Below are 57,671 nucleotides of genomic sequence, written 5' to 3'. Positions count from 1 at the left end.
AATATATCTCCTTTAAACAAGTATAAGGAAAACAAGTTGAAAACAATTATTCTACACGTTTATAATATTCATAAACTAATCCGCTAACAGCACTTGTTCTTCCATCTTTAGTTTCTTTTCCAGACATATAAATTTGTAAAAAATTATGAGACGTGTCAGTTTTTAAACTCCATAATGATTTATCTGTGAAAACAATATTTGTTAAATCAGAAAAAGGAGCTAACTGATTGGTAAATATCATTTTTTCGGCTCTAACTCTTCTTTTTTTAGCTATTCGGTTAGTAAAAAAATAAATGGAATCTTCCTCTATTTTGATATATTTCACTTCTTCCTCTCTTCCTTTTCCTTTTATTGGCACACAACAAGAACATTTAGCCTCAATAAATTTCCATGTTCCTATTATTTTTGTTTTTAATCTTGATCTATCTATAACTTTTAACGAATCAATAATCTTTTTAGAATTTTCATCTTTAAAAGCAGTATAGTTTAATAATGCATTCGACATTAAAACAGGATCTATGGAGTTTCTTTCAAAATTAACATCCTTAATATGTTGTGAAGACACAATGATTACTTTCATAACCAAAAGAAGAGCTAGTATTTTTTTCTTTTTCATCTCTTATAAATATAGTATATACTAAATAGCGACATAAAAGTAATCAGATTTTTTAAAACTTGTATTTTTATTCTACAAAACGTTAAAAAACTCACAAAGTCAATTAGTTAGTTACAAAAACTACTATATTAGTACCAGCTATAAAAGAAATTGTTTGTTAAGAAAAATTGCTGCATCTTACTTTTCTACCACGCATCATACAATTTAATAATTACCATAGCTATAGTGTTGCTATTTTTTTATGACTTAGCAACTAAGAAAAAGGAACTAATTTTAATTATTAATATCATGAAATACTATTTAGTAGACAACAAATTGACTGAAGAAGACAATTATTCAGCTCGTGTATTAACTGAGCGTACCGTGAACCAAGAAGCATTGATTGAAAAAATGCTAAGCAAACGTAACTTAGTGAGTAAAACCGATATTGTAGCGGTATTAAACTCCTACTACGAAGAAATTATACAATGTATTCAAGAAGGAGACAGTCTTAATTTACCTTTGGTTAATATTGGCTATTCTATTTCCGGAGTATTTGACACTGAAGATGATAATTTTAATCCGGACAAACACAAGCTTCATGTAAACCTTAATGGTGGTAAACTTGTAAATGAGATAAAATATCAAATTCCGCTTAAAAAAGTAATAGCACCATCAGTAGGTACGACCATCAATACTTTTAAAGATATTACTTCTCAAACCATTAATACCACTATAACAGCCAGTGGTATATTTGAGTTAAACGGATTTCGTTTACGAATAGCCGGAGACCAACCCGAAGTAGGCCTATACCTTGTAGCTGAAAATGGTACCGAAACACAGATTAATTACATAGCCCAAAATAGTCACAGAAAAATTATAGGACAACTTCCTGCTTTGGCTTCAGGTGTATATCGAATTCGTATTAAAACACAGGCCACTTCTAATCCGGATCGTTTTCTAAATAATGTTGTTATTACTGATTCCGGCTTTACGCTTACTGCATCTTAACCATACAACAGCAACAAACCTTTATACACTGGTATGGAGTGTCTTTATACATAGGTGTATGATGCCTTTATACACCTATGTATAAAGGTTAATACAAAATGTATGTTAATATTGAAACAAGTGTTGGAGCATTTAAATATCACTTTGTGTGTAAAAGTACGAGCTTAAAGCTCGTACTTTTTTATGCTTTAACCTCCCATAACATAGCTTTGTGAAGTGATATAATTTGTTTTTGACCAATTAAGCCTCAAAACATCATGTAACTTATAGGGTATTTTAGTTACCCAGCTGTAATAAGTTGTTCTAAATACACATAAGCCTCGTTAGGGCCAGATGGAGTTATTCGTGCGCACAACAAATTCGGAATCCAAGCCAATCCTGTATCCCAAGGTACAGCTTGATTTGCATATGTCCAAGATATAGCACTTGAATTAGGATTACTTGGCCATTCATTTTGATATACTTCAATTTTGTCTTTTGAATTATTAAAAGGTGCATTGGTACTCCATTCAAGCCATAAATTCCCGTTTTTTTTAAACGCCTTTAGTTTCCATTCAAATCTTGCCGTAACACTTTGTTTTACCGTTTCTAAGGTACTTTCGTTATTTTCCATAAAAATAGTTTGGTTAGTTAATACCTACTCTATTATAAGGTTTTCGGTTTTCCCTTTTTACTTTTTTATTTATATAATGATTGATTAACAATAGCCTTATTACATACAAATTACCAACATAATAAGCTACGGTAGGCAAAAACTACTTTAAAACACTGAATTTCAGATTTAAAAGTATGCTTTTGGAGTACAAATGGTAAAAGTTATTCTTTTACTGTTATATCCCATAGGAAAATAGTACTTTTAAAGATGGAACAACTAAAAATACTTTATAAGCCAAAAAACAAATTATTTTTAACTGAAATACAGTTTAGTATTATTTTACTATTGGTTTCTGGAAATTCAGTAAAAGAAGTAAGTATTTTATTAAACAAACCTCATGCTACTGTTAAAGCTCATATAGAAAAAATAAAGAAGAAACATCAATTAAAAAGGTTAATTGATTTAGTTAGAGATTTTGTTTTAGTGTATGGAAATCCTAAAAAATATTTCTTAAAAAACTAATAGTTATCCTCTCAAAATTCTTGAAAGTGTTTCCGGTGTCATTCGTAAATACGAGGCTATGTATTTTTGTGGTATTTCTTGAAACACTTGCGGACTTCTTTGTAGTAAGCGTTCAAAGCGTTTTTGCGGAGTATAAGTAAGCAAATCTATTTCTCTTTCTATTTGTTGATACACAAACCCTTCTAACATTTGATTCCATACATTTCTATGTGCTTCTGTTGACTGCATAAGTTCATAAAATGTAGCTTTTGATATTACTTTTAGTGTACTTTTTTTGATTGCTTGAATGTAAAAAGAGGTAGCTTCTCCGGTTAAAAAGCTATCCAAAGCGGTAATAACGGAATTTTTATACCCAAAGCGTATCGTGTGTTCTTCTTGGTTGTCTTCTATATATACTCGTAAACTTCCGCTTTCTACATAATACAATTGAGTAGCTACTTCGTGCTTTCTAATAAGGTATTCATTTCTATGCACAACCATTTCTTTTTCCCATTTTCCGTCTAATAAGTTCAGTAGTTGGTTAAATACACTCATTTTTTATTGTTTAGAATACAAAAATAGGCAGTAAACTTACAATTTACTGCCTACTTTATCAACCCAATGGTATAGGTTATTTAGAAATCACCATTTTATCGGTTATTACTTGAGTACCTATATAAATCTTATAGATATAAATACCATTTCTTAAATCAGAAACATCTTTTTGAATACTGTTAGTTCCTTTAAAGTTTTCTTCACTAAAAATTGTTTTTACTAATTGACCTGATACATTATAAAGTTCTGCCTTTACAGGTACTTTTTGTTCAGATTGCACTTCAAAAGTTACTGTTTCTTTTACTAAGGTAGGATACTTAATTCCTTTCACAGAAGCTTCTGCTCTACTCTGTGTACAGTCTGAGTCAAATTCCCACTCATTAGACACTCCCGGTTCATTGTTTTGAGTCCACCATTTAGCTCTGTATATTTTTTGGTTGTAATATACTTTCTCTCCGGTATTATATACTTTACTTGATAACCACTCTAAAGCTCCGCAATATGTTACCTCTCCGTTACACGATTGTACGTATTCCCACACATCACTGCTACCCGGTGTTTCTGTACTTGAAGCATACCACTTGTTTCTGTACACAGCCCCGTTGTAAGACACCTCTGTACCTGCTTGTGCATATATTTTAGCTTCCCATGCCGGTGTTGAATCACAACCGCCGCCAGTTGTTTTTTCTTTAACGGTGAAAGATGTTGTACTGGTAGTGGTAACTCCTACATTATCGGTAGCCACTATTTTTAAGCTATAATTACCAAAAGCCGTAGGCATCCAATTAACCGCATACACATTAGCACTATTAGAATTTACCGGGGTTACAGCAACATTGTTAACCATAAAATCAACCGAAGTTACTGAGGTATCATCCGTAACGGTAGCTTTTAACTCAATCCCAGTTAATACATCTTGTTCTATTACACTTGCATCTGACGGAGAAACCATTGAAATAACCGGAGGCATATTAGCGGTAGATTTCATCTTTACTGTAAAAGTAACATCACTTACCAAGGTAGCCCCTTTATCATCTGTAGCAATGGCTGAAATTGTGTGCTCTCCAAAATTGCCAGGCGTAAATCCTGCTGTGTACTCATTACCGGTTTGTACTGCATTGATAACTGTAGCACCTTGTTTAAAAGTAAACGTTTGTACCGTTCCGTCTGAATCAACAGCCGTCGCTTTTAGTGTAATTTCTTCTAATGTTTCTACTTCAAACACTTGGTTTTGTAACGGGTTACTCCAATTTACCACCGGTGATTGATTGATAGGCGTGTTGTTTCCTGCTGCTTCGTTTATTGCTTTTAAAATACTTGACGAAGAATTATAATCTACATCCTGAGTCAGCTCCCAAATAATAACACCTTGGTGACCAAAATTCTTTGTGTATTTAATTTTTTCTCCCGCTCTTTTAGGTGTTTCATAATAGATATTCTTTCCGTTTAACCCAATATGTCCGTTTAATTGATTCGGATCTTTTGCATCATAACTCGTTGCGGCGTTTGGAAATTCCGCAATAATATCTTTATAAGGTGTAAACTTTACACCATTACCTCCGTTAGGCTTTTTCTCTGAAAAATCATACCCATACATAGGTACCCCTATCACCAGTTTTGCTTTTTTAATACCAAATCCTCCAGAATGATTCCATGTAGGCTCTGCAATTCCTAACCAATATTCTAAAGCATCTTGAGCTGCATATATCGGATTATCGGCAGATTGACCTGTGTACGTATTTAATGGCACTTTATATAGTGAAGAGTGCGGGCCTACCGGAGATTTATCCCAAGACCCTGTAAAATCATAAGTCATTAACCCTACCCAATCCATATAATCTGCCATCTTAGCATCATAATTATTACCATACCATGATGTACCAAATACCGCTGCACTTATTAACTTATTAGGCATTTTTTCTCTTAGCTTTTTACTAAGATTAGTCAATCCAATAGCTGCCGGGTGTGGTCCTTGGTCGCTATCTCCCCACTTACTGCCTCTAACTCTTCCTCCTTGATCAGAAGTTCCGGCAATAGCAGGATCTGCCCACCAACACTCTAAATCTAAATCAATTCCATCTAACTGACGAGAAGTTATAAACGTTACTAATAAATTAGCTATTTCATCTAACTTCTGATCGTTATTATGGTATTTATTCATCAACCATAAAAAAGCAAAATCGGTAGCACCTCCTAAGGCAACAGATACTTTTACGTTTTTAGCTTTTGCTTTTGACAATACGTTACAATCTGTTAATACAGAATCTACTTTTCGTAACTGAAACTCATCAAAGGCAATAGACCCAAAATCTGCACTATTATAATCGTTATTATTCTGCTTAAACATTAAAAACGATATATTAATATTGGTTACCACTTCCGGGTTAAAATTGTTTTTAATATCATAATCCGGAATCCATGTTGGTAAGTATCCTATAATACGTTGGCTGCCTGAATAACCAGGCCCCAATCCACCATCACCACAAGCACCTTCACTTTGCCAGGAAGCATCTCCCGGAGGAGCATTTGTATACCATTTTGCGGTATAATTAATTCCGTTTAAGGATACTTTTTCTCCTTGTGTATAATGATCTTTTGCAGCATCCCATTCCGGATAACACGCAGGAAATTGATATTGAGCATACAAAAATGTGCTCAGCAATAAAAAGGTTACTAAGGTTATTGTTTTTTTCATAATATAAAAGTTTATATACGTAGTAACCTGCTACAACAGGTTACTACGCTTAGGTTAGTTTTTAATTATTTTTTTAGTTTGCACCGATCCGTTTGTATGTATTTTATAGAAATACAGCCCGCTTTTTAGCTTTACTAATTTTTTAGCAAATACTTCTGTGCCTTTATCAACATTCGTATTTATAATAGTTTGTATCAGTTTACCCGACGCGTCAAACAATTCAATTTTTACGTGTGAATTGGCCGTTGAGTTAATGGTAACATACACGTCATCTGCAACTACCGTTGGATACACTTTAGCCGTAACAGTTTGTGTGGTATTTACACATTCAGAAACATACTCCCACTCATTGGTTTCGCCGGGTAGGTTATTTTGAGTCCACCATTTAGCTCTGTATATATTTTGATGGTAATATACCGTATCACCTGTATTGTATACTTTACTTGACAACCATTCCGGCGATCCGCAAAAATCGGTACTGCCTCCGCCATTACATGATTGTACATAATCCCATACATCACTGCTTCCCGGTATTTCTGTGCTTGAGGCATACCATTTATTTTTATAAATAGTACCGTTATAACTTACCTCAGCTCCTGCTTGTGCATATACCTTGGCTTCCCAAGCAGGTACACTACCACAATTACCGCCTGATGTTTTTTCTTGAATAGTAAATGATGTGGTACTTACTGTAGTGGCTCCTTCATTATCTGTTGCTGAAATTTTTAAGGTATAGGTTCCGAAAGTACCGGGAGTCCACATAGTTGTATATTCGCTATTGGTAGTACTAATACCTTGTACGGTGTTTGAATTTACCATAAACTCCACATTTTGCACAGAGGTATCGTCTGTAATTACGGCTTTTAATTCAATAGCGGTTAAAGAGGTTTGTTCTATGCTTGTATTATTACCAGGTGTAACTTGTGAAATTACAGGCGGAGCATTCTGTCCGGTTTCTTTAACCGTAAATGTTATTTCTTTACGGGTGGATTGATTTTCATTATCCATTGCTATAGCTATCACAGTAACTTGCCCAAAAGACGCAGGAGTAAATGTTGCTGTATATTCATTTCCTGATGATGAAGCTGCTATGGTTGTATTGTTGTAGTTGAATGAAAACGACTGTACTGTACCATCATTATCTGTAGCCGTAGCTTTTAATACTATTGGTGATAAACTTGCTTGTTCTATGACTTGCCCTTGAGAAGGACTTTGCCATTGTATTACCGGAGCATTACCACTTGTTACTCCACAATCTTTAATCTTTTCCCAAACATCATCAACCCCGGGAGTTGTTCCTATACCTGCATACCATTTATTTCTGTAAATAGTAGCACTGTAGTTTACATAGTTATTGGGTTTGTCATAAATTTTAGTCGATCGCCACTCGGGAATATCTGTACAATCTAACGTAACTCCATCCCATATAATTACTTTAATAGTGGCCGTTGCTGTTAACCCGTTTTCAAAAACAGCATTGGCTACTAAATGCTGAGTTCCGTAGGCATTAGGTGTCCACGTAAAAGAGGTTCCTGAAAAAGTCTGATTTCCTATGGTTGTGGTAACTGAACTTACCACCGAGTTTTTCTGGTCTATGGCTAAGTTTACCGTAATTGCTGAAAACGATTCTTGTTTAATCACTTCACTTTCAATAGGACTTACAAAAGTAATTGCCGGCTTTTGCGCACAAGGTTCTGCTGTTAAATCTGCAGCATCTCCCCCGTATTTACTCATATCTTTACAACCACAATCTGATAAATCATGAACTCCGTCCATATCAGTACCTATACCATAAACAGCAGCGTAACGTTCATAATACCCTATTCTGTCTACAACTTGCGGTTTTTCAGTTCCCTGACCGCATTCTACCCCACCGTTAATAATGTTTACGGTCATTCCTAATCCCGGAACTCTGTTTTTGGTAACATCTAAATCGTTAGGCACCCATTTATTGGTCATTACATTATGTGCTGACGGTTTTGGGTATTGCGGTGTCATCCAAAACCAAATAGCTGTTTGAAAAGCCAATGCAGCATCTTGTATTACTCTTTCAGGATTGTCTAGCAAAACTTGTTTATCTCCAAAAATAAACTCACTTGCAGGCCCGTAATTATAATTATACGATAATTGAATGGGACCTCTTCCTTTATAAGATTTTCCTGGTGTAGGTGGATAATTGGTATCCGGATACGCATAAGAAGCATCTGTAGGTTCTTCTCTAAAGTGTAACCCCCATGAAAACCTTCCACCGGGAGCAGTAGCCCATCCTCCGGTAGTTTCATGAGATATGTTAGCAAAAAAGGCGATTAACTCTCTTTTTCGTGTTTCTAAATCTCCTTCTTCCAAAAAAGAAGCATAATCTACCTCTTCTGTTATAATTTCTTTATCAGCATTTCTGGGAGCTTCAAAATCAGCGTCCGTTCTTATAACTTTTGAAACTCCGGTTTCTTTTTCTATCCGCGTAACCTTATAAGCATTGGTTCCGCACCTTCTTTCAAAAATTACTTTGATTTTTCCCATTCTGTTAATGGCTTCTATAAAAGAAGCATAGGTATAAAAATCATCTTTAGGGTCTAACACCCAAACACCTCCTCCGGTGTCTTTAGCTCCAAACCTGTACGGAAACAACGTATTCCATAATTCTTCAGTAACTAATGGATGGGCAATGATGTCATCTTCAATAGGGAGGTTTTTCTCTTTCCGCTCTTTGTTTACACCGGTTTTAAAATACGTGCCGGAAGTTGCGTTAAGTGTATTCATACACAAAAAGAGCAATAGCAAAAATTGCACTTTAATGATTTGTTTCATTTTTTAGATTTTAAAGGATTCATTGTATTTTATGAAGCTGCACGCTTAATAAAAAAGCATTATAACACTTAAAAACAAAGTATTACAACTCATAATAATGCTTAAATAAGTGCCTCTATTTGGTTTTTCAAAAAATTTTAGATGAAAAACAGAAATAAACCTCTAAAATGCAGAAATGTAGTTTTTATAAAACTATCACACTCATAATCAACGGTTTCAAAACAGTTTCATTTGATTATTTTGATGTTTATCGAATTTTGAGAAATCAAGAGGTGGATTGTCTTTATTTTTTAGATACAATTTTTTAGCCAATGCAAATTGTTGTTCAACTTGTTCGGCTATTTTTCCTTTTCCTGCCATTCTAACTCCGTATCGAGATTCGTTAAGAGTTCCTTCGTGACATTCTTTTATTTGATTTAAGATTTTTTCGACTCTGTTCGGATAGGTTTTACGTACCCACTCTGTGAAAATTTCGCCTATAGCTCCGTTTAGCCTTACTATGGTATAACCTACCGATTTGGCTCCTAACTCACTTACTTTTTTTACTAAAGGTAGTATTTCATGATTATTGATAGATGGTATAATTGGCGCCATCATCACATTAACAGGAATTCCGTTTTCTGAAAGTATTTGAACCGTTTCTAATCGCTTCTTTATGGTTGCAGTTCTGGGCTCTACTACTTTTCTGGTTTCTTCAGACAGCGAAGTAATAGATATACTAACTCTTACCAAGTTCATGAAAGCCATTTCTTTTAAGATATCTAAATCTCTTAAAATTAATGAATTTTTTGTAATGATGCTCACCGGATGTTTAAGCTTTAATAATACCTCTAACATTTTTCTGGTGATTTTTAATTTCTTTTCAATAGGCTGGTAGCAATCCGTATTACCTGAAAACATAATGTTTTGAGGTTCCCAATTTCTGCTTCGTAACTTTTGCTCTAACAATTCCGGGGCATTGGTTTTGTATAAAATTTTACGTTCAAAATCTAATCCTGCCGAATACCCCCAATATTCATGACTATTGCGAGCATAACAATAAATACATCCATGCTCGCATCCTTGATACGGATTCATAGAATAGGTAAATCCTATATCTGGGCTTGTTACTTTATTGACAATGGTTTTAGGGTATATTTCTAAATAGGTAGTTTTATTGGTATCGGCAGCCTCATTTTCTGCTTCGCAATAATTCAAAAAATCATCTAATACCTCTTGTTGATGTTGTAAAAATCTATTGTGTGTATTGTGCTGTGCTCCACGACCTTTTATGTAGTTCATAACCATCTCTTAATAAAACATTAGTAAAATTGTCTTTTTAGAATGATTTTATCGAGAACACGTTACTCACTAAGTGAGATTTAAAGACTTCAATATTGGTATTGAAGTTTATTAAATAGTTTCTTGTAACCAGCTCGTGAGCTTAGCTCAGAGTAGTTAACTTAACCTCTCAATACAATTTCGGCAGAAAACCGAAATCACCCGAAGTGACTTTGTAAAGTTACCGGAAAAAAGTATGTAAAAATGTTAATGTTGATAAGTTTTTCAACCTATTCTTAAGGCTTTACCAAAATCTTTTTCACTGCTATTTGGCGTCCGTCTTTTAATAAACGAACAAATAATAAGCCTGTTTTAAAGCTAGGTATAAGAATTGTTTGCTTGATTTTTTGTAACTGATTGGTATAAATTATTCTCCCGGTTATATCTACTATTTGTATGTCTAAATTATTTCCTCTGGAATACACAAACATACCTTCTGAAGCTATTACAGGATTTGGATAAATAGTTAATGTATTATCAAAAGGGAATTCTATGGTAATGGCATCGGTATAAATTTCTGTTCCATCATTTAAAACAATTCGAGCCCTGTATTCATTTCCCCCCCCGGAAATACCAGTGTCTTCAGTTAAAAGTTCTTTTATAGTAGGTGCCGTAAATGTTTGAATGATTTGAGTTTTTCCTTCAAGTACTTTTTCAAAAACGACCGATTGCACATTGGTTAACGTGCTTAAGTTTACTCGTAAATCTACCGTATTTTCATTTTTTAAAAAGGCTAAAAAGTTCTTATAATAACAATTAACCCCCTGTAAATCATAGTTTATCGTTTGCCCTTTTACCCCTTTTTCTCCATTAAAAACAGGTGTTACAGCTATATACGGAGTTTTTAATGTGTTTTTAGGTAACTCAATACTTGTAGCATTTAACGTGGTATGCGTGTACATATACATATCCTCTAGCAATTCCACATTATAAGCGGTTGCATCTGCAACAGGCTCCCAACTGAATTGAATTTTTTCATCACAGTTAAAATCTACTACCGGGGTAATAATATCTGACACCACAAATTGTTCCGAGGTATAATATACCCCGTTTACCAAAGCTCTTAACTGTACGACTCCGTTAGTTCCCGGGGTACTCCATGATAAAAATGAGGTTGTTGTATTGCTAGAATTCGCCACTTCTGTCCATGCTCCATTATTGATGGCATACTCAACAGTACTCACCGGAACCCCAAAATTATTCGTCCATCTTATATAGGTATCTGTCTTCGTTGGTAATTGGTTATGTGCTCTCGGGTAATTCCAGTTAAATGTATCTTTAGGTTGAAAAAAGTAAGCTATTGAAAAGGATTGTGACGAAGTTGCTAACGAATTGGCTTGTATTTTTAATTGATAGTTTCCTGATACCGGGTTCTCAACGGTAATTAATTCCACATTATTAATATGATCTTTCCCTTGCACCGCTTCTTTTTCTAAGGAATTTAATGAAGGCGACGTATCTAAAACCCATGGCAACCACGTAGTAGCATCTTTACTTAATTCTAAATCAAGATCATTTACCAAAGCTTTACTGTCGTTAACATTCGCAGGAACATCATTCCATACCAAGGCTATTCTCATGTTTTTTGTTGCAGCCGGAATAGAGATTGTATAATTTTTCGTCTCATTAGTTGAAATGACATCATTGATATACCCGACTTTTTCAATAATACTAATACTTTGTGAGGCATTAACATTACCGTAACCGCTTTTAAAATCAATTCCTTTAGCGCCTACATCGTCAGCTCCGGCAATTAATACCGATTTTAATAATGTAGAAGGTGGTAATACATGGGTATTCTCTTTATATTTTTGTTGTAACAATGCGGTAATCCCCGAAACGATGGCTGCGGCATCCGAAGTTCCTTCCGGTCCGTGTGCCACTAATTCGGGTTTGAGTCTTCCATCATAAGCAGGTCCTTTAGAACTTCTTGAGTTAACTTCCAATTCCTGATTAACTCCACCTACAACCAATACATTTTTAGCCATTTTAAAATTTCCTGTCATATTTGCATATCCGGCTATTCCTTTATAATTTCCTTCTTGTGAAGTAGCTTCTCCTATATTTCCCGAAGAAAATACATGAAGCAGCTCAGGAATATCAATACTACTTTGGTCATATGCATTGGCTTCTGCTCCGTAATAATTTTCTATTTCTGTTCCGTACGAATGGTTTTGAATAAAAATACTATTGTTTGTATAATAAGTATCTTCATCCGGTAGTAGGGTACTGAAATCAGAAGAAGATAAAAAACTATGGTCTGCCACACCTTTAGCATTGTACGTGCTATTCCCTGCTCCGCCTATGGTGGTAGCCATTAGCGTTGCATGACCGGAAACATCTGCCGCTTCTTTACCCTGCAACTTAATTCTGTTTCTTAAATCTATATCTTCTACATCAAACAATAATTCATTAACCGATACTGTAATATTTTCTCCGTTAATAGCCGGATACTCTTTATGAATTGTATGTATCGTATTTACACCTAAATCAATCTTTTCTATCGGAATACTTTCAGGCTTTGGAGTTACTTGTGTATCAATATACACACTCTGATATAACGAAGCTATTTTAGGGATTTCTTCTGATAAAACTTCTAAGGTTAAAAAGTTCTTATAGTCACGTAGTAACCTAAATGTTAAACTTTTACTAGTTAAGTCTTTTAGAAATTGTGAGGCATTTAGTGTTTTAACAACAACTCGTACTTTCTTTTTTTTCTTCTTAGACAACGTAATACTTCTGGAAGATAATTTCCAGTTATCATTTACAGTAAACAATTCTCCTTTAAAAATTGGTTGGTCGATAGTTTCTTTTGCCGTTATTATACAAAAGTTATCATCTAACTTTCTTACTACTTTTACCAACTCTCCATTTAGCAATGCATCTTGCTTATATGTTAAATAATATCTTTTTTCTACTATTTTTTGGGCTGATTTTTTAGGATTACTTTTTTGTATATAGGAAGGAAAATTATCTTGTGAATACAGGCTTAACACCATAAAAAAGCCACAAAAAAACAGGGAAAAGAGTTTCATAGGTATAAAATTATCTTCACAAATTAAACATTTTTTTTGCATATTTAATTATAAAAATATACATTTACTCGCATTTTTTTAATTTAAAACCCTTCAAAATGAAAAAACTAAAATTGTCGCTGCTACTAAGTATCGTAGCATTCGCAGCTATCTTTGTTGCATGTAATTCAGAAGACACTGTTGCTCCAAGCAACGAAACTAATGCAATTACTCCAGAAATCGCATCAAAACTTCAAGCTGCTTATTTTGAAACTTCTTCTGCTAAAGTAACTACTTTTATGGGAGAAAAAGGTGTGGCCGTAGAAGATATGTTCTTCACCTTTGATCAAATTGATGAACTAGGAAAAGGTTCTCAAATTCCTAACACTGAGCATTACAGAACTACCAATTTAGTAACTGGTTTACCTAGAGTTATTAAGGTAAGTGTATCTCCGGATTTAGGAAGTTTAGGTTCTAATGCTTTAGATAAAACTATTGTTATGCTTAATAACTTAGGAGCTCAACTAACTTTCCAAAGAGTAGCTTTTGGAGGTAGAGGAAGCAAAAAAGCTGATATCGAAGTTACTGAGTTTTATGAGTTAGAAAGTGGTGGTTTCATTACTTTAGGTAGAGCTGCCGGTTTCCCTACAAGAAGAGGAAATCCTGCAAAAGGTTTTGGTATCAACAGCAGATGGTTTGAGTTATCAATTGCTCCTACTTCTAGTGAACTTGCTGGTACTATGGCTCACGAAATAGGACACTGTATCGGTTTCCGTCATACAGACTACAAAACTCGTGAAAGCTGTGGACAAAATGTAAACGAAGGTAGTGCAGGAGTTGGAGCTATCCATATTGCGGGTACACCAACAGGTTCTGATGCTACTTCTATCATGCAGTCTTGTGGACCAGCTATTACTTTTAACAACAATGATAAAAATGCAATGTTAACTCTTTACTAAGGGTTGCCGCTTGTTAAAAATAGAAAAAACCGGATACAAATTGTATCCGGGTTTTTTATATATCAAACTTTTGCTTCTTATTTTATTATTAGCTTCTTCTGGTTTTATTTAACAACCAAAAATCAGCTAAAACCAAGGCTGTTAAAGCTTCTACAATAGGTACCGCTCTTGGAACTACACAAGGGTCATGACGCCCTTTACCTTGAATTTCTGTAACTTCTCCTTCTGCATTAATCGTAGCTTGGTTTTGCATAATTGTTGCTACCGGTTTAAATGCTACTCTGAAATAAATATCCATTCCGTTAGAAATTCCCCCTTGTATTCCTCCTGATAAATTGGTTATTGTAGTACCATCTGCATTAAAAAGATCATTATGCTCAGATCCTTTCATTTTAGCTCCGCAAAATCCGCTTCCAAATTCAAACCCTTTTACGGCATTAATAGATAGCATTGCTCTCCCTAACTCAGCATGAAGTTTATTAAAAATAGGCTCTCCTAATCCAACCGGTACATTTTTTACCACACAAGTTACCGTACCTCCAATAGTATCGCCCTCTTTTCTTATTTCTTTAATCTTTGCAATCATTTCTTCAGCTACCGCTTCATCCGGGCATCTTACTATATTACTTTCTATTTTAGAAAAGTCTAAATCCTGATAAGGTTTTACTGTAAAAATATTTCCTACAGATGACGTAAATGCGTTGATTTGAATATGAGCTATTAATTGTTTAGCTAGGGCTCCTGCCACCACCCAATTAGCTGTTTCTCTTGCTGAAGTTCTTCCTCCTCCTCTATGATCTCTAACCCCATATTTCTTATCATAGGTAAAATCTGCATGAGAAGGTCGGTAAACATTAGTATTATGATTATAATCTTTACTTTTTTGATTGGTGTTTCTAATAATAAATCCAATAGAAGCTCCGGTAGTAAAACCTTCAAAGATTCCCGACAAAAATTCAACCTCATCCGGTTCTTTACGTTGTGTAACTATAGCAGATTGCCCAGGTTTCCGTCTGTCCAATTCACGTTGAATAGCTTCAAAATCTACTTTCATGCCTGCCGGAAAACCATCGATAACTCCTCCGATAGCTGTACCATGTGATTCACCAAAAGTGGTTAATTTTAGAATATTTCCGAATGAATTAAACATATTATAATAATTTACAGGCGAAAGTAGAATTATTTATTATAAAAACACAATTAAATACTAAGTTTTATAGATTAATTTCTAACTATTTTCTCCTCTACTTCTCTCTTATTTCTATTTAAAATTACCGTTAATTTTAAGTCATAATTCTTTTTCAAAAGACTTTTTATAATGAATACTCTTTAAAATTGAAAAAAAAACAAACTCAAACTCTCTGATAGTAAAAACATTAAACAGGAAGGTTTAATTTATCATGAAAAAAGTTCTAAAAAACTTTTTTAGAATTAAAAAAAGGTTCTATATTTGCATCCGCAATCAGGGAATAGCTGATTAGACAAAGGAGAAATGGCAGAGTGGTCGAATGCGGCGGTCTTGAAAACCGTTGACTGTAACAGGTCCGGGGGTTCGAATCCCTCTTTCTCCGCAAGTCCGAAGCGAAAGCTTCGGATTTTTTTTAGGGGATTAAAGAAAAAAAAGCTTGTTGTTTTCACAATAAGCTTTTTTGTTTTTACTACCGTGAGTAATATAACTACTTACCTCTTTTTACTTTCATCTTACATTTTTTTATTTTTCTGGGTAATAAAAAACACTTCCTTCTACTTATCCTTAAAGAACGTTATTAATTATGCGCAAATAATAACTTGAGGGAGCTGAAAATCATACAGAGTAAGCAATAACTAACAAATTTAATGTATAATGAAAAAATCATTCTTTTTATCTAAAGGGCTAAATAAGTTCTCTGATTTACAAATTAGCAACATGAAAGACATCAAAGGAGGAATAGCTACTATTCCTGGCGATGTAATATACTATCCAACCGGAGGTGGTGGTAAACGTTGCCCTGAAGGACAAGTATGGTCTGATAAATTAGGGAAATGTGTATATGCTATTGCTGTTGAAGTTGATGAAAAAGAAAGTACAATTTCTTTACCTTAACCTTTAACCTCAGAGAAATTATTCTTTATCACCTAGAGAATAATTCCTCTATTCTAACTCTTAAAAGAAAACATGAATTTTGATGCTCTAATCATAAAGGTTGCCAGCAGATGTAACCTCAACTGTTCTTATTGTTTTATGTACAACTTAGGCGATACTACTTATAAAAATCAGCCTAAATTTATGAGTTCAGATACCGTTGATGCTATTCTTCAAAAAACTAAAATATATATTCAACAATTTCAGAAAAAACAGTTTTCTTTTATTTTTCATGGTGGTGAACCTTTATTAACCACAAAAGAGTTTTATAAATCATTTATTAGTAAGGCTAATCAATTAGTAAAAGAACTTAACGACGTTACTTTTTTTTATGACATACAAACCAACGGGGTTCTAATTGATAAGGAATGGCTCAACTTATTTAAACACTTAAACATTCACCCTAGTATTAGCATTGACGGCACTGAAAAAGCACACGATATGTTTAGGGTAGATCATCAAGGTAACGGAAGTTACCATAAAGTATTACAAAACACACAACTTATAAAAAAACATAGCAATGCACTAGACATCGCATGTGTTATTAATGTAAATGAAAAGCCTTTAGATGTGTATGAAAGTTTTAAAAAAATGAAAGCGGATACGGTTAATTTTCTGATTCCAGATTACACTCATGATAATTTTCCTTTTAACAAGCAAGAAACTCGCATGGCAGATTGGCTTATTGAATTGTTCGATATTTGGGTTAATGATGCTAACCGATACAGAATTCCGATGTTTATAGGTTTTATGAATCGGTTTATGAGAGTACATGAATCTGAAAGAAACGAATCTACCGTACTTGTCATAGAAACTAACGGGGAAATTGAAGCTGTTGATTCGTTAAAAGCTTGCGGTAACGGATTCACTAAAACCGGGCTAACTATTAAGCATCATAATTTTAACGACATTAAAACGTCTCCTCTAGGGAATCTTTATTTTGGCAATTACACTACAAAGCTTTGTTATCAGTGCAGCGAATGTCCTTTACAGGAAATATGTACCGGAGGTCGTTTAGTACATCGATACAGTAAAAAGAACGGTTTTAACAATCCTTCAGTTTATTGTAACGACTTAATTTCTTTTATTGCTCATATGCAGCATTATTTTATTGAGTGTTATCCTGAGCTTCATGCTTCTGAAAATATTGAAGCCATTGTTCCTAAAGAGATACAAGCATATCTTTCTAGTTTACACTCAACTTCACATACACTACCAATCCATCAAGAATTAGAGACCTTTTCGTCTTAATCTAACTACTATTCTACAAAAAAGAGGGCTAGTAAGCCCTCTTTCTTCTGTTTTTATCTTATTAATTTTTTATATTTTATTCTCTTTGGCATTACATCTCCGCCTAAACGCTTCTTCTTGTTTTCTTCGTATTCAGAAAAAGAGCCTTCAAAGAAATACACCTGGCTGTCTCCTTCAAAAGCTAAGATGTGAGTACATATTCTATCTAAAAACCATCTATCGTGTGAAATAACTACTGCACATCCTGCAAAGTTTTCTAAACCTTCTTCTAGCGCTCTTAAGGTATTTACATCTAAATCGTTAGTTGGCTCATCTAATAGCAATACGTTTCCTTCTTCTTTCAAGGTCATTGCTAAATGTAAGCGGTTACGTTCTCCTCCTGAAAGTGTAGCTACTTTTTTGTTTTGCTCATTTCCGGAGAAATTAAATCTACTTAAATATGCTCTTGAGTTTACTTGTTTTCCCCCCATTAGTACTAAATCTTGTCCATCAGAAAAGTTCTCCCAAATTGTTTTATCCGGGTCTATATTTGAATGACTTTGATCTACATAAGCAATCTTGGCTGTTTCTCCCACCGTAAAAGTACCGGAATCCGGAGTTTCTTCTCCCATAATCATTCTGAAAATGGTTGTTTTACCAGCTCCGTTTGGTCCAATAATACCTACAATTCCTGCTTGCGGTAAATTAAACCCTAAATTTTCATATAATAACTTATCTCCAAAAGCTTTAGAAACTCCTTCAGCATCTATTACATTAGTTCCTAAACGTGGACCGTTAGGAATAAATATTTCCAGCTTTTCTTCTACTTGTTTTTGATCTTGATTTAAAAGTTTGTCGTAGTTTTTAAGACGGGCTTTTGATTTTGCCTGACGTCCTTTAGCTCCTTGACGCACCCATTCAAGTTCTCTTTCTAACGTTTTTTGACGTTTAGATTCTGTTTTACTTTCTTGAGCTAATCTTTTTGATTTTTGATCTAGCCAAGAAGAATAGTTTCCTTTCCACGGAATTCCTTCTCCTCTATCTAATTCTAGAATCCAACCGGCAACATTATCTAAGAAATAACGGTCGTGAGTCACCGCTATAACTGTTCCTTTATATTGAGCTAAATGATGTTCTAACCAATGAACTGACTCCGCATCTAAGTGGTTCGTAGGCTCATCTAAAAGTAATACATCCGGCTCTTGTAATAATAAACGACAAAGGGCTACTCTACGACGCTCTCCTCCTGATAATACTCCTATTTTTTGATCAGGATCCGGAGTACGTAACGCATCCATAGCTATTTCTAATTTAGTATCTAACTCCCAAGCATTTGATGCATCAATTTGATCTTGCAACTCAGCCTGGCGAGCCATTAACTTATCCATTTTATCCGGATTAGAATATACTTCTTCTAATCCAAACATATCGTTTATTTTATTGTATTCATCTAATACAGCAACTACATCAGCTACACCTTCTTTTACAACATCTAATACGGTTTTATCTTCATCTAATTGAGGTTCTTGCTCTAAATAACCTACTTTATATCCCGGAGAAAACACTACATCTCCTTGGTAATTTTTCTCTACTCCGGCTATAATTTTTAATAAAGTTGATTTTCCTGAACCGTTTAAACCAAGAATACCTATTTTGGCTCCATAAAAAAAGCTTAAATAGATATCTTTTAAAACTTGCTTTCCGGTACTTTGATAGGTTTTAGAAACCTTATTCATGGAAAAAATAATCTTCTTATCGTCGCTCATTATATTATACTCTTTTTATACGTTAGTTAATTCAGCGTTTATTTATACTCTACCTTTAAGGGCATTAAACACCCATGCATTTGCAAAAAAACCAAGACCTACAGCACCAAATCCATAACCTGCTATTTCATCATATTTAAATACTGCCAAAGCTATAAGTAAAATTCCCATTAAAACCATTACCAATGTAGCCCATCCAAGAACTGTGTTTTTATTCATTGCCATAATTATAAAATGTTTTTAAAGGTAAAGAGGGTAGTTTTTACATTCTCTTTACACAAAGTAAAGGGCAAATATCGGAATTATTTATTCAAGAAAACAGAAAAGAAAGGGATAAGTTTTTTGTTTAGAGTGTTTAATTATACTGCTCAACCTCTTACAAAGACTAACTTTCTTTTAATAATTCACTAGGGCTTACACCAAATCTTTGTTTAAATTTTACCGAGAAATAAGATGCACTTTTAATACCTACAGAATATCGTATGTTATTAACATCTGCTTCTTCTTTATTTTTTATTTTTTTGTAGGCTTCTTGCAATCGAATTTCTAAAATAAATTTAACCGGAGTTAAGCCTGTGAGTTTTTTAATGATTCTTTCTAACTGTCTTTGACTAAAGTTCACTTCTTCTGCTAAACTCACTACGTTAAAATCTTCTTTATCTAAATTCTTTAAAACTATTTTATATAGTTTCTTTAGTTTTTTTTCATCAAAGCTTTCTACTTCTTTTTCATCTTCATTTTGTATCCACGCCTCTCTTTTTTCTTTATTTTTTAATAAACAATTAATTCTGGCTATTAATTCATCTTTGCTAAAGGGCTTTACAATGTAATCACTAACTCCAATATTAAAAGCTTCTATTTTGTTTTCTTCATTTCCTAAGGCCGTTACCATTACAAATGGAATATTTTTAGTTTCGGAATTTTTTTCTATTTCTTTTTTAAATTCAATACCATTCATTTTAGGCATCATAACATCCGAAATAATAAGGTCTATTTTTTTATTTTTTAATACATTAATTCCTTCTTCTCCGTTAAAGGCAAAAGTGCAGTTATAAAAAGGTGATACTATTTTCTGATAATACTCAACCATATAAGGATTATCTTCTACAATAAGTACCTCATATTTTTGCTTAGAAAAGTTAATAACTGTTTTATCTACACTTATTTCTCCTTTTATTTTTTTAGTAATTGTTTCCGGGCTTTCAATTGATGCTTCAGTAGAAACAGGAAATAGCACTTTAAACGTTGCTCCTTTTTCAGGAGTGCTTACAACACTTATTTCACCTTTTAATTTATCTACAATATCTTTAACTATAGCCAAACCAATTCCAAAGCCTTCAGATTTTCCTTTTTTATCTTCCTGATAAAACTTATCAAATATATTTTTTTGGCTTTCAGGACAAATTCCACTTCCTTGATCTATAATATGTATATGCATAAAATAATCTTGTAAAAAGACTTTGAAAGTTACAGTAGCTTTTTGAGGGGAGAATTTTATGGCATTACCTACCAAATTATTGATTAAACTTTCCAATTTATTGGTATTGGTTTGTATTGCGTAATTAATAGGCAATGCTGCTTCATAGTTTAATTCAATACTTTTAATTTTAGCAATACTTTCAAAAGAAAAGAAGAGTTGTTGTAAAAATGGTTCTATAATTACATGTTCCATTATAATTTCTTCTTGTTTCTTTTCTTCTTTCAATAATGAAATAATATCAGATATATTGTTGACAACTTTAGCACTCTTATTTCTGATTTCTTTTAAGTATTTTTTTAATTCTTTATTATTTATACTTTTTTCTGAAGATAAATCCAAGTATCCTAATATTAAAGAAATTGGAGTTCTTATTTCATGAGCTATATTCATAAATAACTCTGCTCTAAACTTATTAAAGTCGTGCTCTTTTTCTAGTTCTAAGCTAATTTTTTCCTTTTCGTATTTCAGCTTTAAAAAGTATCTTTCAAAGATAATTGCCAACAACAGAAGAGCTCCTATAGCACTTAAAATTATCAGTTTGGTTTTATTGGATTCTTTAACAACTAATACTTCTTTTTCTGCTTCGGCTAAACTTAGTTTTGCTTCAGATATTTTTTTAAAACTAGCTATAAGAGAGTCTTTATGTTTTTTATGATATTCAAGATATTTTTCTTTATGTTCTTTGATTTTAGGCAAATCATTCTTTTTCAAATAGTAATCTATAAAATTACTATGCACTCTTTCTATTTTTTCTAAATCTCCTTTCGCGGTATATTCTTCAGCCGCATCTTTTAAATGATTATATGCCTTATCTAACTCATTAACTTGTGTGTATGATTTTCCTAAAATTAAATTGATTACACTTAGATTTTCATCTTTTATAGCATTGAATACTTCTCTGTTAATTTTTAAATAATCGTACTGGGCTAGTTTTTCTAAAAAAACCTCTCCATATTCAATTGCTTTTTCATGTTGCCCTACATCATAGCTATAAAAAACAGATAATTCGTGTATGGGTATCAGATCATAAATAACAACCTTTTTATTCTCTGCAATTGTAATTCCGTTTTTTAATACTTCTTCTATTTCATTATACCTTTTTTGTCCTCTGTAAGACATTGCTATTGTTTTACTAAGACTTACATATTCATTCCATTTTTCAAAGTCTTTATAATACTCTTCTAACTTTTTCAAGTAGGTATCGGCATTTTTAAAGTCAGAAGTAAGCATAAAATACCCAGCTATTAAACGGTATCTTTTAGCTAATTCATGAGGATTTTTTACTATTTCTAGTTCTTTTATTAACTGGTGAATTGTTTTGGAAACTTGATAGGGTTTATTATTAACAACCAATATATTTCTTACAGAATCAAACTCCTTTTCACTTAAAGTTGTTATAGATTCTGAAACCTCATACTTTTCCTTATAACTCTGACAACTTAAAAGCGTAATTAGCTCAAAAACAATCAACAGCTTAAATAGATACAATTTTTTCATTACTCTTATAAAGTCTGTTTACGATTTTATATAACCTTTCACAGTTACTTATTATAAGCAATATTTTATTACTTACTTTTTTAATTCGTAAGATTAACAAAGTAACAAAATTCGAGCAAAAAAGAGACAATTAATGACGTATTTAAGACACTAACTTTTTGCAGAAAATAACAATTTGACGTAAATAAGAAAAAGGGATAACAGGAAAGAAAGTAGTTTTGCTAAAAAAACAACCTATTGAATTTTAAAACTCATAATTAGTCCCCCCTCTATCAATCGACCCCTCATCTGTTTGCACCTAAACTTATAGCGATGAGGGGTTTTATTTTTATAATAACCTACAAAGCAGCAGCTACTCTACTTCCTTGATTTATGGCTCTTTTGGCATCTAATTCAGCCGCCACATCAGCGCCTCCGATGACGTGAACCGTTATTCCTTTAGCTTGTAATGGTTCTAATAATTCTTTAAAAGGAACTTGGCCGGCACATATAATTACATTATCAACTTCCAGCACTTTTTCTTCTTCATTTTGCAAGTAGTGCAATCCTTTATCATCTATTTTAGTATACTGAACTTCATTAATGAACTGTACATTCTTCTTTTTTAAATTTGCTCTGTGAATCCAACCTGTTGTTTTTCCTAAATTACCGCCAAATTTTCCTTTGCTTCGTTTTAGCATAAAGATTTCTCTAGGTGATGGATCAACGTGAGTACTCATTCCTTCAATACCGCTTCTTGCTTCTAACCCCTTATCTATTCCCCATTCTTTTAACCAAGCATCTATATTTTGGCTGGTACTTTCTCCTTCATGAGCTAAATATTCTGACACATCAAACCCTATACCTCCGGCTCCGATGACTGCCACTCTTCTTCCAACCGGTTTTTTTAATTTCAACACGTCAATATAAGTCAACACTTTTTCATGATCAACCCCTTCTATTTTAGGTGTTCTAGGAGTAATTCCGGTAGCTAAAATAACCTCATCAAAATTCCCTCCTGCTAAATCTTCTGCGGTTACTCTTGTGTTTAACTTAACTCTTACGTTATGTAATTCTATTTGTTTATTGAAATAGCGAATGGTTTCATAGAATTCTTCTTTTCCGGGGATTTGCTTTGCAATATTAAACTGACCTCCAATTTCAGCATCCGCATCAAATAAAGTAACCTCATGGCCTCTTTGAGCTGCTACAGTTGAAGCTGCCAATCCTGCCGGTCCGGCTCCTACTACAGCTATTCGCTTTTTATGAGATGTTGGATTGTAATTTAATTCTGTTTCATGACAGGCTCTTGGATTTACCAAACAACTTGCTATTTTTTTCTGAAAAACATGATCTAAACAAGCTTGATTACATGCAATACAAGTATTGATTTCATCTTCTCTATCTTCTTCCGCTTTTTTCACCCATTCCGGATCCGCTAAAAATGGCCTAGCCATTGAAACCATATCTGCATGACCTTCAGCTAATATTCTTTCTGCTACATGTGGCATATTGATACGGTTAGAGGTAATCAACGGAATTGAAATTTCTTGTTTCATCTTTTGTGTAACCCACGTAAATGCAGCTCTGGGAACAGAGGTTGCAATGGTAGGTATTCTTGATTCATGCCAACCAATTCCTGTATTAATTATAGTAGCACCTGCCTTTTCTATTTCTTTTCCTAATTGTACTACTTCTTCCCATGAACTTCCGTTTTCAACTAAATCTAACATTGACAAACGATAAATAATGATAAAATCTCGCCCAACAGCCTCTCTTGTTTCTTTAATTAACGCTATTGGTAATTTTATTCTGTTTTCATACTCACCTCCCCATTCATCTTTTCTTTTATTAGTTCTTTTAACAATAAACTGATTAATTAAATAGCCTTCAGACCCCATGATTTCTACTCCATCGTACCCTGCTTCTTTAGCCAGTTTTGCCGAGTTTACAAAATCTTTAATGGTTCTTTTGATTCCCGATTGTTTTAACTCGAAAGGTTTAAACGGATTTATCGGAGCTTTAATTGCTGATGGTGCAACACTAAACGGATGGTATGCATATCTACCGGTATGTAAAATTTGCATGCATATTTTTCCTCCTTCTTTATGTACTGCTTCCGTAATTACTTTATGTTCTTTAGCATGCTTTTTAGTACTCATTCTTGCTGAAAAAGGAGCTGTCCATCCCTGTATATTAGGTGATATACCTCCGGTAACTATCAACCCCACCCCTCCTTTTGCTCTTTCCGCATAATACGCTGCTATTTTTTTTACTCCGTCTTTTTCTTCTTCTAACCCTGTATGCATTGACCCCATTAAAACTCTGTTTTTTAATGTAGTAAATCCTAAATCCAAAGGTTCAAATATATGTTTATACTTAGTCATGATCAGATAGTTTTTGTTTTTTATTATGCACGCATAACAAATGCAAGATACTAATATTTTAATTACTTCATAAAAAAAGAAAGCATTTTCTAACGAAAATGCTTTCTTTACTTTTAATACTATTTTTAATATTTATTTATATGCTTCTTTAAACACAGATGCATATAACATTTTATACAGTTGGTAAAAAATGGTTCCCAAAATAATTCCGGATATATACCCTACCAGTACATCTATCGGATAGTGAACTCCTAAATATATTCTGCTAAATCCAAAAATCAGAGGGAATAAAAATAGCAAATAAATAAATTTTATTTTTTTTCTGAATAAAAGCACAACAAACATAGTAAACGTGGTAGATAACGATGCATGCCCTGACCAAAAGCTATACCCTCTTGGTTTATAAGAAAACTGACGTAAATACGCTTGTAAATCTCCTGTATTACAAGGTCTTAATCTTTCTACACTATTCTTTACTAAGTTTGTAAATTGATCAGAAAAAGCAACCAAAATTATAATAAACAAAAATGTAAACAGTCCTTTCTTTACCCCTAATTCTTTAAAAACTAAAAGAAGAATCAGAACAAATAAAGGTGTCCATGTAAATTGCTTTGTAATGGTTAGCCAAAATCCGTCAAAAGACTCACTTCCTAAATTATTTAAAAAAATGAGCAGTTCTCTATCTAAATGTACTAAGTTATCAATCAATTTATTTACCTACTTTTAAAACTTCTACTTCAAAAATTAAATCTGATTTTGGTGGAATTGGGCCAATACCTCTATCTCCATATCCTAAATAGTAAGGAATAAAAAATCTTGATTTATCTCCTTCTCTCATTGTTTTTACTCCTTCTTTCCATCCAGCAATTAAACTTTGTTCATTAATTGTAAAAACAAATGGTTGTCCTTTGTCAATACTTGAATCTATTTTTCTACCGTCTGTTAAATACAAAGTATAATGTACTGTAGTTGGTAAAGCCGGATTTACTTCTTTTCCACTTCCTTTTTGAAGTGATAATATTTTTAAACCCGAATCAGTAGCTACTGCATCTTTAATTCCTTTTTCTTCTTGAAATCTTTGCTTGGCTTCTTCTAATTTTATACGTCTCTCTTCTTCTTTCTGAGCTACGTTAGCTAATTCACTTTCAAAAACTTCAGGAGCATTGAATTGTTTTGCTTCATTTCCTACACGTATAATTTCAACATGATTGATATAATCATTTTGTTGAATTGTATCTACAACCTTTTGCCCTAATTGTACCATTCCAAATACAGAATGTTTACCATCTAACCAAGGTGTTGCTTTGTGAGTAATAAAAAATTGGCTTGAGTTTGTATTAGCCCCTGAATTGGCCATAGATAACACTCCTGCTTTATCGTGCTTATAAATTAACTCTCCTTTTTCATTTAAAGGAAATTCATCCGGAAACTTATATCCAGCATCTCCTCTACCTGTTCCTGTAAAATCACCTCCCTGAACCATAAAATCTCTAATCACTCTGTGAAATTTAGTTCCGTCAAAGTATCGTTTTCCTTTTAAAGAATCAGCTACTTTTGGGTTATTTCCCTCTGCTAAAGACACAAAGTTAGCAACAGTCATTGGCACTTCTTTTTCATGAAGTTTTATTAATATATCTCCTTTATTAGTTTGAATATCTGCATACAATCCATTATCTAAATTAGGATATTTTACCGTTTTACATGCAGAAAAAGTAATAGTAGTTATTAATATGAAAAGTTTAATTAATCTCATTTTATTTAATTTCAAAACGAAAGGCACCAACTTTTAACTGTTGATGCCTTGATACTTAATTTTATTAATGACCGTGACCGTCTCCTTTAGAATGACCGTCTCCTAAGTTTTCTTGTGGAATAACCTCTAATAATTCTACTTCAAAAACCAACGTTGAAAAAGGTTTAATATGTTGCCCTCTTTGTTGAGAACCATACGCTAAATTTTCAGGAATAAAGAATTTGTATTTTGCTCCCGGTTTCATTAATTGTAAACCTTCAGTCCATCCTTTAATTACTTGACCAACTCCAAATGTAGCCGGATCATTTCTCTCAACTGAGCTATCAAATACAGTACCGTCTATTAACGTACCATGATAGTGAACTTTTACTCTTGAAGTTGCTTTAGGGTTTTCTCCGTTTCCTTCTTTTAAAACTACATATTGTAAACCACTGTCAGTTGTTACTACTCCATCTTTAGTTTTGTTTTCTTCTAAGAATTTTTCATTTTCTTTTTTGTACTCTCCAAACTCTTGCTCAGCTTTTTTTACTTGCTCTTCCTGCATTTTCTTCATTCTCTCCTCGTTTTTCTTTTGGAAATACGTACGAATGATTGTATTTACTTCTTTAGTATCTAGTAATAAATTGGTTGAATCAATACCATTTCTAAATCCTTGAACAAATAAATCATGATCCATTTCTTCAAAGTTTGCCTTTATTTTACTAGCCATATCTAATCCTATAGCATAGCTGATAGAATCAACTTCATTAGTTAAAGAGCTTTTTGTTTTAAATTGTCCTTTACTACAAGAAACTACTGAAATTCCTACTACAGTAGCTATTAAAAATTTAGTTATTTTCATTATTGTTAATTTGTTTTTTTATGTCTACTAATGTTAATGTACTTTGTATGGGTTTGTTAATTCCTATTTTGTTTCCATCTCCAGTTACTCCAAAAGCACTGTAAGAAGGAATGACAAATGTAATAGTTTCTCCTTTTTTCATCAATTTTATTCCATCTTGTAATGCCGGAATAAAATCTTCCTTATCTACCTTATAAGTTCTTCTTTGTAAATCATAGATTGTTTTTCCGTATATATCCGCAATATTAAATTCAATTTCAACAATATCATTTAATTTTGGAGTAGCTGTTTGAAGTGAGTCTTTGTTCACATAATAATACCAATAACCTTTAGGACTCACTTTATAATTATGAACCGTATCTTTGGCTATCCATAACTCTAATCGTTCCTTTTGTAATTTATTGAGTTTTTTATTACTCTGAATTACTTCTTTATAAAAGTTTTGTGTACCATGCTTTTTAGGTTTTCTTGCTTTTTGTTCACTACAAGAAAAGAAAACAAATACTACTAAAATAACTACACTTTTATACTTCATATGACGATACTAATTCGTTTTTATACTCTGGTAATAACGATTTAAATTTGGCTACCGTATCCTGTAAGCTTAATTCGCTTCTTCCTCCGGCAGCATTGTCATGCCCTCCTCCGTCAAAATAGTTTCTGGCAAATTGATTTACAGAAAATGTTCCTTTAGAACGGAAAGATATTTTTACAATTCCTTGCTCTTCATCTTCTATAAAAATAACTCCAAAAACAATTCCTTTTAAAGAAAGCGCATAATTAACAATTCCTTCTGTATCTCCTTTTTCATAATTATAACGTTGTTTTTCTGCTTCTGTTAATGTTATGAAAGCCGTTTTGTACTCCGGTAATATTTCAAGATTAGTTAATGCCTGCCCCAACAACAACAATCTACTATACGTATTTGAATCATTTACATTACTGTGAATTTTATCATTCTCAGCTCCTTTATCAATTAAATCTGCTATAATTCTATGCGTTGTACTTGTGGTAGATCTAAAACGAAATGAGCCCGTGTCAGTCATAATACCTGTATATAAACAAGTGGCAATATTTTCATCTATCAAATCCAAGTCTCCCATCATTTCTATAAAATTATATACCATTTGACAGGTAGATGACATTGAGGTATCAGAATACATATAGGTAAAATCATCCGGTTGTTGATGATGATCTATAAGTGCAAAATCATTTTCATATTTTTCTAATGTATTTTGCATATCTGACCCTACTCTATGCAAAGCATTAAAATCTAATAAAAATCCTAGGGTAGATTTCCTTAAAGCTTTAACACATTGGTTGTTTTGACGATCAAAACGATATACGGTTTCTGACCCCGGAATCCAATGTAAAAATTCCGGATATTCATTAGGCATTAATACTTGTGTCTTATGTCCTTTTTTATCTAAATAATGTTTTAAACCCAAAGTAGAACCTATGGCATCCCCGTCAGGATTTTTGTGCCCTATAATTACTACTTTTTGAGGTTTCGATAAAAATTCTTGTAGTTCTTTAAATTGTTTCAAAATCATAAGTGGCGAAGATACAAATTAAAGTTTTATTAATCTTTTTATCATTTTCTTTTTGTTTTTTCGCAGAAAAGAAACTTACGATGAACAAAAACAATATCCTACTTATTTTCAGCCTGTTATTCTTTTCTATTACGCGTATTAGTAGTCAAGAATTTACAATCGCTTTTGGTTCTTGCAATCATCAGGACAAATACAATCCTTTTTGGCAAGATATTATACAGCAAACACCTGATGTTTGGGTTTGGGGTGGTGATAATATATATGCGGATACCTACAATATGAAAAAATTGGAAAAGCTATATACTATACAAAAACAAGATTCTTTATACCTGAAACTCACTAAAACAATTCCTGTTTTAGGTACTTGGGATGATCATGATTACGGAGCCAATGATGGTGGGGAAGAGTATAGCAAAAAGCAAGAGAGTCAACAACTTTTTCTAGATTTTTTAGACGTAGATAAAAACTCTCCAAGAAGACAACAAGAAGGTGTTTATTATGCTCAAACCTTTCAAACACCAAAAGGTAGCGTTAAAATTATTCTTTTAGACACCCGATATTTTAGAACAGCTTTAACTAAAGGAACTGGAAAAATGCGTTTTCAACCCAATAAAGGTAAGGGTAGTATACTTGGCACTCAACAATGGCAGTGGTTAGAAAAAGAGTTACAAGAATCTACCGCCGATTTTAATTTTATTGTTAGTAGTATTCAAGTGCTTTCATCTGAACATGGCTTTGAAAAATGGGCTAATTTTCCGGATGAAACTGCTAAACTTTTAACTCTTATTGAAAATTCCAAAGCAAAAAATATCATTTTCTTATCAGGAGATCGACATATTTCTGAGCTGTCAAAAAAAGCGGTTTCAAGCATGCCATATCCTATTATCGATTTTACTTCTAGCGGACTCACGCACTCTTACTCGGCTTTTAAAAGTGAACCCAATAAATATCGAATCGGTAATGTAGTGAGCGATTTAAGTTATGGACTTATTAAAATAGATTTTGAAAATCAAAAAGTTACATTTAAAATGATGGGAAAAAACAATACTGTTTTACAAGAATTCACTCAAATATATCCTTAACTTGTGAATAACATTAAAAAACGTATTTTTGCGCCGACTTTAAAAATTTAGAAGATATTTAAAAATGGCAACAAATAGAACATTTACAATGATTAAACCAGATGCAGTTGAGAACGGACATACTGGTGCTATTTTAGAAAAAATTAACGCTGCAGGTTTTAGAATTGTAGCAATGAAAAAAACACAAATGACAACTCGTGACGCTGAAACTTTTTATGCTATTCATAAAGAGCGTCCGTTTTTTGGAGAATTAGTTGAGTTTATGACTCGCGGACCAATTGTTGCAGCTATTTTAGAAAAAGATAATGCTGTTGAAGATTTCAGAACTTTAATTGGAGCTACTAACCCGGCTGAAGCTGCTGAAGGAACTATCCGTAAATTATTTGCTACTTCTATTGGAGAAAACGCTGTTCACGGTTCTGACTCTGACGAAAATGCTGCTATTGAAGGAGCTTTCCACTTTGCAGGAAGAGAAATGTTTTAATTTGTAAAACATTATTATCATATAAAAAGCCGTTGCTATATAGTAACGGCTTTTTTATTTTTTTGCAATTCTTTATAACTACCATTAGGTTTTTTCAAATTCTTCTTTTATCAAAAGTTTATATTAAACCAACATCAGTCTGTTTACTATATCTTCTCCCATTTCTTCATTAAGCATCCTTACTATTTTATCTTTTCCATAGCTTAATTCTTCTCTCAATACAGAAGATCGTAACCTAACAAACAACGTTCCATTTTGTAATTTAACTTCATCGGTATACGAAGCCACACCTGCTCCCATTAATTTAGCCCAGGCTTCTTCTATATGTATTTTTTGAAACCCTTTTTTCAGATTATTTTCCTGAATAAAAGCTCCCATTAAATCTTTTATTGAAAAGCTATCGTTTTCTCTTTTTGTCATTTCTTATCTTTTCAGTTTTCTTATAATTTAAAAATCTGATACTCTTTATTACTTTGTTTAATTACATTTTCAGTCCTGTCTGCATGCGTATCAGTAATAAAAATCTGCCCAAATTCATCCTTATTTACTAACTCAATAATTTGTGCCACTCTATGCTCATCTAATTTATCAAAAATATCATCTAATAACAAGATGGGTGTTACATTTACTTGTTGTTTAATAAATTCAAATTGAGCTAGTTTCAAAGCTATTAAATACGATTTCTGTTGCCCTTGAGATCCGAATTTTTTAATTGGATACTCTCCTATTTCAAAGCTTAAATCATCTTTATGCACTCCGGATGATGAAAACTGTAATACTCTGTCTTTTTCTAAATTAAGACTTAATAAGTCTTCAAAAGAATGTTTATGTAATTGACTCTTATATTTCAAATTTACTTCTTCATTAGCACCTGAAATAATGGTATGTTTTGCATTAAAAATAGGAACAAATTGTTCTAAAAAAACAGTACGTTTTTGATGTATTAAAGTTCCATAATGAATTAATTGCTCATCATAAACCTTTAAATTTAAAGCGTCAAAAGTTCTATTGGCTGCAAAAAACTTCAATAAAGCATTACGTTGTTGTAATACTTTATTATAAGAAAGTAAATTAGTTAAGTATTGTTTATCTTGTTGTGATATAACTCCGTCAATAAACTTTCTTCTTGTTTCACTTCCCTCAACAATTAAATCTCTATCTGCGGGCGAAATAATTACCAAAGGCAACTGTCCTATATGATCTGAAAACTTTTCATAAACTTTTCCGTTTCGTTTCAGTAACTTTTTTTGTCCTCTTTTTAAAGAACAAACTACTTTTTCAACTCTATCATGCAGTAAATAATCACCTTCAATCATAAAAAAATCTTCACCATGCTTAATATTCTGCCCTGCTACCGAATTAAAGTAACTTTTTGCAAAAGACAAGTAGTAAATAGCATCTAACACATTAGTTTTACCAACCCCGTTATTTCCCACAAAACAATTAATTTTCTTCTGAAAACTAAATGTTTCTGTTTCTATATTTTTAAAATTGACTAATGAAATCTTTTGCAAATACATCTAAAAAGTGTTTCTAAAAAGGTAGCGCAAATTATTGAAAATTTACGAAAATTCGGTTTTTAAAATCCAATTAAAAAAACTATTTTTGTCGGCACTAATTTTTTAAGCATTATGGCAACATACAAGAAAAAAGGTTACAAACCAAAAAAAGAGAAGATTGTACAAGAGGTAGAAGAAACGTTTGATGAAACACAAAGCACCACTGCTGAAGTGTTTAACAACTTAGACGAAGCTGCTAACAAATCTGAGCAATGGATTGAAAAAAACAACAAACCTTTATTTTACGGTTTAGTAGCTGTTGCTGTAGTAATTTTAGGATATTTGGCTTACAACAAGTTTGTTGCTGAACCAACTGAAATGACAGCTTCTAACGAACTTGCTTACCCAAGAACTTTTTTTGATCAGGCAGCTACCTCAACGGGACAAGCAGCTGATTCTTTATACACTTTAGGCTTAGAAGGTGGTGATGGAAAATATGGATTTTTAGATATTGCTAAATCTTTCAGCGGAACAAAAGCCGGAAATTTAGCTAATTACTACGCAGGTATTTCGTATTTAAAAATGAAAAAATATAGTGAAGCTATTGAATACTTAAGTAATTTTTCATCTGATGACGAATTATTAGGTCCAACAGCTTTAGGAGCTATAGGGGATGCTTTTGCCGATATTAATCAACTAAAAGATGCTTTAGAATATTACGAAAAAGCAGCCAACAAAAAAGATAATCAATTTACAACTCCTTTATTTTTATTCAAAGCCGGTCAAACAGCTATGGAATTAAAAGAGTACGGTAAAGCTGAAAGTTTATTTACTACCATTAAACAAAAATACGCTGAAACAGATCAAGGTAGAGATATTGAAAAATATATCAATGGTGCTAAATATGCACAATAATTAAAACAACAAGTATTGTCATTTCGAAACACAAAAGCGGTTTTTACCCAAAACCTTTTGCTTAGATAAAATTAGAAATGATTAAAAAAAATAAATGGCAACAACAAATTTATCTTATTACGATAAAGCTTCAATCCCAAATGCGAAACCTTTTCGATTTGGGATTGTTGTTTCAGAATGGAATCCGGAAATTACTCAAAACCTACATCAAGGAGCTATTGATACTTTAATTGACTGTGGTGCTGAAAGTGAACATATTATTTCATGGGAAGTTCCCGGTAGTTTTGAGTTAGTTTATGGATGTAAAAAAATGATAGAAACTCAAAAATTAGATGCCATTATAGCTATTGGCAATGTAATTCAAGGAGAAACAAAGCATTTTGATTTTGTATGTAACGGAGTAACTCAAGGAATTGTAGATTTAAACATCAACTACGACACCCCTGTTATTTTCTGTGTTTTAACAGATAACACTAAACAACAATCTATTGATAGATCTGGTGGGAAACTAGGTAATAAAGGAATAGAATGTGCCGTAGCTGCTATAAAAATGGCTGCTATAAAAAACCAAGGAAGAAAATCAAATTCTGTAGGTTTTTAAAAACGCCTTAACTAAAATTAGTACAAGCCAAAAGCTGTTATAACTAGCAACTTTTGGCTTGTTTCTTTTTTATATAAATGCTATTTTGACAATATTACTTGACCGCCTGTTTTTAATTCAGTAACTTTGATTCTTCGCTTGTTATGGTGTAGTTTTTGCTTTATTACACCTTTAAAACAACTATTTTATGGGATTTATTAAGAGAGAAAATAAAAAGTTTGACTACCAGCCGCGCTATTATAAAGGTGATGGAAACCCGTATGAGTTTAAGCATAAGTTTGATGAATACAGAAATACTGTAGGAAAAAGAAAAAGCTTAAAAGGAAAATTTAGTGCTGCTATTAATGAGTTTAAATCTTCAGAATACGGTGGTTTTAATAAAACAATAATCATTATCGTCGCTATTTTAGTCTTGATCTTTTTATATATTATTGATTTTGATCTCTCAATTTTTTTTAGCAAGAATTAATTAATGTCTGATATAATACAATTATTACCCGATCACGTAGCCAATCAAATAGCTGCCGGAGAAGTAGTTCAACGTCCTGCATCTGTTGTTAAGGAATTACTTGAAAACGCTATTGATGCCGGAGCAACTTCTATTAAATTACTTTTAAAAGATGCCGGAAAAACTTTAATTCAGGTAATTGATGATGGAAAAGGAATGAGCTCTACTGATGCCAGACTTTGCTTTGAACGACATGCAACTTCTAAAATCAGAGAAGCTAAAGATTTATTCAATATCCATACAAAAGGCTTTCGTGGAGAAGCACTTGCCTCTATAGCTGCCATTGCTCATGTAGAACTTAAAACAAAACAAGACAATGAAGAGCTGGGTACACAAATAAAAATTGAAGGAAGTACCGTAGTTTCACAAGAAGCTACTGCAACCACTAAAGGTACAAGTATAGCGGTTAAAAATTTATTTTATAACATCCCTGCACGTAGAAACTTCTTAAAATCAGATACTATAGAAACACGTCATATTGTTGACGAATTTCAGCGCGTTGCTTTAGCACATCCTAATATTGCTTTTTTATTACATCATAATAATAACGAAGTATATCATCTTAAAGAAAGCAATTTACGTCAACGTATTGTAGCAGTTTTTGGTGGTAAAATGAATGAACGATTAGTTCCTATAGAAGAACAAACAGATATTATTACGATTACCGGATTTGTTGCTAAACCTGAATATGCAAAGAAAAAAAGAGGTGAACAATTCTTTTTTGTAAACGACCGTTTTATTAAAAGTTCTTACTTAAATCACGCGGTGGTTAATGCATTTGAGGGACTTTTAGACAATGCATCACATCCTTCCTATTTTTTATATCTGGATGTACCTCCAAATAGTATTGATATAAATATTCACCCTACAAAAACAGAAATTAAATTTGACAATGAAAAAGCTTTGTATGCTATTTTAAGAGCTACGGTAAAACACAGCTTAGGTCAATATAATGTAGCTCCGATACTGGATTTTGACAGAGATGCCAACCTAGATACTCCTTACAATTATAGTAAAAATGATACACCTTCTGTTCCTCCTATAACAGTAGACCCAAACTTTAATCCTTTCAAAACAGATCATAATTATGAGTCTGTTTCTAAAATCAGTTCTAAGACTACCGGAAGTTCTTCTTCTAATGATTTTAGTCAAAAAAGTTACCAACCTAACTATAAAAAAGAGGTAGGGAATTGGGATGCCTTATATACGGAAATTGAAGATGCGGAACCTGTAAAACAAGAGCAACTTTTTGAAGCTCATCAAGAATCTGAAACAGGTAAAACCTTTCAAATTCAGAAAAAGTATTTATTAAGTTCTATAAAGTCCGGAGTAGTTTTAATTCATCAATCACTTGCGCACCAACGCATATTATATGAAGAATTTTTAGAAAACATTACTGTTAAAGAAGCTAGTAGTCAACAACTATTATTTCCTGTTTCTATTTCTTTTTCTTCAAGTGATATTGAAATGATTTACAGCATAAAATCTGATTTGGAAAGTGCTGGTTTTATGTTTGAAGAGTTTACTAAAGAGAGTGTAGTTATAGGTGGAATTCCTACCTCTATTACTGAAAGTCAAATTACCCTTATTTTAGAACAACTTTTAGATGATATTAAAATGGAAGTTCCTGATGCCAGTTTTAGTCATTTTGATGTCATGGCTAAATCTTTTGCTAAATCTTTGGCCATTAAAACAGGTACAACTTTAACTATAAAAGAGCAAGAAAACTTAGTTAACAATCTGTTTTCATGCAAAGAACCTTCAATTTCTCCGTTTGGTAAGCCTACTTTTAAAACATTATCTTTACAAGAAATTGATGCAATTTTTAACAAATAAATAATTTCAACGACCAAAAAGATTAAGTAATTTTAGCTAAATCTTTAGGTTTAAATAAAACTGCGTAAAAAACACTAAAATGCCTAAATTAACAGATGCTATTAAGCATTTAATTATTATAAACGTAATTATGTTTGTTGCTCCATTACTTTTAAAAATGGACTTGACAAATTTATTTGCCTTACACTTACCTCAAAACAAACACTTTGGAGTTTGGCAATATGTAACTCATATGTTTATGCATGCCAATGAATGGCATATTTTATTTAACATGTATGGTTTGTGGGCTTTTGGTACTCCTTTAGAGCATATGTGGGGAAGAAACAAGTTTTTATTTTTCTATTTTTCTGCTGGTATCGGTGCTGGTTTAATTTACACGCTTGTAAATTATTACCAATTTAATGGTATTTACGATCAGTTAATTAATATGGGAGTATCTGGGACTGAAATTCAACAAATATTAGATACCGGACAGTACAATGAAGCTGTGATTTCTCTTTCTAATAAAACAATGAGTGAGTTTTATGCTTTATATCACACGCCAGCTGTTGGTGCCTCAGGAGCTATTTACGGAGTATTAGTCGCTTTTGGTTTAGCTTTTCCTAATGCTAAGTTAGCTATGATATTTTTCCCGGTTCCTATTGCCGCTAAATACTTTATTCCGGGAATTATTCTTATTGATTTATTCTTTGGATTAACTAGCTACTCAATTGGTAATATTGCACATTTTGCTCATATAGGCGGGGCCATTATAGGGTTTATTATTGCTTGGTACTGGAAAAAAAATCAGTTTAAATATTAATAATTTAGCTCATTAATTCTCGTTTACCTTATTATGGATTTACTTGAAAACTTAAAACATCGATTTAAACATGCGGGTATAGTAGAAAAATTAATCTATATAAATCTGACAGTTTTTTTAGCTGTTTTTATTGTAAACACTTTTAGTTTTTTATTTCAATCTAAATCTAATTTTCTGGTTAAATGGTTAGCTTTACCTGCCGACATTAATGATTTTTTACTAAAACCTTGGACTATACTTACCTACGGTTTTTTACATGCTGATTTTATTCATATACTCTTTAATTTAATCGCCTTATTTTTTATAGGTCATTTATTTAAACAATATTTTACCTCTAAACAGTTACTTAATTTTTATTTGTTAGGAACGCTTTTCGGCGGTATCATATTTATTGCCAGCTATAATTTTTTTCCGGTATTTCAAAACGATACTGACAGAAGTGTATTATTAGGAGCTTCAGCTGGTATATCTGCTATTTTTATAGGAATTGCCACCTACATCCCTAATTACCAGTTAAAGTTTCCTTTAATTGGTTTTATAAAACTATGGATTTTAGCATGTATGTGGGTAGCCCTAGATATTATACAAATACCCGCCGGAAATGCAGGTGGACATCTTGCACACATTGGTGGAGCTTTATTGGGCTTTGTATATGTAAACTATGCCAGTAACAAAGAAATTGCTATATTTAAACCGCTAACTGATTTGTTTAAAAGGTATCCAAAAGAAACACCTTTAAAAACCGTATACAAATCCGGTCAGAAAACAACCTACTCAACAAAATCTAAATCTAAAAACCAACAAGAAATTGATGCTATTTTAGATAAAATAAGTAAATCCGGTTACGAAACTCTTTCTAAGGAAGAAAAGGAATTTTTATTTAAACAAGGAAAAAATTAGATGAAAAAAAATTCGATTTTTAGTGCTCTTTTGTTTTTTATTAACTCAGTTACTGCTACGGCATTATTAGTCTCTTATTTTCTTCCTTACATATCACCAAAAACATTTCCGTCATTAACCGTTTTTAGCTTATTTGTACCTTTTTTAGTCCTTACTAATTTAGGATTTCTTATTTACTGGCTTATAAAACTTCATAAAAATGCCTTATTATCAACACTTGTATTGCTAATAGGATGGTTTTTGGCGCCTCCCTTAATTAAATTTTCAAACAAAGAAGTAGTTCTTACGAACGATTTAAAAGTAATGAGTTACAATGTTAGAATGTTTAATTATTATAAATGGAATGATGATATAACTACTGAACAAAAAATTTACGAGTTCATTAATAATGAATCTCCAGACATTATTGCGTTGCAAGAATTTTATCAATCTGATTTAATAGACATCAGACTTCCATATAAATACATCAAAACAAAATCGACAACAAATAAGTTTGGATTAGCAATTTATTCTAAGTACCCTATAGTTAATTCAGGTTCTTTAAACTTTGAAAAAAGTGCTAACAATACTATTTTTATTGATATTCTTAAAAATTACGATACTATTCGAGTATATAATGTGCATTTAGAATCGTTAAAAATCAACCCTAATAAAGAAAATTTCGGTGAAAAAAGTTCTGAACGTTTGTTTAAACGATTATCTATCGGGTTTCAAAAACAAGTAGAACAAACGGAACGCATCATACAACACGAATATAGTTGGAAGGGTAAAAAAATAATTTGTGGCGACTTTAACAATACGGCTTACTCTTGGGCTTATAAAAAGTTAGCTAAAAATAAAAAAGACGCATTTATTGAAAAAGGTTTAGGCTTAGGAAAAACCTTTCGTTATATCTATCCTATGCGTATTGATTTTATCATAACAGATGATAAAGCCAATATCAATCAATTTAAAACCTACAATAAGATTAAACTTTCAGACCACTACCCTATTATGGGGCGTTTAAACTGGTAAACTTTTCTTCAGTTTTTAAAAGAAGGACATTTAACAATACCTCAACAACATTTCACTCAGCTAAATACAGAATTGCAATAATTATTTATTGAAAAAGAAACATCTAAAGAAAATTCTTTTTATACATTTGATACCTTATGAGCAATGAAAAAACAGCTATTAAGGCTATTTATTTTAGTATTATTGGAAACACCTGCTTAGCTTTAATTAAAGGAATAGCCGGTTTTTTTGGTAATTCGTATGCTTTAATTGCTGATGCTATAGAATCTACCACGGATATTTTTTCTTCTCTTTTAGTCCTTTTTGGTTTGAAATATGCCAAGCGTCCTGCTGACAAAAATCATCCTTACGGGCATGGAAAAATTGAGCCTTTAATTACATTTATTGTGGTGGCTATTTTGGTTACTTCGGCAACAATCATTGCTTACGAAAGTATTTTAAACATCCAAACGCCTCATAAAACGCCAAAATCATGGACTTTATTTGTATTAGGCGCCATTATTTTATGGAAAGAAATTTCGTTTCAAATTGTTCTTAAAAAGAGTAAAATAACTCATAGTTCTTCTCTTAAAGCCGACGCTTGGCACCATAGAAGTGATGCTATTACCTCTGTAATGGCTTTTATTGGTATTTCTATTGCGCTAATATTTGGTGAAGGCTATGAAACCGCAGATGATTGGGCTTCATTACTTGCATCTACTTTTATTTTATATAATAGTTATTTAATATTCAGGCCTGCATTGGGTGAAATAATGGATGAACACCTTTATGATGATCTTATTGATGAAATCAGAAAAAAATCACTTCAGGTTAACGGGGTTTTAGGTACTGAAAAATGTTTTATTCGTAAAGCCGGCATGAAATATCATGTTGACTTGCATGTTATTGTTAACGGTAAAATTTCAGTAAAGGAAGGACATGATATAGCACATGAACTTAAAGATTTTTTAATGTCGGAAATTTCAAATTTAGCCCACATACTTATCCATATTGAGCCGGATGAATAACTGCATAAAAAAATTCCGAAGTTGAATAACTTCGGAATTATAAAAAGAACCTATATACTACTAATCAGCTAATATATTACCTGAATTTTTTAACAATTAATTTTTTAACTACCCCGTCTATTTCCAACAAATAAACTCCGGTTGGTAAATTTATATCTAGAGTTACGTTATCATTTTGAGTAAAATTAACTTGAGCTTTAGAAAAAAGCACAATTCCTTGTAATGAACGAATATTAACGGTTGTTACTTTAGATTTTGGATAAACAATAGTAACTTCATTATCTATTGGGTTAGGATAAAACTTAAAAGATGGCGTATTATTTCCTGTTTTTTCTAATGATTCTGTTACAGTATTAGTTCTTAAACTTTCAGAACAATCAAGTACCCAAGGGTAATTTCCGTCATAATCTAACTTTCCTCCATTATTAATAAAAGCCGCATATGCATTCCATACCTCTTGCACCCCTTTTCCTAAAATAGTTTTAAATGCATTATCAAATGACCAAGATTGTCCTAAGCTTTTGGCAGCCTTATTAAATTTATACACAAAATTCTTATCGTATTTTTGTGACACATAGTGTAAAAAGAAACCTGTTGTAGCGTAACCTGTTAACCATTTTTTACTATTATTTACATCCGGTTTTTTTGTTTGATGAAATCCAGCATGTATTCTAACAGCGTCTGCTATTCCTTCAGTATAAGCCCAAAAAGGTGAAGAACCATCATAAGTTCCTCCAACAATTGGCGAATTGTTATACCCGTGAGTTACTTCATGATATAAAATTCCGTCAATTTCATCTTTTATTACCTGAGGATTATTTCCTGAATTTTGATAAATTCTAGCCAAATGTTGCGTACTTACCTCTATTCCAATAACATCACCATCTCCATACTTACGAGCTACAAAGTTCTCATTTTTCAACTCAAAAGTTAATTGTCTGAATTTAGGAGCATCTGCCGATTTTCGATATAAAATTTTAGCTACATCCAAACAACGTTGTTGCATATAACTTTTCGGATTAGGAATTACTTGATGAAATATTCTGGAACCGGTAGTAACTCCGTCATTATCTTTAAAAATTACATTCGGAGTTAAAAAATTAGTTCCCCAATCACAATTAGTTCCTCCGGTCCCTGAAACAGTTATGTACCCATTTTTAATTTCTGTATCTGAACCTTCAGAATTGGTAGCTTTTAACGTTACCTTATATATACCGGCATTAGCATAAACTACCACAGGGTTTACACTTGTACTTCCGGAAGGATTACCACCTTCAAACGTCCATAAATAATGTGTCCCATTTGCAGATTTATTAGTAAATGCCACACTTTCATTCTGGTTTATTGTTCTTCTATTTGCTGTAAAATCGGCTATTGGTAATTTTACATTCCCTGCACCTTCATTACCAAATATTTCTAACTCTGCTAGCTGAAATAGGCTTCCGGAAGTATTATTAAACTTAAATCTAACTTTTGTAAAACCTGAGCCGGTAGTGAATGTGAATTCTTTTTTCTCTTTTCTATTCGTAAAACGATGATTGGATCTTCTATCTATTTCTACCCAAGTAGTTCCATTATTACTTCCTTCTAACACCCAACTTGAAGGATCTCTTTCCGGAGCATCATTTGCTGAAGTCAAGCTATAACCAGTTAACACATAGCTTTTTGAAAAACTATAAGTAACCGTTGTAGTTGGATTAAATGTTAAATATTTTGTGTTACTGCTGTTATCAATCAAATTAGCTATTGATTCGTATGACGGACTGTTGTTATTAGATTCACTAATAGTTCCGCCCGGTTGTGTTAAGTCGGTTTGATTTCCATTTGGAGGCGTTATACTTCCTTCTTTACCAAAAATTTCTAATTCTGCTAGTTGAAATACAGTTCCGGAAGTATTATTAAATTTAAATCGAACTTTTGAAAAACCTAAGCTGGTAGTGAATGTAAATTCTTTTTTCTCTTTTCGGTTGCTAAAACGATGATTAGATCTTCTATCTACTTCTACCCAAGTAGTTCCATCATTACTACCCTCTAATACCCAACTTGAAGGATCTCTTTCCGGAGCGTCATTTGCTGAAGTTAAAGTATATCCGCTTAACACATAATTTTTTGAAAAATTGTACGTAACTGTAGCGGCTGCATTAAATGTTAAGTATTTTGTATTGCTACTATTATCAATTAAATTAGCTATTGATTCGTATGACGGACTGTTATTATTAGATTCACTAATAGCTCCTCCGGGTTGCGTTAAATCTTGATTAGTATTTGATGGTGGCAGACTTATTATACTTTTTCCGCCATACACTTTTAATTCATTAATTGAGTATCCAAAACTGGCTGCAGATCTCTTTATTCCTTTAATTCTCACATATCTTCCTGTACCATTTACAGGTATAAAATTATAATTATCAAAGTTGTTTTGAATAGTTTTTGCTGTAGTCCAGTTAACTCCGTTTTCAGATGTTTGTACTTCATAATTTTTTGCTCCCATCATAAAACTACAGCAAGAGAACCATGAAACAGCCACACCACAAATATCTGAACTGTTTTGTAAATCAACCGTTAGCCATTCGTTATCAGAAAAATTACTAGACCATCTTGTATTTTCATTACCATCTACCGCATTGCTTGCATTAAATTCACTTTTTTCAGTAGATGATACAGTTACAGGCTTGCTTTTAGCTATATTCCCTTGATCACCACAATCATTAACTGTAATCGTTACCTCTTTTCTTGCACCTCCTTTATAATTTTTAGCTTCTAAAGTAATTTTATAAACTCCCGGAGTATCAAAAGCTATTTTGAAATGTTTTGAATTAGTAAACCCAACACAACTTTTTCCTGAATAAAACCAAGCTGATTCTAAATAATTTGTTGACGTATTGGTAATAGATACTTCTTCTCCAACTTTTACAACAGTTTTATTCGTATTAAAGTTAGCTACAGGTGTCGATATATTTGCTCTATCATTGCTTACGCTTGTTGTGTACTCATTCCACAATTGTTCTATGCTTTTCCCTACTACAATTTGTTCCGTTGCTTTTTTGAATGACCATGGGTTTATTGTTGTACATGATTGGTTTAGTTTATAAGCAAAATCCGGATATCTATTGTTTAAATAGTTAATAAAAAAAGCAGAACCATTATATCCTTTTAGCCATTTATAATTGGTATCTATAGTAATATCTGCTTGTGTTGAATACTTTTCCTGTAAACGAACATAATCAGCAATACCTTCAATAAAACCAAAAAAATCAGTTCCTTCTTTATATTCTCCTGCATTTTGAGGTACATGGCTATAAGCATGGGTTACTTCATGAGTCAGTGTACCCCCAATCTCAGCTAGTAACTCTTCTTTACTTTGCTTTAAAACCATCATTAAATAATGGGTACTATTTTGAATTCTAATGCGCGGCGGATTACCACTTTTTGCGGCAATTCCTCCACAGTAGTTAGGATCAAAAACCAATTCTAAATCGGTAAAATTGGGCACTTCTTGCGGATTTTTATACAGTCGTTTTACTACGGATAAAATTCGAGCATTATAAAATGCGGTTCTCTCTGCTTGGCTAAATCCTATAGCATTTAAAATAGCATCGGCACTATTATTAGTTCCGGCTCCTTCGTCAATTACAGTAACTGTGGGATACCTAAAATTATCCCATACTGATTGTGCTTTTACTTCTGTTAGCCAACAAATTGCTAACAGTAAAAAAATCCATTGTTTTTTTACATACTTTCTTTTCATTTTAAGAAGGGTTTTTAATTAATACTTATTAAAATGTTATTTTTCTATTAACATTTATTCCGCAATATTAACGCAAGCCCTTCTCAAGCCGTGTTGTTTTAGTACATAAATAGCCTCAAATTCATGAATTTTATCTTCAACCCCTACATAAGCAATTAAAAAACAGCCTTTTAATGTATTTTATTATGTTTTTTAAAACTTGAATACAGAGTATTTAAAATGAAAAATCCCGATGATTTTAAAAACCACCGGGACAAAAAAACCATTAAAATTTAGCTATTTAACATATTATAACAACCTGATAATATGTATTTTCATGGTTAACCTAAACGTTCAAAATTAAACCTACCTTTTAAAAAGGTAGGCATCATAAAACAAATGAGTGCTTTTGATTTTGTGATTAATAACTACAGAGGCAATTATTTTACCACAGTAACGCAAATCAAAAACAAACTTCTAAACCCAATCAATTTTAGAAGCCTTCTCGTGGGGAGGATACAACTATAAGGTTTACTTACTTTTACATGGCAATTAATCCATTTTCTAAAAAAAACAATTAACCCGCCACAAAGGTACTTTACTCCATTTGTTTACTTCTATATCTTGTAAAAAACCACTCTAAAATTCATGAATTTTATAAAATAGTACCTTGAAAAGTATAAAGAGATCTTTTTATTGTTCATGGTAAATTCAGACCTATTAGCAAAACAATACAAAATGCTTTACGAACGCATCTTCATTCAAATCTTTCTTAAATTACAGCTATTGCTTAAAAATGTACAGAGTAAGTGTTTTTAATTTCTCCTATAACAAAAGTGCTATGTGCACTCCCTATATTTTCAATAATTCCCAACCTGTTTAGCACAAAATCCTGATAGTCTTTCATGTCTTTCACTCTCACTTTCAGCAAAAAATCATAATCTCCGGAAATATTGTAACACTCAGTTACTTCCGGCAATAACTGAATATCTTTTACAAACTTATTTCCTATATGTTTGGTGTGTTCTTTTAATGTAACACTACAAAAAACAATAAGTCCTCTATCTAACTTTTCCGCATCTAAAACAGCTACGTATTTTTTAATAAATCCTAGCTGTTCTAGTTTTTTTACTCGTTCAAAAACAGGTGATGGCGATAGGTTTACCTTTGCTGCCAGTACTTTCGTTGTAATATTTGAATTGTGCTGAAGTATGTTTAATATTCTTCTATCTATTTCATCTATATCATTAACAGATACAGAATATTTTTCTGTCATCCGATTCGTTTTTATTCATTAAAAGCAAAAATCACTTAAATAATACACTTTAACAAATAAAAACACCTAATTAATAGCTTTTTTAAGATGTTTAAACAACTCCATATAGTTTTGTTCAAAAAATATAACCAACACAAAATTATGAAGACCTCAGTTTTAGGATTTCCGAGAATCGGAAAAAAAAGAGAGTTAAAAAAAGCCTTAGAACTCTATTGGAAAGATAACATTAACCAAACAGAACTCATAGAAGTTGCTAAAAAGATAAAGCAAGAAAACTGGCTACTACAAAAAAATTCCGGAATCGATTTTATTGCTTCTAATGATTTTTCATTTTATGATCAGGTATTAGATACTTCTTTAATGGTTGGTTGTATTCCCGAACGTTTTAAAACTCTTGAGCATCAAGCCAATGAACTGGACTTATATTTTGCCATGGCTCGCGGTTATCAAAAAAATCAGCATGATGTGGTAGCCATGGAAATGACTAAATGGTTTGACACAAACTACCATTATTTGGTTCCTGAATTTGAAGAAAATCAAGAGTTCACCTTCTTTTCATCTAAGGTAATTCAAGAATATAAAGAAGCTAAAGAGTTAGGAATTGCTACCAAACCTGTACTTATAGGTCCGGTTACCTTTTTACATTTAGGAAAAAGTAAGCATCCCAATTTTAACAAGCTGTCTTTACTTGGTACATTACTCCCGGTTTACCTCTCGGTTATAGAACAGCTTTGCTTAGAAGGAGCTACTCACATTCAGTTTGACGAACCTTGTTTAGCTTTAGCTATTAATGAAGAACAACAGCAAGCATTGCAATTTGTATATACAGCCATTGCTACTAAATTTCCTGATTTGATTACCATAGTTACCAGCTATTTTAACGATTATGAAGATAATTTAACGACAGCTTTACAACTTCCGGTTAAAGCGTTACATCTTGATTTAATTGAAGCTCCTTTATTATTACACAAAGTACTTACACATACTTCTTTTTCAAAAAACACCATTCTATCATTAGGTGTTATTGACGGACGTAATATTTGGAAAAATAATTTTGAAACTTCTTTGCAATATATAGAGGAGGCTAAAAAACACCTGCCTTCTGAAAATATTTGGATTTCAACCTCTTGCTCTCTACTTCATTCTCCGTATGATCTTGATTTAGAAGACAACAATTTTAACATTCCTTCCGACATTAAAAACTGGTTAGCGTTTGCCAAACAAAAAATACAAGAGTTAACATCTTTACAAAAAATTATAGATGAAAACCAGCTTGATATTCTTGAAAAAAATAAAGAAGCCCTTCTTCAAAAAAAGAAATCTCTTAAAATTCATAACCCTCAGGTAAAAGTTAATACGCAACAAAAACTTTGTATAGAAAGAGAAAGCCCTTTTTATGTACGCCAGCAACTTCAAAAACACAACTTACAACTTCCGTTATTTCCTACCACAACTATTGGCTCATTCCCACAAACAAAAGAAGTTAGAAAGTGGAGAGCCGATTATAAAAAACAACATATTTCAGAAGATACATATGATGAATTATTAAGAAAAGAAACTGAAGCTACCATCCGTTTTCAAGAAAATATAGATTTAGATGTATTGGTGCATGGTGAATTTGAACGTAATGATATGGTTGAATATTTTGGTGAAAAACTAGAAGGTTTTGTTTTTACTCATTTCGGATGGGTACAAAGCTACGGATCACGCTGTGTAAAACCACCTATTATTTTTGGTGATGTTTACAGACCTGAGCCTATGACCGTAAAATGGGCTCAATATGCGCAATCATTAACCCAAAAACCGGTAAAAGGAATGCTAACAGGTCCGGTTACTATTTTACAATGGTCTTTTATCAGAAACGATCAACCTAAACAAGAAACTTGTAAACAAATAGCCTTAGCCATTCGTGAAGAGGTACTTGATTTAGAAAAAGCCGGAATTCAAATTATACAAATAGACGAGCCTGCTATTAGAGAAGGGTTACCATTACGTAAAAATCAATGGAGTTCTTACTTACAATGGGCTATTGACTGTTTTAAAATTACAGCTTCCGGTGTACAAAACACTACCCAAATTCATACGCATATGTGTTATTCGGAATTTAATGACATTATTAGCAGTATTGCTCATATGGATGCAGATGTGATTACCATTGAAACGTCTCGTTCTCATATGGAATTATTACATGCTTTTGTTGATTTTAAGTACCCTAATGAAATAGGACCGGGTGTCTACGACATTCATTCTCCAAGAGTTCCTACTTCAGAAGAAATTGAAACCTTATTAAAAAAAGCCATGCAAGTGTTGCCTCATGAAAATATATGGGTAAACCCGGATTGCGGTTTAAAAACGCGTAATTGGTCCGAAACCAAAACAGCCTTAGAAAACTTAGTAAACGTTGCTAAAAAGTTACGTAAAAAAACGGAAGTGTTGGTGTAATTCTTTCTTTTAAATTATTAAAACCCCAACAATCATTAAACATGCTTGTTGGGATTCTTCCAACTAAAAAATCATTTCCAGCTTTCATAAATTTATACTCTTACTTTTCTTAACTTTAGAATCAAGAATTTATTTACTGCTTAATTTTAAACACACAACTAAGAAAATAGTATTATGAGTCTTACTAAAACTAAAATTATAAAAGGGTATGAACATGTAGCCTACCTGCCTTTACAGTATTCAGAAGAAGAAATGATAAAAAGAAGTACTGCTTATTTAAATTGGCTAGACAAACGTAGATCCGTTAGAGAGTTTTCTGATCAACCAGTACCTAAAGAAGTGATAGAAAATATTATCCTCTCTGCTTCAACAGCTCCTTCGGGTGCCCATAAACAACCATGGACTTTTTGTGCTATTTCTAATCCTGAATTAAAATCACAAGTTAGAGAAGCTGCTGAAATTGAAGAAAAATTAGGATATGAGGTTCGTATGAGTGAACGCTGGAAACAGGATTTAGCGCATTTAGGAACCGATATGCATAAACCTTTTATTGAAACTGCTCCTTGGATTATTGTAGCTTTTAAAAGAGTTTATGAAATTGACGAAGATGGAGCTAAACATAACAATTATTATGTAAATGAGTCTGTAGGAATCGCTTCTGGAATGATGATTTCTGCCATTCATAATGCAGGTTTGGTAACTCTAACCCACACTCCTAGCCCTATGAATTTCTTAGCCAAACTACTTAACAGACCGGCAAATGAAAGGGCTTTTATTTTATTCCCTATAGGATATGCTGCAGAAGATGTTTATGTTCCTAAATTACAACGTAAACCTTTAGAGGAAGTCAGTTGTTTTTACGAATAAAAAAGAAACAGATGAAATCACTAGTATTTTTATAAATGATTTCATCTGTTTAATTATTGGTTAGTTGAAAAGACCTTACACAGTTTCTAACTGCTTAGACTTAATATACTCTTCTACTTGATCGTGAGGTATTTCTTTCACCGGAATTGTAAAATTTCCATTAGATCCTGAAATTATAATTTCACTTCTAAACATTCCCGGAAAAGTTCCTGATACTTTATATGGTGTAGTTCCTTTTCCTAGCGGACCTGTCCACCCCATTGCATCTATTCTTAATCCTCCTACAAAATGCGGGTCGCGCACTAAGTCAAATCCATAGGAATAATTTTGCGCATCTCCTTCTACATAAACGCTAAAAAATCCTGGTTCACCTAATCCTGTCCATACATAAACCGCTGAGCATTTTTCAGGGGTTACCGGTTGTTTACCATAAAATCCCATAATATGTTAGTTTTTAGTTTCCTACTCTTTTTAATAAAGGCTTTTCGGAGTTCGCCTAACTATAAATAAACTAGTAGCTACAGGTAAATTAATTAGTTACCTCAAAGTTCATAAAAACAATGCTTTAAAAAGGGAAAAATGGCATAAACGACTTATAATTAAGAACTAAACAAACCCGTTTAAGTATAAAAGGCTTAAAATTAAGTTTACCTCTTTTATATAAAAACGATTACTTTTTAGTTTTGGTAACTGTTTTTAAATGCAACATATCTATAGGGTTTATTCCTAAACCATGTACATTTTTTTGCATAAAACGAATTACTTCATCATAATATAACGGAATTACCGGAGCTTCAGCTATAATAATACTATCCATTTTTTGATACAGTAGGTACCTTAATTTTTCATCTACCTCTTGAATTGATTGTTCATATAAGGCATCAAAATCAGCGTTTTTAAAATGTGTATAATTAGGTCCGTTAGGCGTAAAGTTTTTACTGTAAAATAACGACAAGTAATTTTCTGCATCCGGGTAATCAGCTATCCAACTAGCTCTGAAAACGGGTAGTTTTCCATTAGCTTTTCCCTGTCGTAAAGTAGAAGGCGGAATAACATCAACCTTTGTATCAATACCTATTTTTTGAAGCTCTCGTTGTATAAATTCACATAAATCCAAATAATTACTATTGGTTGTTATAGTAAGTTGCGGATTTTGATTATTGGTTCCCTTCTTATATTGGGCAACCAGTTCTCTTGCTTTTTCAGGTTGATACTTATATCCTTGTTGGTTATTAAAAGAGGGCAATCCTTTGGGAATAAAACCGTTTTCAGCCGGTGTACCTATACCATTTCGTAAAAACCGAATCATTTTTTGCCTGTCAAAACCGTAATTAACGGCTTGTCGTATCAATTTTGATTGTGTAGGAGAATTAACTTTTTCATCAAAATATATTCCTAAATATTCGGTATTTAAATAAGCACCCGTTACCATTTTTATAGTGGTTGCATATTTGGGTTGTAAACTACCATCAGTATTCAAAATATCATCTTTATAAGAAGCATCTAAACTTTTCATAAAGTCAATATTTCCTTGGACAAATTGTAAAAACTCACTTTGTTTATCGGGTAAAAAAGTGATAGCTACTGCCTCCAAATACGGTAATTGATTTCCTTTGCTATCTTTTTCAAAATACAATGGGTTTTTTCGTAATACCAACTTTGTGTTTTCAACCCACAATTTAAAACGAAAAGGGCCCGTTCCAATAGGGTTTGCTCTAAACGTATTCCCAAAATAAATTACCGCTTCTTTAGGCACTACCGAGCAATATTTCATGGCTAATAACCCTAAAAACGGTGGAAAGGCTTGTTTTAAATGTATGGTAAATATTGAATCGTTTTCTGCCTTAAAAGCCGCTACATTTTGTAAAACCCAACCTCCAGGAGAAGCTACATCTTTATCTAAAAGTCGTTGAAAAGAATATTCAAAATCACTTGCTTTAACCTTTCTTGTTTTAGCCGTTCCAAATACTTCATGCTCATGAAAAAACACATCGTTTCTAAGTGTAAATTCATAGGTTTTTCCTTCGTTTGAAATAGTCCATTTTTTTGCTATATCCGGTTGCACCCGTAAACTATCATCCAATTGTACCAAGCCGTTAAACAACTGGTTAACTGCCCAAATATTACGCTGGTCTTTAGCAAAAGCAGGATCGAGTGAGGTTATATTAGAATGCTCATTATAACGAAAAACCTGTGTATCAGAATACGCTGTTTTTCTTTCTCCGCATGACAACATAAGTAATACGGTACAGAGAATTAAAAAAACACTATTTTTTCTTACGCTTATTTTTATAATAGATTTTATCTGCAATGTATATGGTTTTAGAAACTTCAGCGAATACTGTTGAAGCCTCTTTATTTATTATTTGTATTTCTTTTACTATGTTAATTTCTTTTTCTTCAACTACTCTTTCTTTTATTTTTTCAATCTCTTCCTGAGTAAAAATAAAATCTACGTACGCATCTTCTTTAGCAGGTCTTTTAAACTTTATAGTAGCCTCTTTATCCCAAACCACATATTCATCGCCCAAAATATGTATTAATTGTATCATAAATACCGGATCCGTTGCAGAAAATAAACTTCCTCCAAAAATGGATCCTACATAATTTTTGTTTTTATAGGTTATAGGAATTTTCACCTTCGCTTGTAATAAATCGTCAGAAACAAAAGCAATTCTTCCTGTAGACCGTTTATACATAGGCGAATAATTAAAGCCATATTTAAAAATGGTACTTCCTTTTACATACTTTTTTAAAAAATTTGAAATTACTGCATACATCTTTCTTATTTCTTTTTATAAGCTAACACTCATTAACTAACTACATTTTATAAATACAACTCATATTTGGTTTCCGGCAAACCTATATCATCACTAATAAACTTTTTTACTTGCTTAAAATTATAGTATTCTAATACTTTTGCTGAAGCCTTATTTTCATCTACTACGTACCCTATTATTTTTGTTAAGTTTACCAATTTGCAATATGTTATTAATCCTCCACATACTTCTTTTGCATAGCCATTATACCAATACTTTTCTATAAACCTATATCCAATTTCATCTTCCTCATTGGTTTTTACAAGTGCAACAGTTCCTATAAACTCTTTATCTGATTTTCGTTCAACAGCATAAATCCAAAAGGTATTTTCAAACTCATCATACTTCTCTATCAGATTTTCCAACTCTTCTTCGCATTCCAGAAAAGTTTTTACTTCACCCGTTGCATACTGTAATACTTTCGGATTACTTTCCAATTCATAAAAGCCTTCTAAATCAGTAATTTTCAGTTTTCTAACTAATAATCTTTTAGTTTCAAAAATCATGATTAATGTCGTATTTTTGCAAACCATAAATGTACAGGAATGAATGCAGATAAAAAAGTAGCTTTTTATACTTTAGGTTGTAAACTAAATTTTTCAGAAACATCAACCATTGCCAGAAGTTTTGTGAATGAAGGATTTGAGCGTGTAGATTTTGAAGAAAAAGCAGATGTATATGTTATTAACACGTGCTCTGTTACTGATAATGCAGATAAACGATTTAAAACTATTGTAAAATCTGCTCTTAAACAAAATAATCAAGCTTTTATTATAGGTGTTGGTTGTTATGCACAATTAAAACCGGAAGAATTAGCTGCTGTAGATGGTGTAGATTTAGTATTAGGAGCTACAGAAAAATTTAATGTTACCAGTTATATTAACGATTTAACTAAAAATGAAATCGGTGAGGTACATTCTTGTGAAATTGAAGATGCTGATTTTTATGTAGGGTCCTATTCTATTGGCGACAGAACTCGTGCTTTTTTAAAAGTACAAGACGGTTGTGATTATAAATGTACCTATTGCACTATCCCTTTAGCAAGAGGTATTTCTCGTAGTGACACTCTGGAAAACGTATTAAAAAACGCTAAAGAAATTTCAGAAAAGGGAATTAAAGAAATTGTATTAACCGGGGTTAATATTGGTGATTATGGTAAAGGAGAGTTTGGTAATAAAAAACATGAACATACTTTTTTAGAATTGGTTCAGGCATTAGATACAGTTGAAGGTATACATCGTTTACGTATTTCATCTATTGAGCCTAACTTACTAAAAGATGAAACCATTGAATTTGTAGCCAACTCAAACATTTTTGTTCCGCATTTTCACATTCCCTTACAATCCGGAAGTGATACTTTATTAAAAAGAATGAAACGCCGTTACTTACGTAAAGTATATACTGATAGAGTTGCTAAAATTCGCGAAGTAATGCCTGATGCATGTATTGGTGTAGATGTTATTGTTGGGTTCCCCGGAGAAACAGATGAACTTTTCTTAGAAACTTATACTTACTTAAGTGAGTTAGATATTTCTTATCTACATGTTTTTACGTATTCTGAAAGGCCCAATACAGAAGCCATAGATATGGACGGAGTGGTTTCAAAAAATATAAGAACTAAACGCAGTAAAATGTTAAGAGGCTTATCGGTAAAAAAGAGACGCGCCTTTTATGAAAGTCAATTAGGAAATACATTAACTGTTTTATTTGAAAGTGAAAACAAAGAGGGATATATTCATGGATTTACTGAAAACTACGTAAAAGTAAAAACACCTTGGAATCCTGAACTAGTGAATACGTTACATACAGTTACCTTAACTCAAATTGATGAAGACGGCTTAGTTCGATTTGATTTTTGCTAGCACAAAATAACCAAATGAAGTTACGCTTGTTTTATTTAGCACTAACTTCATTTGACTTTTACTTCTCTTAATTTTTCAAATTCTTTTCATCCTACACTCTTTTATTTCCTGAAAAATAGCGTATTTTTAATGTGATTTTTTCCACCTAACAAAAAATACAGATTATGAAATACCTTTTATTTGCACCGCTTTTATTAGCTCTTACTTGTAGTTCTCCTAAAAAAGAAAATTCGGTACAACCTTCTAATGAAGCTTCTGAAGAAACAACTACCATACAAAAAGAAGAAAATAAAGAAAAGCCTATACCGGTCAAAAATTACAGCAATGAATTAATTGTTATTTTAAAAGACCCAAAACATAGTGATGATGCTATGGCACTAATTAAAAATAGCAGTTTACAATGGACAGATGCTGATTACAATTCTAAAACCACTAAAATAGGTATTGTAACACTTCCAGATGAAGATAGAGATACATGGATACAACGATTACAACAAACCGGAGAATTTAAGTTTGTAGGTAAAAACGGAAAAGAAGTCTTAAAAAACATAATAGCTAAAGAAGAAAACAAGTTAATTTCTTTAAGAAAAACGGCTTGCTTTGGAGATTGTCCGGTATATGAAGTTTCTATTGATAAAGACGGAAATGTTACTTATAACGGAATTCAATATGTACTTGAAGAAGGTATTAGAGAATTTAAATTAACAGACGAAGAGTTAAAAACGTTAAATGATAAACTATCTAAAAAAGACTTTAGTAGTTTTAAGGATTCTTATGACAACCCTGATGTAATGGACTTAGCAAGTACGTATATAACTCATGATAACAAACAAATTCAAATTCGTTTATGGAAAGATATTCCTGATGAATTAATTGATATACATGAATATATAGGAGATTTGTTATTAAAAAGAAAGTTCTTTGAATAATGCCTAAAACACATTTGTATTTTGTTCCTGGTTTAGCTGCCAATACAAAGATTTTTGAGTACATATCATTGCCTCAAGAACATTTTGAACTTCATTTTTTAGAATGGATTTTACCCTCAGATACTAATGAAAGTATTGAATCGTATGCTAAACGTATGTGTAACTTTATACAACATGAAAATCCGGTTTTAATTGGAGTTTCATTTGGAGGTATCATGGTTCAGGAAATGAGTAAACATATTTCCTGTAAAAAAGTAATTATAATTTCAAGTATTAAAAACAACAAAGAGCTACCTAAACGTTTAAGATTAGCGCAAGTTACCAAAGCCTATAAGTTGTTTCCTACTAAAGTAGTATCTAATATTGAGAAATACGAAAATTACTTTTTTAACGATTACCTAAAAAAAAGAGCAGAACTTTATAAAATATATCTATCGGTTAGAAACGAAAACTATTTGCATTGGGCCATATACAATGTTTTGCATTGGCAACAATCAGAATGTCATCCGGATATTGTTCACATTCATGGAAATAAAGATGAAATTTTTCCTGTTAAAAATATTAATAACGCCATAATTATTGAAAACGGTACACATGTTATGATTATAAACAAAGCAAAAACTATCTCAAAAATTTTAGAAAGGGAATGTTTTTTGCTAAATTAGTAGTGATAACAATTAAAAGAAAAGGATTATGAATAAAGCATTACGATTATTATCGATCATCTCTATAACTTCTATAGCTACTTTACTTGTGAACACCATTAGTAAAGAAAACGAACCTGAAGTAAAAAATGTAGCTGAAAGCTACGAGATTAAGGCTGTTAAACTACCTGATAGTATGAACTTGGCAGGTGAATTAGTTCCTCTAGACAGACCTGATATCAGAGAACGTATGGATAGAGAGTTGTTAGTAAATACATACTGGCAATCAAACGGTCTGTTATTAATAAAACGAGCTCATAAATATTTCCCTGTAATTGAGCCTTTACTTGCTAAATATGGTTTACCGGACGATTTTAAATACTTATCATTAGCTGAAAGCGGACTTATGAATGTTAAATCGTATGCGGGTGCCGCCGGTTTTTGGCAATTTCTTAAAGGCACAGCCAGGGAATACGGACTAGAGGTAAATGACAATGTGGATGAACGTTATCACTTAGAAAAAGCAACAAGAATAGCGGCAGAATATTTAAAAAAATCAAAAGAAAAATTTGGCTCTTGGACCTTAGCAGCTGCAGCTTATAATGCTGGTGATGGTAGAATTTCTCAACGCTTAAATGAACAACAAGTTACTAACTATTTTGATTTATTATTAAATGAAGAAACTTCTCGATATGTATTCAGAATTCTTGCTTTAAAAGAAATCATTTCTAATCCTACAAAATATGGTTTTGTATTTAACCAAGAAGATTTATATAAGCCTACAAAAACATATGAAGTAGCTATAGATACAGCCATTACTGATATTGCAAGTTTTGCTAAAGGATTTGGAGTTACTTATAAAGACTTAAAATTGGAGAATCCTTGGTTAAGAGAAACAAACCTTAATAACAAAAGTAGAAAACTATATTTTATTAAAATCCCTACCAAATAATGAATAAAATACTTCCTTATCTTTATATAGCTATTGGAACCTTAATAATTATATCAACCGTTCATACAATTTTTCAAAATCATGACTCTTACAGAATATTATTTAATTTTCACACAGAAAATAAATTTATATTTCTATTAGTAAGAGCTTTGTTTGCTAGTTGGTTTTTGTTTGATGGTATAAAAAAGCTAAAAAATCCAAGCTAATATTTATAAGTCAACAAACATCATATAATGAGGGCCTACTTTTTCAACCATAAATAAATTACCTGTTACTTTAAAACCTAATTTTTCGTAAAAAGTAGTGGCCTCTTTTCTTGCATTACACCATAATACTTCAATTCCTTTTTCTTTCAAAACCTCAATAGCAAATTCAATAATTTTTCTACCCGCACCTTTTCCTCTAACTACAGGCAGTGTTGCCATTCCACGCAATTGATATTGATTGGATTTAAAAAGTGAATTAGTGCTCATCATAAATGTTGCCACTCCTACTAAATTTCCTTCTACAAAAGCCCCCAAATGAATACTCTCTTCATCTAAATCCCCTGCAAACTCATACGGTAAATCAATGCCTTTTCTTAGCACTTCCTTACGAATAGAATACGTATCTTTTGCTTTAACTTTTTTAACTGTAATGTCCATTTTAATCATAATTATACAGTAAATTCACACAAAAATAAGAACAAAATATTCTTATTGAATTAAAACACACAAAAGCTTTAATTTTTAATAATGAATTTAACGTTTAAACCTATTGAGAGTAATAATATTTCTCAAATTATGCCTTTACTAACATTAGTTAATACAACTACTCCGATACATTTGCTGGAACAACGAATACAAGAAATGATTACTTATCCTAATTACGAATGTGTTGGTGTTTATGATGATGAAAAACTAATAGGTATTTCCGGGTTATGGTATAGTACACGACATTATATTGGTAAGAGTGTAGAACCAGACCACGTAGTAATAGATGAATCTTATAGAGGTAAAAATATAGGAAAACTATTTTTTAATTGGATTTATGAATACACAAAGAAAAAAGGCTGCGTAGCCATTGAATTAAACACCTATTCCGGTAATAGAAAGTCTCATAAGTTTTATTATAATGAAGGCTTTGAAATTTATGGATTTCATTTTGTAAAAGTTCTAAGAGAAGATCAAAAGTTTTATTAAGATTTATTTTACAGTTTTTCATTACTTTTTGTACGGTTTTTAATTTTGCTGATATTTTTTTTCTTGTTAGTTTTCAATTAACTTTAAAACTAAAATTCCATGTTAAAAAACATTTCAAATTTGGGTAAAACCCTAAACAAAGCAGAACAACAAACTATTAATGGAGGACAAACGATTTATCTTTTCGGACAAGACTGTTACAATCATTTTTGTACTGCTGAACCACTTCCATTACCAAATGGATATACTGCACTATGTGCTCATCCGTTTTCATGTTCTGACGGTATATTTCAACCATAAATTACTCACTAAATTTCAATTTATAGTTTAAACCATCTTAAAAAGATGGTTTTTTCATTTTAATTACTATAATTTTTTCTTAATTAAAAAACATATCATTTTCATCTTCTGAAAGTTATAAAAAAACATAAAAAATATTTAAAAAAAAGCTTGTAGATTCTAGAAAAAATTCTATCTTTGCAACCGCTTTACTGCGGGAGTAGCTCAGTTGGTAGAGCGTCAGCCTTCCAAGCTGAATGTCGCCGGTTCGAACCCGGTCTCCCGCTCAAATTTTTTAATACATAGCAAGAAATTGCAAAAAGCTTTACCGCGGGAGTAGCTCAGTTGGTAGAGCGTCAGCCTTCCAAGCTGAATGTCGCCGGTTCGAACCCGGTCTCCCGCTCAAATCCGAAACAATTATGTTTCGGATTTTTTATTTTTATATACTACATAACTTATTTTTAAACATAGTAACCAGCTTTGAAAATGTCATTTGACTAATACCTAAATAAAACAACAATTATTCAATACTCAATAGACTTATAAATAAACTTCTTATAAAAATTTCAAACCCCTAGATATTCTATCTAAAATAATAGGTATAACAAATTTGTCCAGCGGTATTGCGGAAGCTTTTATACTCACTATAATTTGCTTAATTACATTAGCGAGACCTTTATACCTTATATATTTCTTTAAGCGTTGTCGTTGAAACTACAAAATAGTTAACTAACAATACTGAAGTTTCCAAATCTCAATAGATAGACTAGACTTACTTAATCACTCTATAGAATATTTTAAGAAATAAGTATTTAAAGATGAAGGAATTACTTTTTTTAGAGCTTTCTATGAAACTTATTGTTCTGAGGTATTGTTAAAATGAATGAGAAATTTGATGTTCATATTAAAAAATAAAGAATTAATTGAAAAAGGAATTGATAAAAATGGGCGAAAGTTTTATAAAAGATATCATAATGAGAAGAAATAGCCAGCCAACACAACCAACCGTTTTTGTAATTCACACAAGTAACGCACAACCAAAAATTGCAAAAGAACTTATTTGTCTCCCAACTCTTTTTTACCAATCTTAAAAATTATTTTTTTCGAAAACATCAATACTTCGATTGAGTAGACTTGTGATTATAAAACTTGCTTTATTATATTTAAAATAATAACCACCATTAAAAACATTATTTTTATCATTCAAACAGTCTTTCTAAGCTAAGTAGACTTTACAATAAAGGTTTAAGTAATGAGGATAAAAAAAGGCTTAAAATAGGCTCCTTTTTAGTTGTAATAGTAGAGTAATCATATAAAACAAAAAACCTCATTACATCAAGTAATGAGGTTTATAAAGAAAGGCAACGACCTACTCTCCCACCTG

Annotated in this window: 49 protein-coding genes and 3 tRNA genes; 26 read left to right on the top strand and 26 right to left on the bottom strand. The window is 32.2% G+C overall.

All coding sequences use genetic code 11. The features are described from left to right. Nucleotides 1-46 precede the first annotated feature (46 nt). Nucleotides 47-616, bottom strand: a complete 570-nt coding sequence (locus tag ACQY1Q_RS05010) for a hypothetical protein (protein ID WP_431004189.1) — start codon at nt 614-616, stop codon at nt 47-49. 288 nt (nt 617-904) lie between these two features. Here ACQY1Q_RS05010 and ACQY1Q_RS05005 point away from each other — a divergent pair, with 288 nt between their 5' ends. Beyond that, the gene (locus tag ACQY1Q_RS05005) at nt 905-1,606 is read left to right on the top strand and encodes a DNA-binding domain-containing protein (RefSeq protein ID WP_431004188.1); all 702 of its coding nucleotides are present in this window, start codon (nt 905-907) and stop codon (nt 1,604-1,606) included. 280 nt (nt 1,607-1,886) lie between these two features. Here the strand turns inward: ACQY1Q_RS05005 and ACQY1Q_RS05000 are convergent, their stop codons facing one another. Then, nucleotides 1,887-2,219, bottom strand: a complete 333-nt coding sequence (locus ACQY1Q_RS05000; RefSeq protein ID WP_431004187.1) for a hypothetical protein — start codon at nt 2,217-2,219, stop codon at nt 1,887-1,889. A 249-nt stretch (nt 2,220-2,468) separates the two neighbouring features. On the opposite strand from ACQY1Q_RS05000, the gene ACQY1Q_RS04995 reads away from it, so the two are divergent. After that, nucleotides 2,469-2,723: a helix-turn-helix transcriptional regulator gene (locus ACQY1Q_RS04995; RefSeq protein ID WP_431004186.1), complete on the top strand. Its 255-nt coding sequence runs from the start codon at nt 2,469-2,471 to the stop codon at nt 2,721-2,723. A 3-nt stretch (nt 2,724-2,726) separates the two neighbouring features. Here the strand turns inward: ACQY1Q_RS04995 and ACQY1Q_RS04990 are convergent, their stop codons facing one another. From ACQY1Q_RS04990 to ACQY1Q_RS04970, 5 genes are all read right to left on the bottom strand, one after another. Further along, on the bottom strand, nt 2,727-3,257 hold the full coding sequence (locus ACQY1Q_RS04990; RefSeq protein WP_431004185.1) for a Crp/Fnr family transcriptional regulator: 531 nt from the start codon (nt 3,255-3,257) through the stop codon (nt 2,727-2,729). Nucleotides 3,258-3,333: 76 nt separating this feature from the next. Beyond that, a complete protein-coding gene (locus ACQY1Q_RS04985; protein WP_431004184.1) occupies nt 3,334-5,952 on the bottom strand; it encodes a glycosyl hydrolase family 18 protein in 2,619 nt (872 codons plus the stop codon). A gap of 54 nt (nt 5,953-6,006) precedes the next feature. Beyond that, nucleotides 6,007-8,712, bottom strand: coding sequence for a glycoside hydrolase family 19 protein (locus ACQY1Q_RS04980; protein WP_431004183.1), 2,706 nt, complete (start codon nt 8,710-8,712; stop codon nt 6,007-6,009). A 264-nt stretch (nt 8,713-8,976) separates the two neighbouring features. Further along, on the bottom strand, nt 8,977-10,041 hold the full coding sequence (locus ACQY1Q_RS04975; RefSeq protein ID WP_431004182.1) for a PA0069 family radical SAM protein: 1,065 nt from the start codon (nt 10,039-10,041) through the stop codon (nt 8,977-8,979). A 275-nt stretch (nt 10,042-10,316) separates the two neighbouring features. Then, nucleotides 10,317-13,115: a S8 family peptidase gene (locus tag ACQY1Q_RS04970; RefSeq protein ID WP_431004181.1), complete on the bottom strand. Its 2,799-nt coding sequence runs from the start codon at nt 13,113-13,115 to the stop codon at nt 10,317-10,319. Nucleotides 13,116-13,213: 98 nt separating this feature from the next. On the opposite strand from ACQY1Q_RS04970, the gene ACQY1Q_RS04965 reads away from it, so the two are divergent. Beyond that, nucleotides 13,214-14,053, top strand: coding sequence for a M57 family metalloprotease (locus ACQY1Q_RS04965; protein WP_431004180.1), 840 nt, complete (start codon nt 13,214-13,216; stop codon nt 14,051-14,053). A gap of 88 nt (nt 14,054-14,141) precedes the next feature. Here the strand turns inward: ACQY1Q_RS04965 and aroC are convergent, their stop codons facing one another. Beyond that, the gene (aroC, locus tag ACQY1Q_RS04960) at nt 14,142-15,203 is read right to left on the bottom strand and encodes a chorismate synthase (RefSeq protein ID WP_431004179.1); all 1,062 of its coding nucleotides are present in this window, start codon (nt 15,201-15,203) and stop codon (nt 14,142-14,144) included. Between the two features lie 336 nt (nt 15,204-15,539). On the opposite strand from aroC, the gene ACQY1Q_RS04955 reads away from it, so the two are divergent. The 3 genes from ACQY1Q_RS04955 to ACQY1Q_RS04945 all read left to right on the top strand — a co-directional run bounded on the left by ACQY1Q_RS04955 (nt 15,540) and on the right by ACQY1Q_RS04945 (nt 17,426). Continuing rightward, nucleotides 15,540-15,624, top strand: a tRNA-Ser gene (locus tag ACQY1Q_RS04955). A 272-nt stretch (nt 15,625-15,896) separates the two neighbouring features. Continuing rightward, on the top strand, nt 15,897-16,136 hold the full coding sequence (locus tag ACQY1Q_RS04950; RefSeq protein ID WP_431004178.1) for a hypothetical protein: 240 nt from the start codon (nt 15,897-15,899) through the stop codon (nt 16,134-16,136). Nucleotides 16,137-16,208: 72 nt separating this feature from the next. Beyond that, nucleotides 16,209-17,426 (top strand): radical SAM protein, encoded by a 1,218-nt coding sequence (locus ACQY1Q_RS04945; RefSeq protein ID WP_431004177.1) that lies wholly within the window; start codon nt 16,209-16,211, stop codon nt 17,424-17,426. A gap of 53 nt (nt 17,427-17,479) precedes the next feature. Here ACQY1Q_RS04945 and ettA read toward each other — a convergent pair whose 3' ends face one another. The 9 genes from ettA to ACQY1Q_RS04900 all read right to left on the bottom strand — a co-directional run bounded on the left by ettA (nt 17,480) and on the right by ACQY1Q_RS04900 (nt 28,661). Next, entirely contained in the window at nt 17,480-19,171 is a 1,692-nt protein-coding gene (gene ettA / locus ACQY1Q_RS04940) for an energy-dependent translational throttle protein EttA (RefSeq protein WP_431004176.1), read from the bottom strand. 42 nt (nt 19,172-19,213) lie between these two features. Beyond that, nucleotides 19,214-19,390: a CAL67264 family membrane protein gene (locus tag ACQY1Q_RS04935; protein WP_431004285.1), complete on the bottom strand. Its 177-nt coding sequence runs from the start codon at nt 19,388-19,390 to the stop codon at nt 19,214-19,216. Nucleotides 19,391-19,556: 166 nt separating this feature from the next. Continuing rightward, nucleotides 19,557-22,148, bottom strand: coding sequence for a response regulator (locus ACQY1Q_RS04930; RefSeq protein WP_431004175.1), 2,592 nt, complete (start codon nt 22,146-22,148; stop codon nt 19,557-19,559). Between the two features lie 338 nt (nt 22,149-22,486). Beyond that, a complete protein-coding gene (locus tag ACQY1Q_RS04925; RefSeq protein ID WP_431004174.1) occupies nt 22,487-24,514 on the bottom strand; it encodes an FAD-dependent oxidoreductase in 2,028 nt (675 codons plus the stop codon). Nucleotides 24,515-24,646: 132 nt separating this feature from the next. Further along, nucleotides 24,647-25,222 (bottom strand): phosphatase PAP2 family protein, encoded by a 576-nt coding sequence (locus ACQY1Q_RS04920; protein ID WP_431004173.1) that lies wholly within the window; start codon nt 25,220-25,222, stop codon nt 24,647-24,649. Nucleotide 25,223: 1 nt separating this feature from the next. Then, entirely contained in the window at nt 25,224-26,267 is a 1,044-nt protein-coding gene (locus ACQY1Q_RS04915) for a peptidylprolyl isomerase (protein ID WP_431004172.1), read from the bottom strand. Between the two features lie 64 nt (nt 26,268-26,331). Further along, complete coding sequence (locus ACQY1Q_RS04910) at nt 26,332-27,108, bottom strand: FKBP-type peptidyl-prolyl cis-trans isomerase (RefSeq protein ID WP_431004171.1); 777 nt, start codon at nt 27,106-27,108, stop codon at nt 26,332-26,334. Further along, nucleotides 27,095-27,643 carry a gliding motility-associated peptidyl-prolyl isomerase GldI gene (gene gldI / locus ACQY1Q_RS04905; RefSeq protein ID WP_431004170.1) on the bottom strand — a complete coding sequence of 183 codons (549 nt, stop codon included), beginning with the start codon at nt 27,641-27,643 and terminating at the stop codon, nt 27,095-27,097. The genes ACQY1Q_RS04910 and gldI overlap by 14 nt, the downstream gene beginning before the upstream one ends. Further along, nucleotides 27,633-28,661 (bottom strand): DHH family phosphoesterase, encoded by a 1,029-nt coding sequence (locus tag ACQY1Q_RS04900; protein WP_431004169.1) that lies wholly within the window; start codon nt 28,659-28,661, stop codon nt 27,633-27,635. The genes gldI and ACQY1Q_RS04900 overlap by 11 nt, the downstream gene beginning before the upstream one ends. 80 nt (nt 28,662-28,741) lie before the next feature. Between ACQY1Q_RS04900 and ACQY1Q_RS04895 the strand changes: the two genes are divergently transcribed. After that, complete coding sequence (locus tag ACQY1Q_RS04895) at nt 28,742-29,743, top strand: alkaline phosphatase D family protein (RefSeq protein WP_431004168.1); 1,002 nt, start codon at nt 28,742-28,744, stop codon at nt 29,741-29,743. A gap of 64 nt (nt 29,744-29,807) precedes the next feature. Next, nucleotides 29,808-30,227 carry a nucleoside-diphosphate kinase gene (locus ACQY1Q_RS04890; protein ID WP_431004167.1) on the top strand — a complete coding sequence of 140 codons (420 nt, stop codon included), beginning with the start codon at nt 29,808-29,810 and terminating at the stop codon, nt 30,225-30,227. Between the two features lie 123 nt (nt 30,228-30,350). Here ACQY1Q_RS04890 and ACQY1Q_RS04885 read toward each other — a convergent pair whose 3' ends face one another. Further along, nucleotides 30,351-30,647, bottom strand: coding sequence for a DUF721 domain-containing protein (locus ACQY1Q_RS04885; RefSeq protein WP_431004166.1), 297 nt, complete (start codon nt 30,645-30,647; stop codon nt 30,351-30,353). 20 nt (nt 30,648-30,667) lie between these two features. Then, nucleotides 30,668-31,747: a DNA replication/repair protein RecF gene (gene recF, locus ACQY1Q_RS04880; protein ID WP_431004165.1), complete on the bottom strand. Its 1,080-nt coding sequence runs from the start codon at nt 31,745-31,747 to the stop codon at nt 30,668-30,670. 111 nt (nt 31,748-31,858) lie between these two features. On the opposite strand from recF, the gene ACQY1Q_RS04875 reads away from it, so the two are divergent. From ACQY1Q_RS04875 to ACQY1Q_RS04840, 8 genes are all read left to right on the top strand, one after another. Beyond that, the gene (locus ACQY1Q_RS04875) at nt 31,859-32,641 is read left to right on the top strand and encodes a tetratricopeptide repeat protein (RefSeq protein ID WP_431004164.1); all 783 of its coding nucleotides are present in this window, start codon (nt 31,859-31,861) and stop codon (nt 32,639-32,641) included. A 94-nt stretch (nt 32,642-32,735) separates the two neighbouring features. Further along, nucleotides 32,736-33,242 (top strand): 6,7-dimethyl-8-ribityllumazine synthase, encoded by a 507-nt coding sequence (gene ribH, locus ACQY1Q_RS04870; RefSeq protein WP_431004163.1) that lies wholly within the window; start codon nt 32,736-32,738, stop codon nt 33,240-33,242. A gap of 187 nt (nt 33,243-33,429) precedes the next feature. After that, on the top strand, nt 33,430-33,711 hold the full coding sequence (locus ACQY1Q_RS04865) for a riboflavin synthase subunit beta (protein WP_431004162.1): 282 nt from the start codon (nt 33,430-33,432) through the stop codon (nt 33,709-33,711). A 3-nt stretch (nt 33,712-33,714) separates the two neighbouring features. Further along, on the top strand, nt 33,715-35,586 hold the full coding sequence (mutL, locus tag ACQY1Q_RS04860; protein ID WP_431004161.1) for a DNA mismatch repair endonuclease MutL: 1,872 nt from the start codon (nt 33,715-33,717) through the stop codon (nt 35,584-35,586). A 79-nt stretch (nt 35,587-35,665) separates the two neighbouring features. Next, entirely contained in the window at nt 35,666-36,388 is a 723-nt protein-coding gene (locus ACQY1Q_RS04855) for a rhomboid family intramembrane serine protease (RefSeq protein ID WP_431004160.1), read from the top strand. A gap of 33 nt (nt 36,389-36,421) precedes the next feature. Next, nucleotides 36,422-37,288, top strand: coding sequence for a rhomboid family intramembrane serine protease (locus tag ACQY1Q_RS04850; RefSeq protein WP_431004159.1), 867 nt, complete (start codon nt 36,422-36,424; stop codon nt 37,286-37,288). Further along, nucleotides 37,289-38,302, top strand: a complete 1,014-nt coding sequence (locus ACQY1Q_RS04845) for an endonuclease/exonuclease/phosphatase family protein (protein ID WP_431004158.1) — start codon at nt 37,289-37,291, stop codon at nt 38,300-38,302. It begins immediately after the preceding gene. 137 nt (nt 38,303-38,439) lie between these two features. After that, nucleotides 38,440-39,309 (top strand): cation diffusion facilitator family transporter, encoded by an 870-nt coding sequence (locus tag ACQY1Q_RS04840; protein WP_431004157.1) that lies wholly within the window; start codon nt 38,440-38,442, stop codon nt 39,307-39,309. 76 nt (nt 39,310-39,385) lie between these two features. On the opposite strand, the gene ACQY1Q_RS04835 is transcribed toward ACQY1Q_RS04840, so the two are convergent. Continuing rightward, a complete protein-coding gene (locus ACQY1Q_RS04835; RefSeq protein ID WP_431004156.1) occupies nt 39,386-43,057 on the bottom strand; it encodes a basic secretory protein-like protein in 3,672 nt (1,223 codons plus the stop codon). Between the two features lie 769 nt (nt 43,058-43,826). Next, entirely contained in the window at nt 43,827-44,312 is a 486-nt protein-coding gene (locus tag ACQY1Q_RS04830; RefSeq protein ID WP_431004155.1) for an Lrp/AsnC family transcriptional regulator, read from the bottom strand. Nucleotides 44,313-44,453: 141 nt separating this feature from the next. Between ACQY1Q_RS04830 and metE the strand changes: the two genes are divergently transcribed. Together metE and ACQY1Q_RS04820 are read left to right on the top strand one after the other, a co-directional pair. Continuing rightward, the gene (gene metE, locus ACQY1Q_RS04825) at nt 44,454-46,754 is read left to right on the top strand and encodes a 5-methyltetrahydropteroyltriglutamate--homocysteine S-methyltransferase (protein ID WP_431004154.1); all 2,301 of its coding nucleotides are present in this window, start codon (nt 44,454-44,456) and stop codon (nt 46,752-46,754) included. Between the two features lie 174 nt (nt 46,755-46,928). Further along, nucleotides 46,929-47,621, top strand: a complete 693-nt coding sequence (locus ACQY1Q_RS04820; protein ID WP_431004153.1) for a nitroreductase family protein — start codon at nt 46,929-46,931, stop codon at nt 47,619-47,621. Nucleotides 47,622-47,696: 75 nt separating this feature from the next. Here ACQY1Q_RS04820 and ACQY1Q_RS04815 read toward each other — a convergent pair whose 3' ends face one another. The 4 genes from ACQY1Q_RS04815 to ACQY1Q_RS04800 form a co-directional block, all read right to left on the bottom strand. Continuing rightward, on the bottom strand, nt 47,697-48,062 hold the full coding sequence (locus ACQY1Q_RS04815) for a hypothetical protein (RefSeq protein WP_431004152.1): 366 nt from the start codon (nt 48,060-48,062) through the stop codon (nt 47,697-47,699). A gap of 229 nt (nt 48,063-48,291) precedes the next feature. After that, nucleotides 48,292-49,857 (bottom strand): ABC transporter substrate-binding protein, encoded by a 1,566-nt coding sequence (locus ACQY1Q_RS04810; protein WP_431004284.1) that lies wholly within the window; start codon nt 49,855-49,857, stop codon nt 48,292-48,294. A 31-nt stretch (nt 49,858-49,888) separates the two neighbouring features. Then, entirely contained in the window at nt 49,889-50,401 is a 513-nt protein-coding gene (locus tag ACQY1Q_RS04805; RefSeq protein ID WP_431004151.1) for a DUF4442 domain-containing protein, read from the bottom strand. Between the two features lie 47 nt (nt 50,402-50,448). Further along, nucleotides 50,449-50,946: a GNAT family N-acetyltransferase gene (locus tag ACQY1Q_RS04800; RefSeq protein WP_431004150.1), complete on the bottom strand. Its 498-nt coding sequence runs from the start codon at nt 50,944-50,946 to the stop codon at nt 50,449-50,451. A 39-nt stretch (nt 50,947-50,985) separates the two neighbouring features. On the opposite strand from ACQY1Q_RS04800, the gene mtaB reads away from it, so the two are divergent. From mtaB to ACQY1Q_RS04780, 4 genes are all read left to right on the top strand, one after another. Next, nucleotides 50,986-52,302 (top strand): tRNA (N(6)-L-threonylcarbamoyladenosine(37)-C(2))-methylthiotransferase MtaB, encoded by a 1,317-nt coding sequence (mtaB, locus tag ACQY1Q_RS04795; protein WP_431004149.1) that lies wholly within the window; start codon nt 50,986-50,988, stop codon nt 52,300-52,302. A 164-nt stretch (nt 52,303-52,466) separates the two neighbouring features. Further along, nucleotides 52,467-53,231, top strand: coding sequence for a DUF6438 domain-containing protein (locus ACQY1Q_RS04790; protein WP_431004148.1), 765 nt, complete (start codon nt 52,467-52,469; stop codon nt 53,229-53,231). Next, nucleotides 53,231-53,896, top strand: a complete 666-nt coding sequence (locus ACQY1Q_RS04785; RefSeq protein ID WP_431004147.1) for an alpha/beta hydrolase — start codon at nt 53,231-53,233, stop codon at nt 53,894-53,896. The genes ACQY1Q_RS04790 and ACQY1Q_RS04785 overlap by 1 nt, the downstream gene beginning before the upstream one ends. Before the next feature lie 28 nt (nt 53,897-53,924). Then, on the top strand, nt 53,925-54,827 hold the full coding sequence (locus ACQY1Q_RS04780) for a lytic transglycosylase domain-containing protein (protein WP_431004146.1): 903 nt from the start codon (nt 53,925-53,927) through the stop codon (nt 54,825-54,827). A gap of 209 nt (nt 54,828-55,036) precedes the next feature. Here ACQY1Q_RS04780 and ACQY1Q_RS04775 read toward each other — a convergent pair whose 3' ends face one another. Beyond that, nucleotides 55,037-55,480, bottom strand: coding sequence for a GNAT family N-acetyltransferase (locus ACQY1Q_RS04775; RefSeq protein WP_431004145.1), 444 nt, complete (start codon nt 55,478-55,480; stop codon nt 55,037-55,039). Between the two features lie 81 nt (nt 55,481-55,561). Here ACQY1Q_RS04775 and ACQY1Q_RS04770 point away from each other — a divergent pair, with 81 nt between their 5' ends. The 4 genes from ACQY1Q_RS04770 (at nt 55,562) to ACQY1Q_RS04755 (ending at nt 56,690) form a co-directional block, all read left to right on the top strand. Next, complete coding sequence (locus ACQY1Q_RS04770; protein WP_431004144.1) at nt 55,562-56,008, top strand: GNAT family N-acetyltransferase; 447 nt, start codon at nt 55,562-55,564, stop codon at nt 56,006-56,008. 99 nt (nt 56,009-56,107) lie between these two features. After that, nucleotides 56,108-56,308 carry a hypothetical protein gene (locus tag ACQY1Q_RS04765; protein ID WP_431004143.1) on the top strand — a complete coding sequence of 67 codons (201 nt, stop codon included), beginning with the start codon at nt 56,108-56,110 and terminating at the stop codon, nt 56,306-56,308. A 193-nt stretch (nt 56,309-56,501) separates the two neighbouring features. After that, nucleotides 56,502-56,574: transfer RNA gene (locus tag ACQY1Q_RS04760), tRNA-Gly, on the top strand. 43 nt (nt 56,575-56,617) lie between these two features. Then, nucleotides 56,618-56,690, top strand: a tRNA-Gly gene (locus tag ACQY1Q_RS04755). The last annotated feature ends 981 nt before the right edge of the window (nt 56,691-57,671 follow it).

The organism is Tenacibaculum sp. TC6 (assembly GCF_050606265.1).
Taxonomy (GTDB): Bacteria; Bacteroidota; Bacteroidia; order Flavobacteriales; family Flavobacteriaceae; genus Polaribacter.
The sequence above is the reverse complement of the archived record's forward strand: the minus strand, read 5'-3'. Positions and strand labels throughout refer to the sequence as shown.

Coding starts and splice junctions, on each gene's coding strand:
- ACQY1Q_RS05010 (WP_431004189.1), bottom strand. CDS start 616: ATGAAAAAGAAAAAAATACTAGCTCTTCTTTTGGTTATGAAAGTAATC.
- ACQY1Q_RS05005 (WP_431004188.1), top strand. CDS start 905: ATGAAATACTATTTAGTAGACAACAAATTGACTGAAGAAGACAATTAT.
- ACQY1Q_RS05000 (WP_431004187.1), bottom strand. CDS start 2,219: ATGGAAAATAACGAAAGTACCTTAGAAACGGTAAAACAAAGTGTTACG.
- ACQY1Q_RS04995 (WP_431004186.1), top strand. CDS start 2,469: ATGGAACAACTAAAAATACTTTATAAGCCAAAAAACAAATTATTTTTA.
- ACQY1Q_RS04990 (WP_431004185.1), bottom strand. CDS start 3,257: ATGAGTGTATTTAACCAACTACTGAACTTATTAGACGGAAAATGGGAA.
- ACQY1Q_RS04985 (WP_431004184.1), bottom strand. CDS start 5,952: ATGAAAAAAACAATAACCTTAGTAACCTTTTTATTGCTGAGCACATTT.
- ACQY1Q_RS04980 (WP_431004183.1), bottom strand. CDS start 8,712: ATGAATACACTTAACGCAACTTCCGGCACGTATTTTAAAACCGGTGTA.
- ACQY1Q_RS04975 (WP_431004182.1), bottom strand. CDS start 10,041: ATGAACTACATAAAAGGTCGTGGAGCACAGCACAATACACACAATAGA.
- ACQY1Q_RS04970 (WP_431004181.1), bottom strand. CDS start 13,115: ATGAAACTCTTTTCCCTGTTTTTTTGTGGCTTTTTTATGGTGTTAAGC.
- ACQY1Q_RS04965 (WP_431004180.1), top strand. CDS start 13,214: ATGAAAAAACTAAAATTGTCGCTGCTACTAAGTATCGTAGCATTCGCA.
- aroC (WP_431004179.1), bottom strand. CDS start 15,203: ATGTTTAATTCATTCGGAAATATTCTAAAATTAACCACTTTTGGTGAA.
- ACQY1Q_RS04950 (WP_431004178.1), top strand. CDS start 15,897: ATGAAAAAATCATTCTTTTTATCTAAAGGGCTAAATAAGTTCTCTGAT.
- ACQY1Q_RS04945 (WP_431004177.1), top strand. CDS start 16,209: ATGAATTTTGATGCTCTAATCATAAAGGTTGCCAGCAGATGTAACCTC.
- ettA (WP_431004176.1), bottom strand. CDS start 19,171: ATGAGCGACGATAAGAAGATTATTTTTTCCATGAATAAGGTTTCTAAA.
- ACQY1Q_RS04935 (WP_431004285.1), bottom strand. CDS start 19,390: ATGAATAAAAACACAGTTCTTGGATGGGCTACATTGGTAATGGTTTTA.
- ACQY1Q_RS04930 (WP_431004175.1), bottom strand. CDS start 22,148: ATGAAAAAATTGTATCTATTTAAGCTGTTGATTGTTTTTGAGCTAATT.
- ACQY1Q_RS04925 (WP_431004174.1), bottom strand. CDS start 24,514: ATGACTAAGTATAAACATATATTTGAACCTTTGGATTTAGGATTTACT.
- ACQY1Q_RS04915 (WP_431004172.1), bottom strand. CDS start 26,267: ATGAGATTAATTAAACTTTTCATATTAATAACTACTATTACTTTTTCT.
- ACQY1Q_RS04910 (WP_431004171.1), bottom strand. CDS start 27,108: ATGAAAATAACTAAATTTTTAATAGCTACTGTAGTAGGAATTTCAGTA.
- gldI (WP_431004170.1), bottom strand. CDS start 27,643: ATGAAGTATAAAAGTGTAGTTATTTTAGTAGTATTTGTTTTCTTTTCT.
- ACQY1Q_RS04900 (WP_431004169.1), bottom strand. CDS start 28,661: ATGATTTTGAAACAATTTAAAGAACTACAAGAATTTTTATCGAAACCT.
- ACQY1Q_RS04895 (WP_431004168.1), top strand. CDS start 28,742: ATGAACAAAAACAATATCCTACTTATTTTCAGCCTGTTATTCTTTTCT.
- ACQY1Q_RS04890 (WP_431004167.1), top strand. CDS start 29,808: ATGGCAACAAATAGAACATTTACAATGATTAAACCAGATGCAGTTGAG.
- ACQY1Q_RS04885 (WP_431004166.1), bottom strand. CDS start 30,647: ATGACAAAAAGAGAAAACGATAGCTTTTCAATAAAAGATTTAATGGGA.
- recF (WP_431004165.1), bottom strand. CDS start 31,747: ATGTATTTGCAAAAGATTTCATTAGTCAATTTTAAAAATATAGAAACA.
- ACQY1Q_RS04875 (WP_431004164.1), top strand. CDS start 31,859: ATGGCAACATACAAGAAAAAAGGTTACAAACCAAAAAAAGAGAAGATT.
- ribH (WP_431004163.1), top strand. CDS start 32,736: ATGGCAACAACAAATTTATCTTATTACGATAAAGCTTCAATCCCAAAT.
- ACQY1Q_RS04865 (WP_431004162.1), top strand. CDS start 33,430: ATGGGATTTATTAAGAGAGAAAATAAAAAGTTTGACTACCAGCCGCGC.
- mutL (WP_431004161.1), top strand. CDS start 33,715: ATGTCTGATATAATACAATTATTACCCGATCACGTAGCCAATCAAATA.
- ACQY1Q_RS04855 (WP_431004160.1), top strand. CDS start 35,666: ATGCCTAAATTAACAGATGCTATTAAGCATTTAATTATTATAAACGTA.
- ACQY1Q_RS04850 (WP_431004159.1), top strand. CDS start 36,422: ATGGATTTACTTGAAAACTTAAAACATCGATTTAAACATGCGGGTATA.
- ACQY1Q_RS04845 (WP_431004158.1), top strand. CDS start 37,289: ATGAAAAAAAATTCGATTTTTAGTGCTCTTTTGTTTTTTATTAACTCA.
- ACQY1Q_RS04840 (WP_431004157.1), top strand. CDS start 38,440: ATGAGCAATGAAAAAACAGCTATTAAGGCTATTTATTTTAGTATTATT.
- ACQY1Q_RS04835 (WP_431004156.1), bottom strand. CDS start 43,057: ATGAAAAGAAAGTATGTAAAAAAACAATGGATTTTTTTACTGTTAGCA.
- ACQY1Q_RS04830 (WP_431004155.1), bottom strand. CDS start 44,312: ATGACAGAAAAATATTCTGTATCTGTTAATGATATAGATGAAATAGAT.
- metE (WP_431004154.1), top strand. CDS start 44,454: ATGAAGACCTCAGTTTTAGGATTTCCGAGAATCGGAAAAAAAAGAGAG.
- ACQY1Q_RS04820 (WP_431004153.1), top strand. CDS start 46,929: ATGAGTCTTACTAAAACTAAAATTATAAAAGGGTATGAACATGTAGCC.
- ACQY1Q_RS04815 (WP_431004152.1), bottom strand. CDS start 48,062: ATGGGATTTTATGGTAAACAACCGGTAACCCCTGAAAAATGCTCAGCG.
- ACQY1Q_RS04810 (WP_431004284.1), bottom strand. CDS start 49,857: ATGTTGTCATGCGGAGAAAGAAAAACAGCGTATTCTGATACACAGGTT.
- ACQY1Q_RS04805 (WP_431004151.1), bottom strand. CDS start 50,401: ATGTATGCAGTAATTTCAAATTTTTTAAAAAAGTATGTAAAAGGAAGT.
- ACQY1Q_RS04800 (WP_431004150.1), bottom strand. CDS start 50,946: ATGATTTTTGAAACTAAAAGATTATTAGTTAGAAAACTGAAAATTACT.
- mtaB (WP_431004149.1), top strand. CDS start 50,986: ATGAATGCAGATAAAAAAGTAGCTTTTTATACTTTAGGTTGTAAACTA.
- ACQY1Q_RS04790 (WP_431004148.1), top strand. CDS start 52,467: ATGAAATACCTTTTATTTGCACCGCTTTTATTAGCTCTTACTTGTAGT.
- ACQY1Q_RS04785 (WP_431004147.1), top strand. CDS start 53,231: ATGCCTAAAACACATTTGTATTTTGTTCCTGGTTTAGCTGCCAATACA.
- ACQY1Q_RS04780 (WP_431004146.1), top strand. CDS start 53,925: ATGAATAAAGCATTACGATTATTATCGATCATCTCTATAACTTCTATA.
- ACQY1Q_RS04775 (WP_431004145.1), bottom strand. CDS start 55,480: ATGATTAAAATGGACATTACAGTTAAAAAAGTTAAAGCAAAAGATACG.
- ACQY1Q_RS04770 (WP_431004144.1), top strand. CDS start 55,562: ATGAATTTAACGTTTAAACCTATTGAGAGTAATAATATTTCTCAAATT.
- ACQY1Q_RS04765 (WP_431004143.1), top strand. CDS start 56,108: ATGTTAAAAAACATTTCAAATTTGGGTAAAACCCTAAACAAAGCAGAA.